Annotated in this window: 60 protein-coding genes, 2 pseudogenes and 1 riboswitch (2 of these 63 cut by a window edge); of the genes and pseudogenes, 48 read left to right on the plus strand and 14 right to left on the minus strand. The window is 35.0% G+C overall.

From position 1 onward, the window contains the following. Window positions 1-350: the 3' portion of a GNAT family N-acetyltransferase gene (locus tag CWO92_RS07375; RefSeq protein ID WP_437177519.1), read on the plus strand. It extends 46 nt beyond the left edge of the window; 350 of the gene's 396 nt are visible here — the last part of the coding sequence; the start codon falls outside the window, past its left edge; the stop codon is at window positions 348-350. Window positions 351-360: 10 nt separating this feature from the next. On the opposite strand, the gene CWO92_RS07380 is transcribed toward CWO92_RS07375, so the two are convergent. Then, entirely contained in the window at window positions 361-555 is a 195-nt protein-coding gene (locus CWO92_RS07380) for a hypothetical protein (protein ID WP_101353577.1), read from the minus strand. A gap of 129 nt (window positions 556-684) precedes the next feature. Between CWO92_RS07380 and CWO92_RS07385 the strand changes: the two genes are divergently transcribed. After that, window positions 685-2250, plus strand: a complete 1566-nt coding sequence (locus tag CWO92_RS07385) for a glycosyltransferase family 2 protein (protein ID WP_235851573.1) — start codon at window positions 685-687, stop codon at window positions 2248-2250. Between the two features lie 39 nt (window positions 2251-2289). On the opposite strand, the gene CWO92_RS07390 is transcribed toward CWO92_RS07385, so the two are convergent. Next, on the minus strand, window positions 2290-3606 hold the full coding sequence (locus tag CWO92_RS07390) for a nucleobase:cation symporter-2 family protein (RefSeq protein ID WP_101353578.1): 1317 nt from the start codon (window positions 3604-3606) through the stop codon (window positions 2290-2292). A gap of 13 nt (window positions 3607-3619) precedes the next feature. After that, window positions 3620-4195 (minus strand): xanthine phosphoribosyltransferase, encoded by a 576-nt coding sequence (locus CWO92_RS07395; RefSeq protein ID WP_101353579.1) that lies wholly within the window; start codon window positions 4193-4195, stop codon window positions 3620-3622. A gap of 76 nt (window positions 4196-4271) precedes the next feature. Further along, window positions 4272-4373, minus strand: a riboswitch (purine riboswitch). A gap of 188 nt (window positions 4374-4561) precedes the next feature. On the opposite strand from CWO92_RS07395, the gene CWO92_RS07400 reads away from it, so the two are divergent. From CWO92_RS07400 to rbsB, 7 genes are all read left to right on the plus strand, one after another. Further along, window positions 4562-5479, plus strand: coding sequence for an MBL fold metallo-hydrolase (locus CWO92_RS07400; protein ID WP_101353580.1), 918 nt, complete (start codon window positions 4562-4564; stop codon window positions 5477-5479). A 167-nt stretch (window positions 5480-5646) separates the two neighbouring features. After that, complete coding sequence (locus CWO92_RS07405; RefSeq protein ID WP_101353581.1) at window positions 5647-6636, plus strand: LacI family DNA-binding transcriptional regulator; 990 nt, start codon at window positions 5647-5649, stop codon at window positions 6634-6636. After that, complete coding sequence (gene rbsK / locus CWO92_RS07410; RefSeq protein ID WP_101353582.1) at window positions 6629-7507, plus strand: ribokinase; 879 nt, start codon at window positions 6629-6631, stop codon at window positions 7505-7507. Before CWO92_RS07405 ends, rbsK begins: the two co-directional genes overlap by 8 nt. A gap of 2 nt (window positions 7508-7509) precedes the next feature. Then, window positions 7510-7905, plus strand: coding sequence for a D-ribose pyranase (gene rbsD / locus CWO92_RS07415; protein WP_101353583.1), 396 nt, complete (start codon window positions 7510-7512; stop codon window positions 7903-7905). Between the two features lie 27 nt (window positions 7906-7932). Beyond that, window positions 7933-9402, plus strand: coding sequence for a sugar ABC transporter ATP-binding protein (locus CWO92_RS07420; RefSeq protein ID WP_437177521.1), 1470 nt, complete (start codon window positions 7933-7935; stop codon window positions 9400-9402). Window position 9403: 1 nt separating this feature from the next. Beyond that, window positions 9404-10378 (plus strand): ribose ABC transporter permease RbsC, encoded by a 975-nt coding sequence (rbsC, locus tag CWO92_RS07425; protein ID WP_101353585.1) that lies wholly within the window; start codon window positions 9404-9406, stop codon window positions 10376-10378. Between the two features lie 12 nt (window positions 10379-10390). Then, window positions 10391-11308, plus strand: a complete 918-nt coding sequence (gene rbsB / locus CWO92_RS07430) for a ribose ABC transporter substrate-binding protein RbsB (protein WP_101353586.1) — start codon at window positions 10391-10393, stop codon at window positions 11306-11308. A gap of 155 nt (window positions 11309-11463) precedes the next feature. On the opposite strand, the pseudogene CWO92_RS07435 reads toward rbsB, so the two are convergent. Continuing rightward, window positions 11464-11799: pseudogene (locus CWO92_RS07435) on the minus strand (VOC family protein). Window positions 11800-11870: 71 nt separating this feature from the next. Further along, window positions 11871-12063: pseudogene (locus CWO92_RS25965) on the minus strand (IS1595 family transposase); the annotation flags it as partial. Window positions 12064-12441: 378 nt separating this feature from the next. On the opposite strand from CWO92_RS25965, the gene CWO92_RS07440 reads away from it, so the two are divergent. From CWO92_RS07440 to CWO92_RS07450, 3 genes are all read left to right on the plus strand, one after another. Continuing rightward, entirely contained in the window at window positions 12442-13722 is a 1281-nt protein-coding gene (locus CWO92_RS07440; protein WP_101353587.1) for an MFS transporter, read from the plus strand. 236 nt (window positions 13723-13958) lie between these two features. Further along, on the plus strand, window positions 13959-14390 hold the full coding sequence (locus CWO92_RS07445) for a MarR family winged helix-turn-helix transcriptional regulator (RefSeq protein ID WP_101353588.1): 432 nt from the start codon (window positions 13959-13961) through the stop codon (window positions 14388-14390). Next, the gene (locus CWO92_RS07450; RefSeq protein ID WP_101353589.1) at window positions 14383-15588 is read left to right on the plus strand and encodes an MFS transporter; all 1206 of its coding nucleotides are present in this window, start codon (window positions 14383-14385) and stop codon (window positions 15586-15588) included. The genes CWO92_RS07445 and CWO92_RS07450 overlap by 8 nt, the downstream gene beginning before the upstream one ends. A gap of 356 nt (window positions 15589-15944) precedes the next feature. Here CWO92_RS07450 and CWO92_RS07460 read toward each other — a convergent pair whose 3' ends face one another. After that, window positions 15945-16730: an HAD family hydrolase gene (locus CWO92_RS07460; RefSeq protein ID WP_101353591.1), complete on the minus strand. Its 786-nt coding sequence runs from the start codon at window positions 16728-16730 to the stop codon at window positions 15945-15947. 404 nt (window positions 16731-17134) lie between these two features. On the opposite strand from CWO92_RS07460, the gene CWO92_RS07465 reads away from it, so the two are divergent. Beyond that, on the plus strand, window positions 17135-17854 hold the full coding sequence (locus tag CWO92_RS07465) for a YebC/PmpR family DNA-binding transcriptional regulator (protein WP_101353592.1): 720 nt from the start codon (window positions 17135-17137) through the stop codon (window positions 17852-17854). 739 nt (window positions 17855-18593) lie between these two features. Here CWO92_RS07465 and CWO92_RS07470 read toward each other — a convergent pair. Continuing rightward, window positions 18594-19709: an NAD(P)/FAD-dependent oxidoreductase gene (locus CWO92_RS07470; RefSeq protein ID WP_101353593.1), complete on the minus strand. Its 1116-nt coding sequence runs from the start codon at window positions 19707-19709 to the stop codon at window positions 18594-18596. Between the two features lie 227 nt (window positions 19710-19936). On the opposite strand from CWO92_RS07470, the gene CWO92_RS07475 reads away from it, so the two are divergent. The 3 genes from CWO92_RS07475 (at window position 19937) to CWO92_RS07485 (ending at window position 24550) form a co-directional block, all read left to right on the plus strand. Next, the gene (locus tag CWO92_RS07475) at window positions 19937-21142 is read left to right on the plus strand and encodes an MFS transporter (protein WP_101353594.1); all 1206 of its coding nucleotides are present in this window, start codon (window positions 19937-19939) and stop codon (window positions 21140-21142) included. A gap of 321 nt (window positions 21143-21463) precedes the next feature. Beyond that, window positions 21464-22780, plus strand: coding sequence for an MFS transporter (locus CWO92_RS07480; protein WP_158176220.1), 1317 nt, complete (start codon window positions 21464-21466; stop codon window positions 22778-22780). 141 nt (window positions 22781-22921) lie between these two features. Continuing rightward, window positions 22922-24550, plus strand: coding sequence for a PAS domain S-box protein (locus CWO92_RS07485; protein WP_101353596.1), 1629 nt, complete (start codon window positions 22922-22924; stop codon window positions 24548-24550). A 51-nt stretch (window positions 24551-24601) separates the two neighbouring features. Here the strand turns inward: CWO92_RS07485 and msrA are convergent, their stop codons facing one another. Then, window positions 24602-25129 carry a peptide-methionine (S)-S-oxide reductase MsrA gene (gene msrA, locus CWO92_RS07490; RefSeq protein WP_101353597.1) on the minus strand — a complete coding sequence of 176 codons (528 nt, stop codon included), beginning with the start codon at window positions 25127-25129 and terminating at the stop codon, window positions 24602-24604. Window positions 25130-25524: 395 nt separating this feature from the next. On the opposite strand from msrA, the gene CWO92_RS07495 reads away from it, so the two are divergent. The 15 genes from CWO92_RS07495 to CWO92_RS07565 are packed head-to-tail and all read left to right on the plus strand — an operon-like array spanning window position 25525 to window position 41848. Continuing rightward, complete coding sequence (locus CWO92_RS07495) at window positions 25525-27351, plus strand: polysaccharide biosynthesis protein (protein WP_101353598.1); 1827 nt, start codon at window positions 25525-25527, stop codon at window positions 27349-27351. Between the two features lie 24 nt (window positions 27352-27375). Beyond that, window positions 27376-27993 carry a sugar transferase gene (locus tag CWO92_RS07500; protein WP_101353599.1) on the plus strand — a complete coding sequence of 206 codons (618 nt, stop codon included), beginning with the start codon at window positions 27376-27378 and terminating at the stop codon, window positions 27991-27993. A gap of 38 nt (window positions 27994-28031) precedes the next feature. Then, the gene (locus CWO92_RS07505; RefSeq protein ID WP_437177522.1) at window positions 28032-29195 is read left to right on the plus strand and encodes a DegT/DnrJ/EryC1/StrS family aminotransferase; all 1164 of its coding nucleotides are present in this window, start codon (window positions 28032-28034) and stop codon (window positions 29193-29195) included. Window positions 29196-29235: 40 nt separating this feature from the next. Then, window positions 29236-29979, plus strand: coding sequence for a YveK family protein (locus CWO92_RS07510; RefSeq protein ID WP_101353600.1), 744 nt, complete (start codon window positions 29236-29238; stop codon window positions 29977-29979). Next, on the plus strand, window positions 29954-30655 hold the full coding sequence (locus tag CWO92_RS07515; RefSeq protein WP_101353601.1) for a CpsD/CapB family tyrosine-protein kinase: 702 nt from the start codon (window positions 29954-29956) through the stop codon (window positions 30653-30655). Before CWO92_RS07510 ends, CWO92_RS07515 begins: the two co-directional genes overlap by 26 nt. A 36-nt stretch (window positions 30656-30691) precedes the next feature. Then, a complete protein-coding gene (locus CWO92_RS07520; protein ID WP_101353602.1) occupies window positions 30692-31456 on the plus strand; it encodes a tyrosine-protein phosphatase in 765 nt (254 codons plus the stop codon). Between the two features lie 28 nt (window positions 31457-31484). Next, window positions 31485-32804 carry an O-antigen ligase family protein gene (locus tag CWO92_RS07525; RefSeq protein WP_165786630.1) on the plus strand — a complete coding sequence of 440 codons (1320 nt, stop codon included), beginning with the start codon at window positions 31485-31487 and terminating at the stop codon, window positions 32802-32804. After that, window positions 32794-33870 carry a protein kinase family protein gene (locus tag CWO92_RS07530; protein WP_165786631.1) on the plus strand — a complete coding sequence of 359 codons (1077 nt, stop codon included), beginning with the start codon at window positions 32794-32796 and terminating at the stop codon, window positions 33868-33870. The genes CWO92_RS07525 and CWO92_RS07530 overlap by 11 nt, the downstream gene beginning before the upstream one ends. Before the next feature lie 8 nt (window positions 33871-33878). Continuing rightward, the gene (murJ, locus tag CWO92_RS07535; protein WP_101353605.1) at window positions 33879-35414 is read left to right on the plus strand and encodes a murein biosynthesis integral membrane protein MurJ; all 1536 of its coding nucleotides are present in this window, start codon (window positions 33879-33881) and stop codon (window positions 35412-35414) included. 30 nt (window positions 35415-35444) lie between these two features. Next, the gene (locus CWO92_RS07540) at window positions 35445-36644 is read left to right on the plus strand and encodes a glycosyltransferase family 4 protein (RefSeq protein ID WP_101353606.1); all 1200 of its coding nucleotides are present in this window, start codon (window positions 35445-35447) and stop codon (window positions 36642-36644) included. After that, window positions 36644-37558 (plus strand): beta-1,6-N-acetylglucosaminyltransferase, encoded by a 915-nt coding sequence (locus CWO92_RS07545; RefSeq protein WP_101353607.1) that lies wholly within the window; start codon window positions 36644-36646, stop codon window positions 37556-37558. Before CWO92_RS07540 ends, CWO92_RS07545 begins: the two co-directional genes overlap by 1 nt. A gap of 37 nt (window positions 37559-37595) precedes the next feature. Further along, on the plus strand, window positions 37596-38441 hold the full coding sequence (locus CWO92_RS07550) for a GNAT family N-acetyltransferase (RefSeq protein ID WP_101353608.1): 846 nt from the start codon (window positions 37596-37598) through the stop codon (window positions 38439-38441). 37 nt (window positions 38442-38478) lie between these two features. Next, complete coding sequence (locus CWO92_RS07555) at window positions 38479-39732, plus strand: type III PLP-dependent enzyme domain-containing protein (protein WP_101353609.1); 1254 nt, start codon at window positions 38479-38481, stop codon at window positions 39730-39732. Window positions 39733-39745: 13 nt separating this feature from the next. After that, window positions 39746-40729, plus strand: a complete 984-nt coding sequence (locus tag CWO92_RS07560) for an ATP-grasp domain-containing protein (protein ID WP_101353610.1) — start codon at window positions 39746-39748, stop codon at window positions 40727-40729. A 45-nt stretch (window positions 40730-40774) separates the two neighbouring features. Next, window positions 40775-41848, plus strand: a complete 1074-nt coding sequence (locus tag CWO92_RS07565; protein ID WP_165786632.1) for a lipid II:glycine glycyltransferase FemX — start codon at window positions 40775-40777, stop codon at window positions 41846-41848. A gap of 64 nt (window positions 41849-41912) precedes the next feature. On the opposite strand, the gene CWO92_RS07570 is transcribed toward CWO92_RS07565, so the two are convergent. Beyond that, window positions 41913-42749 (minus strand): EamA family transporter, encoded by an 837-nt coding sequence (locus CWO92_RS07570; RefSeq protein ID WP_101353612.1) that lies wholly within the window; start codon window positions 42747-42749, stop codon window positions 41913-41915. A gap of 240 nt (window positions 42750-42989) precedes the next feature. Between CWO92_RS07570 and CWO92_RS25055 the strand changes: the two genes are divergently transcribed. Then, complete coding sequence (locus CWO92_RS25055) at window positions 42990-43088, plus strand: putative holin-like toxin (protein WP_133120535.1); 99 nt, start codon at window positions 42990-42992, stop codon at window positions 43086-43088. 193 nt (window positions 43089-43281) lie between these two features. On the opposite strand, the gene CWO92_RS07575 is transcribed toward CWO92_RS25055, so the two are convergent. Further along, window positions 43282-43476 (minus strand): methionine aminopeptidase, encoded by a 195-nt coding sequence (locus CWO92_RS07575; protein ID WP_101353613.1) that lies wholly within the window; start codon window positions 43474-43476, stop codon window positions 43282-43284. 340 nt (window positions 43477-43816) lie between these two features. On the opposite strand from CWO92_RS07575, the gene CWO92_RS25970 reads away from it, so the two are divergent. Beyond that, window positions 43817-43915, plus strand: a complete 99-nt coding sequence (locus CWO92_RS25970; protein ID WP_233269923.1) for a putative holin-like toxin — start codon at window positions 43817-43819, stop codon at window positions 43913-43915. 234 nt (window positions 43916-44149) lie between these two features. Continuing rightward, the gene (locus tag CWO92_RS07580; protein ID WP_101353614.1) at window positions 44150-44569 is read left to right on the plus strand and encodes a GNAT family N-acetyltransferase; all 420 of its coding nucleotides are present in this window, start codon (window positions 44150-44152) and stop codon (window positions 44567-44569) included. Window positions 44570-44694: 125 nt separating this feature from the next. Here the strand turns inward: CWO92_RS07580 and CWO92_RS07585 are convergent, their stop codons facing one another. Next, entirely contained in the window at window positions 44695-45024 is a 330-nt protein-coding gene (locus CWO92_RS07585; protein WP_101353615.1) for a hypothetical protein, read from the minus strand. 271 nt (window positions 45025-45295) lie between these two features. Between CWO92_RS07585 and CWO92_RS07590 the strand changes: the two genes are divergently transcribed. From CWO92_RS07590 to CWO92_RS07600, 3 genes are all read left to right on the plus strand, one after another. Beyond that, a complete protein-coding gene (locus CWO92_RS07590) occupies window positions 45296-45637 on the plus strand; it encodes a hypothetical protein (RefSeq protein ID WP_101353616.1) in 342 nt (113 codons plus the stop codon). Between the two features lie 243 nt (window positions 45638-45880). Continuing rightward, window positions 45881-46501 carry a TetR/AcrR family transcriptional regulator gene (locus CWO92_RS07595; RefSeq protein ID WP_101353617.1) on the plus strand — a complete coding sequence of 207 codons (621 nt, stop codon included), beginning with the start codon at window positions 45881-45883 and terminating at the stop codon, window positions 46499-46501. A 44-nt stretch (window positions 46502-46545) separates the two neighbouring features. After that, complete coding sequence (locus tag CWO92_RS07600; RefSeq protein WP_101353618.1) at window positions 46546-46938, plus strand: DUF6262 family protein; 393 nt, start codon at window positions 46546-46548, stop codon at window positions 46936-46938. Window positions 46939-47146: 208 nt separating this feature from the next. Here the strand turns inward: CWO92_RS07600 and CWO92_RS07605 are convergent, their stop codons facing one another. Beyond that, window positions 47147-47341 (minus strand): hypothetical protein, encoded by a 195-nt coding sequence (locus tag CWO92_RS07605; RefSeq protein ID WP_101353619.1) that lies wholly within the window; start codon window positions 47339-47341, stop codon window positions 47147-47149. A 174-nt stretch (window positions 47342-47515) separates the two neighbouring features. Here CWO92_RS07605 and CWO92_RS07610 point away from each other — a divergent pair, with 174 nt between their 5' ends. From CWO92_RS07610 to CWO92_RS07645, 9 genes are all read left to right on the plus strand, one after another. Then, window positions 47516-48322 (plus strand): amino acid ABC transporter substrate-binding protein, encoded by an 807-nt coding sequence (locus tag CWO92_RS07610; protein WP_302466778.1) that lies wholly within the window; start codon window positions 47516-47518, stop codon window positions 48320-48322. A gap of 15 nt (window positions 48323-48337) precedes the next feature. Beyond that, window positions 48338-49021 (plus strand): amino acid ABC transporter permease, encoded by a 684-nt coding sequence (locus CWO92_RS07615; RefSeq protein ID WP_101353620.1) that lies wholly within the window; start codon window positions 48338-48340, stop codon window positions 49019-49021. Between the two features lie 13 nt (window positions 49022-49034). Next, window positions 49035-49781 (plus strand): amino acid ABC transporter ATP-binding protein, encoded by a 747-nt coding sequence (locus CWO92_RS07620; RefSeq protein ID WP_101353621.1) that lies wholly within the window; start codon window positions 49035-49037, stop codon window positions 49779-49781. Between the two features lie 40 nt (window positions 49782-49821). Then, entirely contained in the window at window positions 49822-49959 is a 138-nt protein-coding gene (locus tag CWO92_RS25305; protein WP_158176235.1) for a hypothetical protein, read from the plus strand. A 68-nt stretch (window positions 49960-50027) separates the two neighbouring features. Then, window positions 50028-50477, plus strand: coding sequence for a Dps family protein (locus CWO92_RS07625; protein ID WP_101353622.1), 450 nt, complete (start codon window positions 50028-50030; stop codon window positions 50475-50477). Between the two features lie 301 nt (window positions 50478-50778). Next, on the plus strand, window positions 50779-52290 hold the full coding sequence (gene argH, locus CWO92_RS07630) for an argininosuccinate lyase (protein ID WP_101353623.1): 1512 nt from the start codon (window positions 50779-50781) through the stop codon (window positions 52288-52290). A 55-nt stretch (window positions 52291-52345) separates the two neighbouring features. After that, entirely contained in the window at window positions 52346-53632 is a 1287-nt protein-coding gene (locus CWO92_RS07635) for an extracellular solute-binding protein (RefSeq protein ID WP_101353624.1), read from the plus strand. A 65-nt stretch (window positions 53633-53697) separates the two neighbouring features. Continuing rightward, window positions 53698-54606: a carbohydrate ABC transporter permease gene (locus CWO92_RS07640; protein ID WP_233269925.1), complete on the plus strand. Its 909-nt coding sequence runs from the start codon at window positions 53698-53700 to the stop codon at window positions 54604-54606. Window positions 54607-54617: 11 nt separating this feature from the next. Beyond that, the gene (locus tag CWO92_RS07645; protein WP_101353625.1) at window positions 54618-55448 is read left to right on the plus strand and encodes a carbohydrate ABC transporter permease; all 831 of its coding nucleotides are present in this window, start codon (window positions 54618-54620) and stop codon (window positions 55446-55448) included. Between the two features lie 326 nt (window positions 55449-55774). Here the strand turns inward: CWO92_RS07645 and CWO92_RS25975 are convergent, their stop codons facing one another. Both CWO92_RS25975 and CWO92_RS25980 read right to left on the minus strand, forming a co-directional pair. Further along, on the minus strand, window positions 55775-56014 hold the full coding sequence (locus tag CWO92_RS25975; protein ID WP_235851574.1) for an NUDIX hydrolase: 240 nt from the start codon (window positions 56012-56014) through the stop codon (window positions 55775-55777). Further along, window positions 55974-56159 (minus strand): hypothetical protein, encoded by a 186-nt coding sequence (locus CWO92_RS25980; RefSeq protein ID WP_235851575.1) that lies wholly within the window; start codon window positions 56157-56159, stop codon window positions 55974-55976. The genes CWO92_RS25975 and CWO92_RS25980 overlap by 41 nt, the downstream gene beginning before the upstream one ends. A 327-nt stretch (window positions 56160-56486) precedes the next feature. Here CWO92_RS25980 and CWO92_RS07655 point away from each other — a divergent pair, with 327 nt between their 5' ends. Both CWO92_RS07655 and proC read left to right on the plus strand, forming a co-directional pair. Continuing rightward, complete coding sequence (locus CWO92_RS07655) at window positions 56487-56966, plus strand: glutathione peroxidase (RefSeq protein WP_101353626.1); 480 nt, start codon at window positions 56487-56489, stop codon at window positions 56964-56966. Window positions 56967-57073: 107 nt separating this feature from the next. Then, window positions 57074-57671, plus strand: partial view of a pyrroline-5-carboxylate reductase gene (proC, locus tag CWO92_RS07660; protein ID WP_101353627.1) — the 5' portion only. 239 nt of this gene lie beyond the right edge of the window; 598 of the gene's 837 nt are visible here — the first part of the coding sequence; its start codon is at window positions 57074-57076; its stop codon lies off the right edge, out of view.

Consider the following 57671-nt stretch of genomic DNA (forward strand, 5'->3'; position numbering starts at 1 on the left):
CTATTTCTAATCAATTTACTTATATGATATTAGAAGGTGATCATCTTATAGGTGCGTTTACGCTGTCTCCAATACAAAGTGAATGGGATATTCATATCTTTGGAGTTGAAGATGTCGCAGATTCATTATACTTACATAGATTGGCTATTACTCCGCGATACATAGGAAGAGGTATCGGAAAGAACATGTTTCAATGGATACATGAAAATATTCAAACGGACAAAATATACTTAAAATTAGACTATATGGCACATAACACAAAACTAAACCAATTTTATCAAAATACTCGATTTGATAAAATTGGAGAAACGGATAGTCATAGCAAATATCTAAAAAGGATTAGGGGATAGTTTCTTTGAATTAAACCTTCCGTATGATTCGTACTGGCGATTGCGGTTGAAACAATTTATCTTTGAATAAAATGTATAATAACAGCAAAATGAACAATAAGCCGACCATCATTAATATTTCTTTTAAATGTCTTTTCGTTTGCTTATTCTGAAACTGATCTTTATATTTCATTTGGATTTTTTTCTTTTTATAATCTAATTTCATATTTTCCCTCCTAACGTAAGAATAAGATTAAATATTTTTCTCTTTATGTCTTAAATTCTTTTACATATATGAATATTTTTCCTCTTTTTAGTTCAGTATTAATTTTGAATACAGTAGAGGAAAGATGATGTGAAAGAATTTATGGTAAATTCGGAATACTCGATTAATTTTAAAAGGGGATTATGGAAAAAGAACCATGATGAATATCATATTGTAGAAAATAAACAAAAGAATCAACTCACGCAACCTAAAGTAACGGTTATCACCCCTGTTTATAATGCGGAAAAGTTCTTGAGAAAAACAATAGAATCCGTTATTTCGCAGACAATGGGAATGGAAAATATTGAATATATTTTAATTGATGATGGATCTAAGGATGCTTCTAGAAAAATACTTCTAGATTATTCTAACAAGTATCCAACCATTAAGATTGTCTTATTAAAGTACAATACTGGTACACCAGGGCACCCAAGAAACATTGGGATTCAATTAGCCATTTCAAAATATATTTGCTTTTTAGATGCGGATGATTGGTTAGAGCCCCATGGACTAGAAACACTTGTAAAGATTTTAGAAGAAACAGGGGACGATTATGTCGTTGGGAAAACCATTGAGATACAGTCAAATGGGAGCAAGATTGTTGGAGAGCATGAATCATATAAGGAAAGACGAAGTGTATCACCCTATTCAATCCCTAACATTTTTCAACATCTAGGTCCTAGGGCTAGAATGTGCAGAACAGATTTATTAAAAAAATATCAGATATCTTTTCCGAAAATGAAATTTGCAGAAGATAAGCAGTTTTTTATTGATGTATTGACATTTTGTAAAACTATCTCCACTACAACGGCAACCATCTATTATTTGAATCGTAAAGACGATAATAGTTTACGGTTAACGAATCAAACGAATATTATTCAAAAAACCAGGTGTAATTTAAAAGTAATTCGGCATGTGAAAAGTAAAAAGTTAGATGTAGCTCATGAAAAAGTAATATTAAACCGGTTGTATGAATTTGATTCGATTTCAAGATTTTTTAACACGCCGCATTTTCAAAGAACAAAGTTAAAATTTATTTATTATTATCTTTTTAAAATAGTATTAAAAACCACAAGTTCCCTTAACTATGAGTTCTCCGACAATTTCATAGAACCGATTAATGGCGTTTTATATGAATTATTCAAGAAAAAGAGGTATAAGGATTTTGTAAAGCTGCTTGAATGGAATAAAAGAGAAAAGGTAAAAGAAATTATTATCAAAAATGAACTTCCATATATGGTCGCTCCATTTCTTGACGAACCATTAAGATTTATCCCAACTTCATTGTACGCCGAACTAAAAGAAGAGTGTATTTTAGAGGATAAATATATCCTTCATTTTAAGGTATATGGCTCCTATGTTCATTCTATAAATGAAGTTATCATTAGAAACTCAAAGAATGCGCTTTTGGAGTATGTCCAACCTATCACAGTGGATAAGGAGGGGAATGGTAAATTTCGATTGGATTTGGAGTTATTAGAGCATTTTCCACCCTCAAATTACTCTATATTCTTACGTTTTAATGATTATAGAAAAGTGAATATTAGGAAATTAGATACCCGTACATATAAGGAGACCTTTCAAAATAGGGAATATATATTTTATCAAACGGTCTATTCCAATGTAGGGTTAAAAATAGTAAAGGAAACGAACTAAAATAAAAAAGGCACACAACTTTCTGTGTGCCTAATAAATTTAACTTGCCAATTGTGCTTCCTCTTGCTTCGATTCTTTCTTTTCTTGTACTTTCAATCCATTGAATAAAAGGTTTAATACAATCGCTACGATACTGCCGGAAACGATTCCGCTGCCTAGAATCATACGAATGGATTCAGGAAGCTTGGAAATCACGTCTGGTGCAATGGATACACCTACACCAATTGAAATCGAGGACGCGATAATGAACATGTTTTCAATTCGGTTAAAATCTACTTGTGCTAATTGACGTACACCAGAAGCGACGACCATACCAAACATTGGAATCATTGCGCCGCCCAATACCGGATTCGGTATAATGGTCGTAAGTGCTGCTACTTTAGGTAAAAGTCCAAGGGCCATAATGATCACACATGCTGAAAATACAACTTTACGAGATTTTACTCCCGTTAAAGCGACTAAACCAACATTTTGGGAATAGGTTGTATACGGGAATGCTTGAAAAATACCACCGATTACTTGTGCAAGACCTTCTGAACGAAGTCCAAGTTTGATTTCTTTCCCTTCAATTTTCTTCCCTACAATATCACCAAGTGCGAAAAACACACCAGTTGATTCTATCATACTAACAATTCCTACTAAGACCATACTTAAGATGGCAGAAAGGTGGAATGTTGGTGCACCGAAACGGAAAGGGTGTACCATATGGAACCATGATGCTTTCCCAACAACAGAATAATCAACAAGACCCATAAAGGATGCAACCACTGTACCAAGGATTAAAGAAAGCAGAACAGCAATCATTTTTAAATAGCCTTTGAAAAATCTATTCATAATAACGATTGATACAAATGTAATAGTTGCTAATAAAAGATTTGTTCCGCTTGCATATCCCGGAGTACCAGCTGTTCCTGTAATATCACCAAAAGCGGCACTTATCAAAGAAGCACCTATTATAGTAACGACAGACCCTGTGACAACAGGAGGGAAGAACTTAACAATTTTATCCATGAATTGCGCTAATATAAACACGACAATACCAGAAACGATAATGGCTCCATAGATAGCAGGAATACCAGAAGTTTTTCCAATGGCAATCATCGGACCAACTGCTTGAAAGGCACATCCTAATAATATCGGCAGTTTAATGCCGAAATATTTTCCACCAACAACTTGAAGGAGAGACGCAATACCACAACAGAACAAGTCAATGGAAATTAAATATGTTAATTGTTCTGCTGTCATTCCAATTGCTGGACCAACTAATAATGGGACTACTACAGCACCGGCATACATTGCAAGTACATGCTGAAAGCCCAGAGCTCCATATTTCCAAAAACCCAATTTCTTCTTCACGTGAATCTCTCCTTTATTCTTCTATGAATTCAACCGTATGATTGGTAAGGCTTTTGATTCTTGCCAGTGATAGAACATCGAAGCCAGCATCTCGAAGCTTCCCTCCGCCTTCTTGAAAGGCTTTTTCAATCACAATCCCAATCCCCACAACAACAGCACCTGCCTGTTTGACAATTGAAGCTAGACCAAGAGCAGCCTCACCATGCGCTAAAAAATCATCAATGATTAACACTCTATCATTAGGTGAAAGAAAAGATTTACCAATATGAATCTCATTTTCTATTTGTTTGGTAAAAGAATAGACTCTTTCTACCCAAACATCACCTTTCATGGTCATAGGCTTTTGTTTTTTTGCAAACACCATTGGAACCTTTAATTCCATCGCAGTAGTTAGAGCGGGAGGAATGCCGGATGATTCCAGAGTCAACACTTTTGTCACATTCTTGTTTTTAAAATAAGAAGCAAACTCTTTTCCCATATCAAATGTCAAAGCTGGATCTATTTGATGATTAAGAAAAGAATCAACTTTCAATACTCCGTCTGATATGACACGACCTTCTGAAGTAATTTTGTCTTTTAGTCTTTGCATGCTGCACCTCCGATAAAATGAAAAGACCCCATAGAAACTTTTACAAGTGAAAAGCTTTCTACGGGGTCTGTACCACGTCAAATAAACTTTCACTCGTAGTCAACCCATTTACGGTGAGTTGGTAGAAACTTGCAGACCATATCTCTGCTATTATACGAGATGAATTATTCGTGTTTTTTGATTAGTATAAGATAAATTCCTCATTTTGAAAAGAGTTTTTTTGAGGAAAACGAATTTTCTATAAAAATCTGACATTAATATTAGGAAATTCAGAATAAATGTAAACGCTATATGATTGATTTTAGTCAATGTTATGATAATACTTATAATAAGGGATAAAGGCAGATTTCGAGGAGGATATCTAATATGGCGCGAATAAGATATACGAATCCAAACGGGGAAAGAAATGTTAATTCCTTTAAAAAATTGATGCAATGGCAAAGGGAACGTCGAAGGAAAGTAAAGGATCTATCTTTTATCGTACCGCAAGAATCAGCGAAAAAAATTGATTATCTGCAAAAGAACAGGAAAGATGTTACTATCACATGGATTGGACACTCATCCTTTCTTATACAAATGAATGGTTTAAATATCGTTACCGATATTGTGTGGGCAAAGAGAATGGGGTTGGAAGTAAGATTATCTGAGCCAGGTTTAACTCCCAATCAAATGCCTGAAATAGATATTGTGCTTATTTCTCATAGTCACTATGATCACTTGGATATACCTTCCTTAAGGAAACTAAAAGGAAGCCCAGTATTTTTGGCTCCTATTGGACTTGGGAGATTATTAGAAAGAAAAAAATTTAAGCATGTCAAAGAATTTAACTGGTGGGATTCCATCTCCATAAAAAATGTTTCCATAACATTTGTACCTTCTAGGCATTGGACAAAGAGAACGCTAACGGATACAAATACTTCCCATTGGGGTGGCTGGGTATTGGAAATAGACGGTAAGACCATTTATTTCGCTGGAGATAGCGGCTATTTTGACGGGTTTAAAGAAATTGGCGAAAGATTCACTATTGATTACGCATTAATTCCAATTGGAGCATATGAACCAGAATGGTTTATGTCCTCTCAGCATATAAATCCAGAACAAGCAGTTCAGGTATTTCTAGATGTGCGTGCGAAGAGGTTTATACCAATGCATTACGGAGCTTTCCGATTGGCAGACGATACTCCGAAAGAGGCAATAGATCGTTTAACGGAAGCATGGGAAAAGCAGAAAATAGAAAAGTCTTCTTTAGTTATTTTAAAGCTAGGGGAAACGGTGTTTGTTTAAGCTCTGAGATTGTTTTTAATTTCAAGGAGGAATACGGGGAATCGAATCGGTTACGCTCAAGTACCGCTGATTCCCTTTGAAATATTTTTCTTCTTTAGGGATTGTCATAGCGAAGGGACTGTGCTATTCTAGTTATGTAATCGGTTACATATAAGAGGTGATGGAAACTGACGACAATACGTGACGTAGCAAAAGCAGCTGGAGTATCCGTGGCGACGGTTTCACGGGTGTTGAATGAAACCGGTTACGTACATGAAGATACGAAAAAATCAGTAACTGCTGCAATAGAAAAACTAAACTATAGCCCGAATGAAGTGGCACGATCCCTATACAAAAGAAAGTCAAAATTAATTGGACTTTTGCTTCCTGATATAACGAACCCATTTTTCCCTTTGTTAGCAAGGGGAGTCGAGGATGAATTGCGATTGCATGATTTCCGCTTGATTTTTGGAAATACCGATGAAAATCCTGAAAAAGAGAAGGATTATATTCAAACCTTTCAGCAAAATAATGTAATCGGAATGATATCCATGACCAATCAATTAAGTAAAACAACCTATCAGGATTTGTCAATCCCAGTTGTTTTTCTTGATCGGACTTCCTCAAGTCTTCCTTCTGTTTACGCGGATGGAAAAGAAGGCGGTCGAATAGCTGCCATGGAAATGATCCAAAGAGGAAGCAAACGAATTACTTTAATAAAAGGACCATCTCATATCCAAACAGCACAGGACAGATTCCAAGGTTCTCTTGAAGTATTAAGTGCTTCAGAGGTTGATTTCTATGTGATGTCGACATCTTCGTTTTCTTTTGAAGAAGCAGAAAAATGGGCAAAAGAGCTATTTAAAAAATATGGCGATACTGACGGGGTTATTGCAAGCAACGATATTGTTGCAACAGCTGTTTTGCATGAAGCATTGCGATTGGAAAAATCCATTCCTCATGACTTACAAATTATCGGATTTGATGATATTCCGCATAGCAGTTTGTTATTTCCACCATTATCAACCATACGGCAGCCTGCTTATGAAATGGGCACTGAAGCGGCAAAATTATTAATGAAGTTAATGAAAAATAACCAAATGAAGGAAAAAAGCGTGCAATTGCCTGTTATGTTTATAGAAAGAAGTACGACTAGAAAGGGTGAGGGGCATGTCTAAGATAGTTGTGATTGGAAGTTCATCCATTGATTTGGTCGTTTCCGCGTCGAAACGGCCAAATGCAGGGGAAACCATTATCGGTGATTCATTTAAAACAGTGCCGGGAGGAAAAGGAGCTAATCAAGCGGTTGCTGCCGCAAGATTAGGTGCAGAAGTTTATATGATTGGTTGTGTTGGAAAAGACAATTACGGGAATACAATACTAGATAATTTCAGGAACAATAATGTATGTATCGATTTTGTGGAACCGGTTACACATTCAGAAACCGGGACAGCCCATATCGTTCTTGCGGAAGGCGACAATAGTATTATCGTTGTAAAAGGGGCAAATGATTATATAACGCCTGACTTTATTAATAAAGCAAAAAGCGTCATACAAACCGCCGATATCGTCTTAATTCAACAGGAGATACCAGAAGAAACCGTTGAACATGTCGCGGAATTATGTGATTTTTTCCAAGTTCCTTTAATATTAAATCCTGCACCTGCTAGGGTAATTAGTGAAAATGTCATAGAAAAAGCTGCTTATCTAACTCCGAATGAACACGAAACGAGTATTTTATTTGAAGATATGACAAAGGAAGAGGCACTTAGAAAATATCCGAACAAGCTTTTGATTACAGAAGGAAGAAATGGTGTTCGCTATTTCAACGGGGAAGTAGAAGTATTGGTACCTTCCTATAATGTAGAAGCGGTGGATACCACGGGTGCTGGAGATACTTTTAATGCAGCATTTGCTGTCGCATTATCTGAAGGAAAGAGTATAGAGAATAGTCTTCAGTTTGCTAATCGAGCAGCATCCCTTTCCGTGATGAAGTTTGGCGCACAGGGCGGGATGCCGACTAGAAGCGAAGTAGAAAGGAACTTATAAGTATGAAACGACATGGAATATTAAATAGCCATATTTCAAAAATATTATCTGATCTTGGGCATACCGATCAAATTGTTATTGCAGACGCAGGATTACCTATTCCGGATGGTGTGCTTAGAATTGATTTATCTTTAAAGCTAGGGACACCTAGTTTTAAAGAGGTTGTATCTGCCATCGCGGAAGATATGGTAATAGAAAAGATGGTGATTGCGGATGAAATGGAAACAAATAATCTAGCAATCTATCAATTTATTAATAATACATTTCCAGATGTTTTAATGGAGAGGGTATCCCACGAAACATTGAAAGAGTTAACGAAAAAGGCTAAGGCTGTCATTCGTACTGGTGAAGCGACACCATATGCTAACTGCATTTTACAAGCAGGCGTCATTTTTTAAAAAGGAGTGAGTACGGTGGAGATCTCCATGAGAAATATCCATAAAGCTTTTGGTGCCAATCAAGTGCTATCGGGTGTGAACTTTGAGCTTCATAATGGTGAAGTACATGCGTTGATGGGAGAAAATGGTGCTGGGAAATCAACGCTAATGAATATTCTAACAGGCTTACACAAAATGGATCAGGGGAGTATTGTCATTGATGGAAAGGAAACCAACTTCAGTAATCCAAAAGAGGCTGAAACATTTGGAATAACCTTCATCCATCAAGAATTGAACGTTTGGCCAGATATGACGGTATTGGAAAATTTATTTATCGGTAAAGAACGGAAAAACTCCTTTGGTTTTTTAAAAACGCAAGAAATGAAAACATTAGCAAAGGAGCAGTTTAATAAATTATCTGTAACGATACCTTTGGATGCAGAAGCAGGTCATTGTTCCGTTGGTCAACAGCAAATCATTGAAATTGCTAAAGCATTACTGACGGATTCCAAAGTAATTATCATGGACGAACCAACAGCAGCACTTACGGAAAGAGAAATTCAAAAATTATTTAAAGTGATTGCTGCATTGAAAAAAGAAGGCGTTTCAATTGTATATATTTCCCACCGAATGGAGGAGATTTTTACCATTTGCGACCGCATTACGGTTATGAGGGATGGAAAAACAGTGGATACCAATAAGATTCCAGAAACTAATTTTGATGAAGTAGTGCGGAAAATGGTCGGCAGGGAACTGACGGAACGATACCCTGAGCGTACTCCTAATCTAGGACAAACCATTTTGGAAGTGAAAGATTTGTCAAGAAACGATGTCTTTGAAAATGTCAGCTTTTCGGTGAAATCTGGTGAAATTATTGGTTTCTCAGGGCTAATGGGTTCCGGTAGAACTGAGATTATGAGAGCTATTTTCGGATTAGATCCTCTGGATTCAGGGGAGGTTTGGATAGACGGAAAGAAAGTATCTATTAAAAAACCGCATCAGGCTATTAATCTCGGAATTGGATTTATTACAGAGGACAGAAAAGATGAAGGTCTCATTTTAGATTTTTCCATCACAGAAAACATGGTATTGCCTAGCTTAAAAAGCTTTGCGCCAAAGGGATTTATGCAAGAAAAAAGTGAACGTGATTTTGTGAATATGCTTATTAGGCGATTAACGGTAAAAACAGAGTCTGCATCCACGAATGTCGGGAGCCTTTCCGGTGGAAATCAGCAAAAGGTCGTAATAGCAAAATGGGTTGGAATTGGTCCAAAGGTATTAATCATGGATGAACCGACAAGAGGTGTGGATGTTGGTGCCAAAAGAGAAATATATGAATTAATGAATGAATTAACGCAAAGAGGAGTCGCCATTATTATGGTTTCTTCGGAACTTCCAGAAATACTTGGGATGAGTGACCGAATTTACGTTGTTCATGAAGGCAAAATCAGCGGAGAATTAACGAAAAAAGAAGCAACACAAGAGAGAATTATGACATTAGCAACGGGAGGTCAGTAAGATGAAAGCAGTAAGCGAGGGGAAATCAGAAATACGAGTTAACCATGTAAGTAATGTCATGCAAAAACTGGGTCCACTCCTAGGATTTATCATCATCGTAGTTATTGTTTCAATCTTAAATCCAAGTTTTCTGCAACCTTTAAATATTTTAAATCTATTAAGACAAATTGCCATCAATGCTTTAATCGCATTTGGAATGACCTTTGTTATTTTAACCGGAGGAATTGATTTGTCAGTCGGATCCATATTAGCTTTATCAAGTGCGCTGATGGCTGGCATGATGGTATCCGGATTAGATCCTATTTTAGCCATTATTATTGGATCGCTTTTAGGCGGAGTAATGGGAATGATTAATGGTTTGTTAATAACAAAAGGAAAAATGGCCCCATTTATTGCAACATTAGCTACTATGACCGTTTTTCGCGGACTTACACTCGTATATACAGACGGAAATCCAATTACCGGATTAAGCAACAGTCATTTATTTCAATTATTTGGACGCGGTTACCAATTTGGCATTCCAGTTCCAGCTGTTACGATGATTATTACATTTGTAATCTTATACCTTATTCTTCATAAGACCTCTTTTGGTCGTAAAACATACGCAATCGGGGGAAATGAAAAGGCTGCGCTGATTTCCGGTATAAAAGTAACGAAAGTGAAAGTAATGATTTATTCATTAGCCGGGCTCCTTTCTGCATTAGCCGGAGCCATTTTAACATCACGTCTTGACTCTGCACAGCCAACAGCAGGAACCTCCTATGAATTAGATGCAATTGCAGCAGTTGTTTTAGGTGGGACAAGCTTATCAGGCGGCCGCGGGAAAATATTTGGTACACTCATTGGTGCATTAATTATCGGTACTTTAAATAACGGATTAAACTTGCTCGGTGTATCATCCTTTTATCAAATGGTTGTAAAGGGAATCGTCATTTTAATTGCAGTCTTATTAGATCGCAAAAAAGCGGCAGCATAGGAGGGATACGTTATGAAAAAATTAGTAATATTGATGATGACTATATCGCTCTTTTTATTGGGAGCTTGCTCAATGGAACCGCCAAATTGGGCAAAACCAGCTAAAAAGCATGATTTAAAAAATATAAAAATTGGTTTGTCGGTTTCAACATTAAATAATCCTTTCTTCGTATCGCTTAAAGATGGGGTAATGAAGGAAGCGAAAGCAAACGGAATGCATGTGACGGTAGTGGATGCCCAAAATGATTCCGCAAAACAAGTAAATGATATTCAAGATTTATTACAACAAGGTGTGGATGTTCTGTTAATCAACCCAACTGATTCAGCAGCCATTTCAACGGCGGTACAATCGGCTAATGAGGTTGGGGTTCCGGTTATTACCTTGGACCGATCATCCGATAAAGGCAAAGTAGAAACATTAGTGGCTTCTGATAACATCAAAGGTGGGAAAATGGCGGCTAATTATATTATTGATCAAGTTGGGAAGAATGCAAAAGTAGTGGAATTACAGGGGGTACCTGGAGCTTCAGCTACACGTGAAAGAGGAAAAGGATTCCACGAAATTGCAGACAAAGAGCTTCAAGTAGTGGAAAGCCAATCCGCACATTTTGACCGTACAGAAGGGCTGAACGTTATGGAAAATCTGATTCAAGGTCATCCGGATATTAAGGCAGTTTTTGCGCAAAATGACGAAATGGCTTTAGGGGCACTAGAAGCAATTAATAGTTCAGGTAAAAATATTGTCGTCGTTGGTTTTGACGGAAATGACGATGCTCTGAAATCGATTAAAGACGGAAAATTAAATGCTACAGTAGCTCAACAACCGGAACTTATCGGTAAATTAGCGGTTAATGCGGCAGGAGATGTGCTAAAAGGGAAGAAAGTGAAAAAATATATTCCTGCACCGTTAAAATTGATGACACATAAATAATTAGATAACCCGTGTTTTATACGACACGGGTTTTTCGTATTATGCCAAATCTTGGTTCTATTTTGACACGCTGTTATTAAACAATATCTGGGGATGTTTAGTATTTATTTCTTATACTTTTACCAGTGTACTTGAAGTTTATTTCCGTTAGGGTCTTAGAAGTGGAAAAAGGCATGACCATGATCTTTTTTATATCCTCGACTTTAACTTGATTATCCATTAAGTGCTGATGAAATTTAGATAATTATGGACTTGTAAAGCTAATGCTAAATACTTGTTTATTATTAATTGTAAAATGCGCAAATGTTTCATCTTCGGTAGGAACAAAAATAAGTAAGAAAGGTCCTTCATTTACTTTTAAAATTGCCAAGTTCCTTAGTAATGTTTAATAACTGCAGTCCTAACACATCTTTATACCATTGTGCAGACAGTTCTAAATCTTTTACAGGAATTCTAATATAATGTACTTGTTCAATAAATGATTTATTCATAGAATCTCACCTTTATTTAATATCTTTTTAGTTTCCTTTCTAAATCCCTTTTTCCTTCCGATTAAGATGTATTAACAACTGTCTAAAACCATTTTGGTTATCGTAAAGTTAGCTATTTTATGTTTGATAGTGTCTAAGATTGGATCCAGCTCAAATAATGGTCCAGATATTTGCTGTCTACACCATTAAAAGCTCCATCCAGTTCTTTAAACGACTGTGATAACGATTTACATTCGGGATAAGATAAATCCCTTTAACTCGCTCTCCCTGCCATTGGTTCTTGCTTATTCCTCTCAACTCCTACTGCATAGCCTTGGTTTTCGTTCTTGGATATTCCGTTTTGCTTTCTCATGATTTCTACTATCCCTTCAAAATCTAAAAAAAGCCAACCATTTTTGGTTATTCAGATTATCTGAGCCACAGTTTAAAAAGTCATTTACAAAAAGTCGAATACATTAGCATTCAATCATTCGATTTTTTTGCAGGTGAATATTCGATAAACCTACAAAACTTGCTGAATAATGGGGCCATTATTTAGCAAGAAAAATTTTTCGATTAGTAAGCGCCTACATTTTAATTAGCAACCCTAAATATTGAAAAATGGATTATAATAGGGGAAAAAGACAACAGGAGAAGAGAGCAGTGGATAAACAGAATAGCAGGTATCGCTGGGTTGTTTTTACTACCGTATTGTTTGCTTATTTTATTATTGTAAGTCAAAGAACAGCCCCTGGCCTTATTTCAGATCAATTAATGAAGGAGTTCCATATTACAGCCTCTACTATTGGTGCATTAACTAGTATTCAGTTTTTAGCATATGCCGCATTGCAAATTCCAATCGGCATTTTGTCTGATCGTTTTGGACCGAATCGATTTCTTATTGTCGGTACATTATTAAATGGAATCGGAACATTTTTGTATAGTCTTGCACCAAATGAAGCATTGCTTTTTGTTGCAAGACTTTTGGTTGGTCTAGGAGATGCTACAATATGGATCAATTTGGTTCTGATCTTAAGCCAGTGGTTCAAAGTAAATGAATTTGTCGGATTATTAGGTTGGGCAGGTATGTCCGGAAGTTTTGGATCCATTATGGCATCAGTCCCTTTCTCCAGTATGATTGCTGCCTTCGGATGGAGAAAACCGTTTTTAACCTTTGGAATACTAATTATTGTTACTGGTATTTTACTTTATTTTGTTCTAGTGCAATGGCCAAAGAAATGGGAAGTAGTTGAAAAACCGACCTTACCCAAACATGAAAAACGGGATAAAACAATCACCATCTTACGACGCCTTATTTCCAGCAGGCAAGCATGGGCTACGTTTCTATGCCATTTTGGAATAGTTGGTACTTATGTTGGGTTTATTGGATCGTGGGCGGTTCCATACGGCATGTCTGTATATGGTATGACACGCTCGGGGGCTAGTCAGCTAATTATGATTGGTCTGATTGGTGCTATTGTTGGAGCGCCGCTTACAACATGGATTTCCGGTCGTATGGGTTCCAATAAAAAACCTTATTTAGTGGTGCAAATTATTATCTTTTTAAGTTGGCTATCCTTTCTGGTATGTAGCGGAAAACCTCCGTACATTATGTTAATTGTACTTTTTCTCATTATTGGCTATGGAAATGGTGCCAGTGCTCTAACGTTTGCAGTTGTTCGAAAGTCATTCGATATAAAAGAGGTTGGTGTAGTGTCAGGCTTTGCTAATACCGGAGGCTTTTTGAGTGCTGTCTTATTACCGAGTATATTTGGAAAGGTATTGGATCATTTTCAACATGCACCTAATGCGATTGGTTATCAATATGGTTTTTTAATTCCAGTTCTTTTCTCATTGTTAGCGATACTTGGAGGAATTCTCATCAAAGAATCGCTGCACAATGTACAAACAAAAGAAACAGCACTGCGTTCCAATGAAATTTGAAGAAAGAAGAATTAGACCTGCCATAAACAGGTCTTTTTATTGTTTAAAATAAGAAATCGCATACATTCGGAGCATAGTTATTTTTCTAGTGAAACATACTAGATTTTGTATTGACAATAATTTGTAGAGGGAGTATAGTTACCTATGGTAATCATTACTTAGGGTAACTATTAAATTTAAAACCATAAAAATAAGGTTTACCATCAGCATAAGCCACAAGGTATGGGAGGGAAATGATGCAAGGATTTTTTCAGCGATTTATAAGATTATATCGTCCCCTCATCAGTAAACTGAATGAATTATTAAGTGAATACGATCTGTCTTATTCTTTATGGCAAATTATTTTTTATGTCAAAAAAAATGGACCGTCCACACTCGTTGATATCTCTAGTTATTACAACGTAGAGAAGCCTACCATTACGCGGGCTGTTCAACGCTTGGAAGAAAAGATGCTCGTTAAACAAATTCCTGGCAAAGATCGCAGAGAAAAAATCATTCAATTAACAGAAACAGGGGAAGAAATATACCAAGTTTGCCGCCAAAAAATAACACTCCTTGAGGAAAGCGTAATGAAAGGCATCCCAACGGAGGAACAGCAACTAACATACCAAACATTACCGAAAATCAGACAAAATATTATAAACAAGGAAGGGAACAGCATTGAGTAAACCGAAGTTATGGACAAAGGATTTTTTAATTGTCTCTTTATCTAACTTTTTCTTGTATTTTACCTTTTATTTATTAATTGCAACGATAACTGTCTATGCAACAGACAAATTTCATGCTTCACCAAGTATTGCAGGTTTAGCTTCTGGTATATTTGTTATCGGAACGTTAATTGCCCGTTTATTTTCAGGAAAATATATAGAACAAGTAGGGCGCAAGAAATTACTTTATATTGGATTAGTTTTTATATTAGTAACAACGCTATTATATTTTGTAGTAAATAATATGGCATTTCTTTTAATCATTCGCTTTATAAACGGTGCAGCTTTAGGTATTGCATCAACTGCAACCGGTACAATTGTTTCCAGTATTATACCAAATGAGAGACGTGGGGAGGGTACGGGCTATTATGCTTTAAGTACAACACTTGCGGCTGCATTTGGTCCATTTTTAGGAATGTTCATTAATGCACATATCGGGTTTAACATGAACTTTGCTGTTTGTTCAATTTTATTGGCATTAAGCTTAGTGGCAGCCTTCTTCTTAAAGGTACCAAAAGTGGAAATATCAAAAGAACAATTAGAAAAAATGAAAGGCTTCAAACTGAGCAATTTCTTTGAAGGAAAAGCTCTTCCTATTTCGTTTATGGCTATCTTAGTAGGATTGGGGTATTCTAGCGTTCTTGCATTCTTAACATCCTTTGCACAACAAATTAATCTAGTAGATACTGCAAGCTTTTTCTTTATAATTTATGCAATTGCCATCTTAGTTTCAAGACCTTTTACAGGTAGATGGTTTGATACGAAAGGTGAAAACATTGTCATGTATCCATCTTTTCTAGCTTTAGCCATTGGACTATTTGTGTTAAGTCAGGCAAGTCATGGATATTTCATCATTATCTCGGGAATTTTCGTTGGATTAGGATACGGAACATTTATTTCAAGTGCGCAAGCCATCGCTATTAAAGTATCACCACGTCATCGAATGGGGTTAGCAACCTCAACATATTATATGTTCATGGATGCAGGGATAGGAATTGGACCATTTATATTAGGAATGTTAGTCCCTGCAGTTGGATACCGAGGTGTATATGAATACATGGGGATTCTATCTATTGTATGTATATTCTTATATTATTTCTTGCATGGTAGAAAAACTTCAAAAGAAAAGAGAAATTTTACTGAAGCACCAGCTAAATAAGGTAAATATTTTAGAAGAGGAGCATTCGATGAAACGGATGCTCCTTTTTTATTATTAACAGCACTCTCTTTTAAGGGTGATTACACGGTAGTTATTTGTTGTTCCCGTGACCATATGTCCGCAATTGGGACATTGAGCATATAAACCTTTGAATGCGCTTACATTAAAACCATCCAAATTTCCAAATGTAAAAGGTGATTGAAACCACGTATTGCAATTTTTATTTGTACAACATATCTCTAAAATTTTTTCCTTCATTTTTCATTTCCCCTTTTTCATTATATATATTCAGTTTTGAATGAAAAAGTAATGAGGGAACAAAAAAAGCCTTCTCTAATGAGAAGACTCACACAACTTTAATTCAATAGCCCTAGGCTCTTTAAACCGTTATAAATACCCGAATCAGTTACTTCTGTAGTCTTGTGTTTGGCATAGGAAAACAAATCGGGATGCCCATTTCCCATCGCGAAACCTTCCCCCACAAATTGAAGCATTTCTTTATCATTCATTCCATCACCAAAAGCAATTGCATTTTCTGGATGGATATCAAGTAGTTCAAGTATTTTTTTAACTGCAAAACCTTTATTCACTTTATCCCGTATAACATCATAACAATGTCGCATACCATCTACATTGACCTGAGAAAGGTGGATTCCTTGGTGATTATACAGTTCTGTTTCATTCTCACCAACATTAACAAGTGTTACTCCAAGAATGTCCTTAACAATATCGGGCGTAAAAGAGATATTTTTATGTAAGTGAAATTTTTCTATCATTTCTTTTGTATATTTTGATTCCATATTCGTAAAAGCATTATTTTTATCGGTATAAAAAACAATTTCATGTTGATGCTTTTTCGCAATTTGAAGATACTTTTCTATTACCACAGAGTCCATTGGCTCTCTTACAACATCTTTTTCCCGATAAGTTGCATAGGCACCATTGTAGCCGATAAAAGAGTGGATATCTAGCTGTTCGGCAATATCAGAAATTTCATGTAGAGGTCTTCCTGTAGCAAGGAAAACTTCTATCCCTTGTTTTTTCACTTCTTTAATAGCAACTTTCGTAGAATCCTCAATAGTATCGTCTGGACGGATGATCGTTCCGTCGATGTCTAAAAATAAAATTTTGTAGTTACTCATGATCCTTCTCCAATATCTCTTTTTTATAAAGCTATTTTCGTACAAATTGTTGTTTTTACTAAGTGGTTATAAATCCTAAATTAGACTTGGTGTCGGAGGCAACATTTACTAAAAAGGCCACTATAAGAAGAGGTTAACAGGGTTTCCATTACCAAAAACAACAAATTTTAAGAAAAGAGCTTTTAATAAATGCATTTTAACATAAAAGATAAGCTAGTGTGGAATATTCGTTTTTCGCTTCCCTTTATTTGAAAATTAGGGACTCATCGTCAGCGATAATGTTAAGCATTTAACAAATGCATTTTTTGCGGTATAATATAGGATGCAAGAATACGACATTATAGCTTAATATACTTATTATTATTTACAAGGCTAGATTCAAATCAGAAAGAGAGTGTTCAAGAATGGGTCGTAAATGGAATAATATTAAAGACAAAAAAGCATCTAAAGATGCCAATACAAGTAGAATTTATGCAAAGTTCGGTCGTGAAATTTATGTAGTGGCAAAACAAGGGGAACCAGATCCTGAAGCAAACCAAGCATTGAAATTCGTACTTGAACGTGCTAAAACATATAACGTTCCAAAACATATTATTGATCGTGCTATTGAAAAGGCAAAGGGAGGTTCAGATGAAAGTTATGATGAACTTCGCTACGAAGGATTTGGTCCGAACGGATCGATGGTAATCGTTGATGCCTTGACAAACAACGTAAACCGTACAGCTGCAGACGTCCGCGCTGCATTTGGCAAAAATGGCGGTAACATGGGCGTGAGCGGTTCTGTTGCTTATATGTTTGATTCAACTGCAGTTATTGGTGTTGAAGGAAAATCAGAGGAAGAAGCACTTGAACTTTTAATGGAAGCGGACGTAGATGTACGTGATATCGTAGAAGAAGACGATTCTGTAATTGTTTATGCCGATCCAGATCAATTTAATGCAGTACAGGAAGCATTCAAACAAGCTGGGATAACAGAATTTTCCGTTGCTGAAATTACCATGATGGCACAAAATGAAGTAACCCTGGATGATGAGGCAAAAGCTAAATTCGAAAAATTAATTGATGCATTGGAAGATTTAGACGATGTACAGCAAGTGTATCATAATGTAGATTTAGGCGAGTAATAGGTAAAGAAGATTTGTCCAGGCTTTACTTGATCAATGAATGAAGTTAAATAGAAACCCACTTTTTGTATAGATTTTATACAAAGGTGGGGTTTTTTATTTGAAAGAACATTAATATAAAATTAGAGAAAGCATGAATCATGTAGGGATGGTAAGATGCAGGTGTGTTTATCTATTCGATTCTTTATTATGTATATAAAACACAACGCTTATAAAAGTAATAAATGCGACAGTAATAATTAGTGGCAGAATTATCATTTGATCACACCTTCATGGTAAATAAAGAGACTCTTTCAAGAAAGGGGAAAGTGAAAGAGTCTCAAGGGTAAATTGTGTCCTTGGTGATAATGATAATCGTTATCAATTATAATGTCAAGAGAATATCAATAACATAATAGAAAAATTTTATTGAAAACCATCCTAAATAAAATTTCTTTTATAGAAATGTTTTTGATAACATAGGACTCTTTATCTTTTTTTTCGTTGATAAATTTGAACTAGAAAAGGTATAGAAAGAGAAAACAGAATGAAAAATGGATAATTAATCCTATTAATTTATACTCATGAAATAATCTCTCATTTTGTTTACAATAATATCTGAATAGAAGATTGCCCCCTAACTTTTTAACCTATTCTTTATATCCAGTCTTTTTGGCTGGATCTTTTTTTTATGTATGCCTATTAAAATGAAATCAGATGATAGATTATTAAATAAAAAGCAGATCAAGTGATCCGCTTTTTATTTAATAGCACCAGATACATCATAAAAATCCAAGTTAATATCTAGTTCTTCTCCTAAAGCTAATTTTGATAGTTCTGAACCGATAAACGGACCCATTGTTAAGCCTGAAGCGCCAAGTCCATTTGCAACTAGTATTCCTTTAAAACCAGGAAGTTCACCAATTACAGGTAGGAATCCAGGGGTAAATGGGCGAAAACCTACCCTTGTTTCGATATAGGTACTGTTCATTAACCCTGGTGCAATCTCCAAAGCCTTATTGAAGATCTCTTGCATTCCGCCAGCAGTAATTCTGGTATCGAATCCTACATCATTTTCATGTGTTGCACCTATGACGATACGACCATCATCAAAAGCTAATAAATATTGGTCACTTGGAGGCATTACTACTGGCCATATCCGTGTATCTGTTTGAGGTAATGCCAAATGAATAATTTGCGCTTTTTGAAAATGGGACTGAAAGTTCACGCCAAGCGGCTCTAAAAGTTGATTTGCCCAGGCTCCAGCGGTTACGATGACGGAATCGGCAAAAAATGAATTTCCATTAGCAACGATACCGGTTACTTTATTATCTTCCCATACCAGATTAGCGTCACTATGTATTATTTTCGCCCCATGTTTTTCCGCCCCGTTAAGTAGTGCATCTCGTAGTGCACGACCATCCACACGGGCAGCTCCGCTTACATACACGGACCCATACCCTTCAGCTAGAGGAGGAAACAATTCTCTTGTTTCCTTGGGGGATAGAATGTTCACTTCCCCAATTTCAGGTGCATCTTCTCTCCGTTGGATTGCGCGCTTTTCCATTGCCTTTAGCTTTTCTTCGTCTTGATGGATACTTATGGCACCCACACGGGCATACCCAGTATGTATTTCTCCGTCTTTTTCCAATTCTTTAATTAGAGTTGGATAATACTTAGCTCCTCCTTTCGCTAATTGATACCAAGCTTTATTTCTTCTTTGCGATAGCCATGGACAAACAATCCCCGCTGCGGCATCTGTTGCCTGCCCAATATCCTTCCGATCTACCACCATAACTTCGGCATTCGCTTTTGCAAGATGATAGGCGGTGGAAGCTCCTAAAATACCAGCTCCAACTACAATAAATTTTTTCATTTAAAACATCCTTTATTTACTTTGTCCAAATTAATCATAACCATGATATGCAAATGAATTCAAGGGAATCATTCACATAAGTATTTCTGTAGAAATAAGTAATTTACAAAAGTCTTTATAGGTGTCTTTACAACTGTATATTTACATGTTATATTTCATGTTGGAAAAGGTAATGATACGAATCTACTATTCTCAAAAAATTTACTTAATCAAAGGAGTACAACTTTATGGAAAAAAGTTTAGGAGTGTCGCAAAAAAAGTTGCTTCTCATATCCGGGACAGGGTGGATGTTTGATGCATTAGACGTAGGAATTTTATCCTTTGTCATTGCTGCTCTGGCAAAAGATTGGAATCTAAATCCTTCAGAAATGGGTTGGATAGGCAGTATAAATTCGATAGGAATGGCTGTCGGTGCGCTTCTTTTTGGAATTCTAGCTGATAAATTCGGGCGAAAAGCAATCTTTATGATTACATTATTGTTCTTTTCTATCGGCAGCGGACTTTCGGCACTGGCGCCAACTTTAGGTATATTTTTGATTTTGCGATTTCTGATAGGTATGGGATTAGGTGGTGAATTGCCAGTAGCTTCTACTCTTGTCTCAGAAAGTGTGCCAACTAAAGATCGAGGCAGGGTAGTTGTATTACTAGAAAGCTTCTGGGCTGGCGGATGGTTAATTGCCGCACTAATTTCCTATTTTATTATCCCGCATTTTGGTTGGAAAATCGCCTTATTGATCTGTACGATTCCAGCATTTTACGCCATATATTTACGTTTAAGTTTGCCGGATTCGCCAAGATTCCAATTGACCAATCAAGCAAAACATCAATCCGTAATAACAAAAATGAAGCAAGTATGGTCTAAAAAATATGCAAAAAGAACTTTAATGTTGTGGGTTGTCTGGTTTACCGTTGTCTTTTCATACTATGGAATGTTTTTATGGTTACCAAGTGTGATGGTATTAAAAGGATTCAGCCTAATAAAAAGTTTTGAATATGTACTTATTATGACACTTGCTCAGCTGCCAGGATACTTTACAGCAGCATGGCTGATTGAAAAGGTTGGAAGAAAGTTTGTGCTTGTCACTTTTTTACTTGGAACAGCAGTTTTTGCTTATCTTTTTGGAAATGGAGACAGCTTAACCATGCTGATGGTTTCTGGAATGTTCTTATCGTTCTTTAATTTAGGAGCATGGGGGGCACTTTATGCGTACTCACCAGAACAATATCCAACGATTTTCCGCGGAACAGGTACAGGCATGGCAGCTGCCTTTGGTCGAGTGGGTGGCATATTCGGTCCATTACTAGTAGGAAATCTCGTTGCAGAGAAGGTTTCTACAGACTTTATTTTTACTATATTCTGTATTTCAATCATCATTGGTGTATTGTTTGTCATGTTTTTGGGAAAGGAAACAAAGCAATTAGAGTTAGAATAGATATAAGCTATCTTTTTTGGGATAGCTTTTTTATATTTTGTATGATGTTTCAAAAAAATGTTGCGTTTATATTAATTGCCTCATACAATCAATTTTAATGGGGTGTTCAAATTTTTCTGAATCGTAAAAAAAGGCGCAAGCCCAATAATCAAAGCTTATTCCGCACTTTAAATTTATACCTCATCCAGTAGAGAAACAAGAATCGGAAACAGTCTTTTTAATTAGGGAGGAAGCATCAGAAATAAGAACTTAAAATGGAAAAAGAGAAAGGTATTCTTCTATCCTTGTTTGCAAATAAATTTTTCAGTAGGGGGAAATAGGGTGTCAGAGAATAAGGGGTTGCAGTCATTTTTATTCATATGGGGAGGTCAGCTCGGGTCATTATTAGGCTCAAGTTTAACATCGTTCGCATTAGGAGTATATATTTTACAACAAACAGGTTCTGTTTCTAATTTTGCTATTACATTACTGTGCATGTCGATCCCTGGATTAATCATTTCACCATTTGCTGGTGCATTAGTGGATAAGTGGAATCGAAAGGGAATGATGCTTGCTAGCGATATTTTATCAGGATTTGCAACATTAGGTGTTTTTGCGATAGTTTTCTTTTCCCAATTACAATTATGGCATATCTATACAGCTGTTATTATGTGGTCCGTTGCGGGTTCCATGCAGTTTCCTGCTTATCAATCAATCGTTGCACAAATCGTAGAAAGGAAACATCTTGGACGTGCAAACGGACTTATTCAGATGTCAGATGCTGCTTCCAGTATCGTTGCCCCACCGATAGCAGGTATCTTACTTCCATTTATTCATATTCAAGGAATCCTCATCATCGATTTTTTCTCATTCTTTTTGGCAATTTTCTCTTTGTTAATAGTAAAAATCCCGCCAATCCAGTTTTCGGAATCATTTAGAAAAAAACAATCTATTTTATTGGATATAAAAGATGGTATTCAATACTTACGCATAAATAAGGCTTTATTATGGTTTTTAACCTATTTTTCTCTGGCTAATTTTATATTAGGCTTCGAAAACGTATTGCTTCAGCCGCTTATATTATCTATGAGCGATGCAAAAAATCTTGGCTTTGTTATGTCCTGTATTGGATTAAGTATGGTCTTAGGTGGTTTAGTAATAAGTGCTTGGGGTGGACCGAAAAGAAAAACAAGAGGTGTATTCGGATTTGGTCTTATTAGCTCGTTATTTTTTACCTTTGTATGGGGGTGCCACTCGATTCCAGTCATGTGTGTATTTCTCTTCGTAACCTTTTTCTTCTTACCATTTGGGAATACTTGCTCACAGGTTATTTGGCAAAGCAAAGTGGAACCAAGTATACAAGGCCGAGTATTTGCATTACGAAGAATGATAGCCATGTCTCTTATGCCTATATCTTACATGTTATCAGCACCACTTTTAGATCATGTATTTGCTCCTTTGATGTCTTCTCATGCTATCGGTGGCAAATTACTTGGTGGATGGTTAGGTGTAGGTGAAAATAGTGGAATTAGATTGTTTTTGATGTTGTTGGGTATTATTTGGTTACTTACAACTATCCTACTATCGTTTCATAAAGAAATTAAATTACTGGATAAAGATGAAGGATCGAAGGAATCGATGGTTCCAGCTTCTACATGATAAAAAAGCCTGTACTCGGTGCAGGTTTTTTATTGAAAGGGAAGGAACTGGGTTTTTTTAGCATTTGATTCCTAAACAAAAACTATATTACAATTGTTTTATCTGTGCTTTGGATATTAGCATGCAAAGAAGGCTGATTATATGCAAAAAAGAAAATTCTTGCTTCTGTATTTAATAGCTAGTTTTATGTGGATTTTCGTAACAGAATATCTTATGAAATATATAGGATTAAATATAACGACTGTATTATTTGTGGAAAGAATTAAAGGAATACTCTATATTATCTTAACGGGGTGCTTTATCTTTTTCGCTCTTAGCAAAAAAGAAGAATATAATTTGATAAAGCAGGAAGAACGAAAACTCTCTACTCTTATTAATTCTATGGTCGATTACGTCATATTTAAGGACGGAAGTGGACGATGGATTCAAGCAAATCAATATTGTTTAAAACTCTTCCAATTAGTACATATTCATTATAAGGGAAAGACGGACAATGAGCTTGCAGAATTTACCCCCTTTTATCAAAAAACTCTAATGCATCATAAGCGTAATGATGAGCTTGCATGGGAAAAAGGAATTCAATTTCGAACGGAAGAAAAAATACCACTTCCTAACGGAGAAATAAAAACCTTTGAAACCATAAAGGTGCCCTTGTTCAATCCAGATGGCAGCAGAAAAGCGCTAGTGGTCATCGGTAGGGATATTACCGAAAGATTAAATGCCGAGCAAAGGCTAAATGAGAGCCAACAACAGTATCGATCTTTATTTGAATACAATCCTGATCTCGTCTATATGATGGATTTAGAAGGTATTATTACACAATTAAACCCAGCTTTTGAAATGATTAGCGGCTATCGGCGGGAGGAATTTGTCGGTAAGCCAATTTTTCATCTAATCATTGAGGAAAGCCGGGAAAAAATCATTGAACAATTTAGGATTATTGCCAAAGGAGGAAATCCAAAGGTTAGTGAAGTGAACATTACTAGCAAGGCTGGGAAAAAGCTGACTTTAAACTGCACGACCGTACCGATGATAATTAATAATGAACTAGTTGGAGTAATTGGTTACGGAAGAGATATTACAAAAATGAAGGAAACAGAAGAACATTTAAGAAAAACAGAAAAGCTTTCCGTAGTAGGAGAGCTTGCAGCAAGCGTTGCCCATGAGGTCCGGAACCCTCTCACTTCCATAAAAGGATTCATTCAACTTATAGAATCAGAAGACAGAAAATACAAGCAGTATTTTGATATTATCCTTAAAGAGCTCGATCGTATCAATGAAATTGTCAGTGAACTCCTTGTACTAGCGAAACCTCAAGAAGTGGTTTTTAAAAAATGCGATGTATTGCAAATAGTAGAAGAAGTAACTTCATTGCTTAAATCAGAATCCAACATGGTGTCTGTCGAATTAATTCTGCAAACCGAAAAAGCTCCTCCCAAAATACATTGTGATAAATATCAATTAAAAATGGTCTTTATTAATATTATTAAAAATGCAATTGAAGCATCCAATAAGGGAGAGCAGGTTCAAATCTTGGTCTCTAAATATCAAGAAAAGTCCGTTCTAATTCGGGTAAAGGACAATGGTGTTGGAATCTCTGCTGAAAGGCTCAAACGAATCGGGGAGCCGTTCTTTTCTCATAAAGAAAAGGGGACTGGTTTAGGATTAACCATCTGTTACCGAATTATCGAAGCACATCGAGGGAAAATACAGTTCGAAAGCGAAATTGGTAAGGGAACAACCGTTAATATCATTTTACCTATTGAATGATAAAACGAACACATAAAGGGATGTGCATGGTAGCATATCCCTTTCACATCATTATTTCCAATGAGTTTGTATAAACTCGTCTCGTCCAGATTTATCACGATCTTCTTTGTATTCTTCAGGACTCTTCTTATAGTAATCTTGGTGATAATCTTCAGCAGGGTAGAAAGTTGCTGCTGGAAGAATTTCTGTCACAATTGGCTTCTTAAACTTCCCACTCTCAGCAAGCGCCTGTTTTGATTTCTCTGCAAGTTCCTTCTGCAACTCAGTATGATAAAAAATGGCTGTCCGGTACGAATCGCCGCGGTCGTGAAACTGTCCCCCCGCATCAGTGGGATCAATCTGTTGCCAATAAATCTCCAACAACTTTTCATAAGAAAAAACAGCGGGATCAAACGTAATCTGCACTACTTCATAATGACCACTGGTTTGCGACTTAACATCCTGATATGTAGGATTCTCCAGATGTCCTCCAGAATAACCTGAAACCACCTTCTCAATCCCGTCCCATTGATCAAACGGCTTAACCATACACCAGAAGCATCCCCCAGCAAAGGTTGCTAACTCTAATTCTTTTGTCATGATGAAATTCCTCCAAATAAAAGCTTGTATTATTAGGATATTACCATTTTAGTAGGGAGGAATCAATAATTAGCTAACTACCCTTAATATAAGATGCAAATATTTATTATGAATATTTTTTCCTATATTGTTCTTAATAAAGAATAATAAAAATATAATTAAAATATATATTTTTACGGTGATGCCTCCTAACCATTATCAAATGGAGACACTCGGTCATGCTGTGGGTCATGTATACCTTAGACGCAAGTCGTCGATAGTGTGATGTGAGGGGGGGTTTAATGCCCTAATCAATAAAAAAATAATGATACGACTCTACTAGAAGAATCGTATCATTATTTTTTTATTGAGATAGATAGTAATGGAAAAGATATATGCAGAAGGAGGATTAACAATTGACTTATCGTCAAAGAATGTCATTATTTGCTGTTATGGACTCAATTATCGTACTGACTGCCATTTTCGTTAGCAGATTTTTGGTAACTGCATCATTTTATGTTGTTACTGCACCGATTATAGTAAGTTCGATTGTTTTGCTAGTAAGCCATCATTTTTTTTCCTTAAAATTTAAACTCTACAAAAAAGCCTGGGAATATGCGAGTATAGGAGAATTATTAATTATTTTCAAATCTGTTAGCTTTTCCATTATTACTGCAGGACTGGTTCAGCAATTAATTAATCATGATATCTATTTTCGTGTTCTTGTCGTTACATGGCTACTAAATATATTGCTGATAGGCGGATCAAGATTTTGCTGGAGAATTATAGGGATTTCTGTTCTTAATAAAGAGCAAAACAAGAAAAGAACTTTGATAATTGGAGCCGGATCTGCAGGAATAATGGTGGCACGACAATTAAAACAATCAAATGAGACAGATTTGGTTCCTGTAGGTTTTATTGATGACGATAGAAGAAAGCTTCATCTTGATATTTTAGGTATTCCTGTTTTAGGTAAGGTATCGGAAATTGAAAGTATTGCAAAGACGAAAAATATTGATCATATCATAGTAGCTATTCCCTCGCTGAAAAGAAAGGAGTTAAATTTAATTTTTAACGAATGTGTTAAAACAAAGGCAAAAACCCAATTTCTGCCTATGATAGAAGATTTAATAACTGGAAAGGTATCTATTACTCAATTTCGTGATGTGAAGGTGGAGGATTTATTGGGCCGAGATCCAATCGAATTAAATATAGAAAGCATTTCTGGTTACGTTAAGGATAAAACTATTTTAGTAACAGGAGCTGGCGGTTCCATTGGTTCAGAAATTTGCAGGCAAATTTCAAACTTTGCCCCCAAAAAATTAATATTACTCGGTCATGGGGAAAATAGTATTTATAACATAAACCTAGAATTACAGAATCATTTTTCTCATTCAAATATTGAATATATACCGGTCATCGGTGATCTTAAAGATTTAAATAAATTGATGTCAATCATGAATACTTATAAGCCGGATGTTGTTTACCACGCTGCTGCACACAAGCATGTACCTTTAATGGAGGAATTTCCGGAAGAAGCTGTTAGTAATAATTTAATAGGAACGGTCAATCTTGCAAAGGCTGCAAGTACGAATCAAGTCGAGACCTTTGTCATGATTTCTACTGATAAGGCTGTTAATCCGACAAGTGTGATGGGAGCGACTAAAAGACTTGCCGAGATGATGATTCAATATTTTGATACAGTCAGCCAGACAAAGTTTGTTGCGGTAAGATTCGGAAATGTATTAGGAAGCAGGGGTAGCGTAATCCCTTTGTTTAAAAAGCAGATTGAAAGTGGCGGACCGGTAACGGTAACACATCCTGATATGGTTCGTTATTTTATGACGATTCCTGAAGCATCCAGATTAGTGATCCAAGCAGGATGCCTCTCCAATGGCGGAGAAATATTTGTTCTAGATATGGGAGAACCAGTAAAAATAGTCGACTTAGCCAAAAATTTGATAAAGCTTTCCGGATACAACGAAGATGAAATAGAAATTAAATTCACCGGAATAAGAGCTGGTGAAAAGCTCTATGAGGAATTGCTGCAAAAAGAGGAAGTGTATGAACAGCAGATATATCCCAATATATATATAGGAAAGACATCCACTATTTATATTAATGAGATTGAGGAGATTATGGACAACTTTTTATACATCGATAAGAAAGAATTAAAAAGACAACTAATAGATCTAGCCAACAGCAAGCATATGGATCAGTCATTATTGCAGGCATCATTATAAATAGAATTTGTTGGAAGTGATGATTTGAAAAGAATAATAGATATATTATTGTCATCCGTGCTGCTTATTATATTGCTACCCATTATTCTATTAATTGGTTTTTTAGTCCGACTTAAATTAGGATCACCAATTCTTTTTAAACAGGAGCGCCCTGGATTATTTGAAAAACCTTTTAATCTATATAAATTTCGAAGTATGACGGACGAAAAGGATAAGTATGGACAAATTCTTCCTGATGAACAGCGTTTAACTCCATTTGGAGCATTTCTTCGAAAGTATAGTCTTGATGAACTTCCACAGCTTTATAATGTACTAAAAGGTGATTTAAGCTTAGTCGGGCCAAGACCATTATTAATGGAATACCTCCCACTATATACGCGAGAACAAGCAAAAAGACATTTAGTAAAGCCTGGGATTACGGGATGGGCACAAGTAAACGGAAGAAATACCCTCAGTTGGGAAGAAAAATTTGAGCTTGATGTTTGGTATGTTCACCACCGTTCCTTATATCTTGATTTTAAAATTTTATGGTTAACAATCAAAAAGGTACTCAAAAAAGAAGGTGTTTCACAAAATAACCATGTAACGATGGAAAAGTTTCAAGGAAACTTTGAACTGGAGAAAGAGAATAATGGTTTATAAATGTTATAGTGAAAACCCTATTAACCGAGGTGTGTTAATTGATAAATATAACAAAAAATAAGCGTATCTATCTTTCCGCTCCACATATGAGTGGAAAGGAAATGAAGTATATTCAAGAAGCATTCGATTCTAATTGGATTGCACCACTGGGTTTTAATGTAGATGAATTTGAAAAAGAATTCGCAAATTATATTGGTACAAAGGGGGCGGTCGCGGTAAGCTCGGGAACTGCAGCTATTCACTTAGCCCTTTCTTTATTAGAGGTTAAAAGAGGGGATACTGTATTTTGTTCTACTCTAACCTTTGTTGCAAGTGCGAATCCCATTTTATATCAAGGAGCCGAGCCTGTTTTTATAGACTCTGAACCAAATTCTTGGAATATGTCTCCTGTTGCTTTAAAAAAAGCATTCGAAGATGCAGATAGGAAAGGCAAGCTTCCAAAAGCGGTTATAATCGTCCAGCTTTATGGACAATCCGCTAAAATGGACGAACTTCAATCAATATGCAATGCATATCAGGTACCTATTATTGAAGATGCAGCGGAATCGTTAGGATCCAAATATAAAGGAAAGTTTAGCGGAACATTTGGAGAGTATGGAATATTCTCGTTTAACGGAAATAAAATAATTACCACATCGGGTGGAGGAATGCTTGTATCCAATCATCAAGAAGCATTAAACAAAGCTCGATTCTTAGCTACTCAAGCAAGGGATCCAGCTATTCATTACCAACATAGCAAATTGGGATTCAATTATCGGCTGAGTAATGTTCTAGCCGGAATTGGCCGCGGGCAATTAGAAGTATTAGATGAACGTATTCGCCGTAAAAGGGAAATATTTCAAACTTACGAAAAAGAATTAAAGAAGTTTTCCTGCATCTCTTTTTTGAAAGAATTAAAGGATAGTTTTTCCAATAGATGGTTGACAACCTTGACTATTAATGAAAATCAAGCGGGTGTTACCGTAGAAGAGATCTTAAAAGCATTCGAGAAGGAAAATATAGAAGCAAGACCAATTTGGAAGCCGCTTCATTTACAGCCACTGTTCAAAAACATTCCATATTATCCGCATCATAAAGATGTGAGCATATCAGAAAAAATATTTTCAACAGGTATTTGCTTACCTTCAGGTACAAGTATGACAGAGGTAGATCAGAATAGAGTGATAAATTGCATAGAACGGCTACTTTGTCATTCACATTAAGATAAAAAGCTGTAAGTACAGGGGAAAAATGGAGGTTCATATGAATAAAACGATTAAAGTATCAGATTTAATGACTATTTTAAAAAAACGTTGGCTATTAATTGCGCTCTCTACCTTACTTGCGGCTGCTATCAGTGGCATTCTTTCCTATTTTATTTTAGCACCTGTTTATCAGTCTTCCACACAAATCTTAGTAAATGAAAGAAATTCAAGTAATCAAACGGACACCACATTCCTTCAGAGCAATGTTGATTTAATTGATACGTATAGAGATATTATTAAAAGCCCAATCATTTTGGAAAAGGTCATTCATAATTTGCAGCTCAACACGACCATAGAAAATCTTAATAAAAATATAAACATTACTAGCCAGCAAAATTCACAAGTATTTACGCTTGTTGTACAAAATCATAACGCACAGCAGGCAGTGGAAATTGCAAATAATATTTCAGAAACATTCCAACGTGATATTCAAACGATTATGAAAGTGGACAATGTCAGTATACTTGCAAAAGCCGAGTTAAAGCAAAATCCGATTCCTATTAAACCAAACAAAGTATTGAATATTACCATTGGTATATTAGTAGGATTTATGTTTGGAAGCGGGTTAGCGTTATTGATGGAAATATTAGACAATACTTTAAAAAATGAGGAAGATATTATTGATGTTCTTGGTGTTACATTAGTCGGTACGATACCAAAAATAGAAAACAAATTATTAGAAAGAAAAATTAAGTCAGCAAAACGCAAATCAGGAGATGAGACAATTGCCTCTAAAGCATAGGAATCCTAAAAAGAAGGACATAAAATTAATTGCCTATTATAAACCTCAATCGTATATCACGGAACAATACCGCTTATTAAAAAATAACATTCAATTTTCCTCTGTGGATAAGGAGATAAAAACAATCGTTGTTACCTCACCTGAACCTGGGGATGGAAAAAGCACCACTTCTGCAAATTTAGCAATTGTACTTGCCCAACAAGGAAAAAGAGTTATTTTAGTAGATTCAGATCTTAGAAAACCAACTATACATTATACCTTTAATACCAGTAACTTACATGGATTAACGAATGTCTTAACGAAGGAAATCAGCTTAGAAAGCGCCATATTAAAAACACATATTGAAAATTTAGAAATATTAACGAGTGGAAAAATACCGCCAAATCCATCGGAATTAATAGAATCAAAGGCGATGGAAATGATTTTATATCAGCTTCAAGACTGGTTTGATTGTGTCGTAATCGATTCACCGCCTATCCTCGCTGTTACGGATGCACAAATATTAGCCAATAAATGTGATGGTGTCATTTTGGTGGTTTCCAGTGGAAAAACAAAAAAGGATGCCGCTTTGAAATCGAAGAATATTCTACTCCATGCCAATGCACGTTTAATTGGTGTTGTCATGAATGGCATCGAGCAAAAAAAGGGAGAGGATTATTATCAATATGGACCATAATGTAAGAAATAGTTTCATATAGGGAGGCGATTGGTTTTGATTGATATCCATAACCATATATTGCCTATAGATGACGGACCAACTGATTTTTTTCAATCCAGAGAAATGTTGCATAACGCAATGAATAATGGGATAACCCATGTTTTTGCCACTCCTCATCATAAAAATGGGCGATTTCTAAATCCGAAATCGGATATTCTGTTAAAAGTACAGGAGCTAAATGCTTACTTAGTTGGTGAAAAGCTCCCGATTCACATACATCCTGGACAAGAGGTCAGAATTCATCACGATATCTTCTCCTCCATAGATAAGGGCGAAATATTGACTTTGAACGATGGGGGGAAATACTTATTACTAGAGCTACCATCCAATGATTTCCCGCATAATACACATGAAATTATCTACGAGCTGTTATTACAAAGAATTGTTCCAATCATAGTGCATCCGGAAAGAAATAGCATCCTGCTGCACCGTCCTGAATTAATATTCGAATTAGTGCAAGAAGGAGCACTCATTCAGATAACAGCAGGTAGTATAACTGGCTCCTTCGGAAAAAAAATCCGAATATATACAGAAAAATTATTAAAACATCAATTAGTCCATTTCGTGGCATCTGATGCACATAACTGTACGAAAAGACGATTTTTACTAAATGAGGCATATAAAATCATAACAAAAACTTTCGGTCTCCAACGAACACTAACTTTACAAACAAATACAGAAGCTCTCCTACATGGTAAACCAATCTTGACTGCACATCCTGTCCCAATAAAGAGAGGAATCAAATCTTTTATGAAATAGCTGGCAAAAAAGGATGGTGTTTGTTAAGTTGAATGATTCATTAGTAGCCAATTTAAATAATGGTCGAAATACGCATGTATTTAATGTTACATTAATCATCATGGCAATATTATTGCATCAGTCACAAGTATTATTTGGAATTAATTTATCTTTTTCAGATATTTTTTGTTTTGTTCTTATTCTCATAATGATGATTAATAAGGAAGCAAGCTTACCAGTAGCACCGATGATTTTTTTTCTAATCGTATCCATAATTGTCTTATTATCTGCGGTTTTTTTTATACCATCTATTGTAATGTACAATCCTTCAGCTATATCGATAGTAAATGATTACTTAAAACTTGTTGCCATTTTTATATACTTTATCACAGGATACAATCTTGTTAAAAAAAGGTTAGTGATAAAAACGATCAAATGGTTTTCCGTTTCTGGAATTTTAATTGGTGCATTAGGGGGCGTATTTACGCTTTTTCATATTCATTTTTTTACTAATCTTTTATATTTCGATAGCACAAGATTCCGTGGACTGATGATTGATCCAAATTATTTTTCTGTTCTTCAAATATCTGCTTTTGTTTACTTTAGCAGATCTGAAATGAAAATGCGGTATAAAGTAGCTGCCTTTTTTCTTTTCATTTTTTCTGTACTAATATCAGGTTCTAAAACAGGTATATTAACTTTTATTGGGTATTTAGCATTTCGTCTTTGTGAGTACATTTTTAAAAAGAGAAAAAAAATGCACGTTATAGGCGGACAATTGATAGTTGTTGGATGTTTGCTTGTCTGCATACCTGTAGTATTAACATCTTTAGATTTTATTTTCCAGTATTTAAGTAAGGTCGTGCCTTCATTTTCAAGAATACAACTGCTCTTTACAGACTTTAGCGGAGCGTTTTCGGAAAATGGATCAGGCAGAACCGTTACTTGGGAGGTGGCTTTACGCCTTATTCAGCTTTCACCGGTAATTGGCATTGGAATTGGCACCTATTCTAATGTAGCAAATGAATTATTTTATGAGAATCATATTTCCCATAATACGTTTTTGCAATTATCTTCCGAATGGGGATTGCCTCTTGCATTTATCTTTTTTCTATATGTGCTGACCGTCCTTTGGAAGGCAACTACATCTGGTGGAAGTAACAATACAAATAGCATATTAAGAGATATCATTATCATTCTTTTATTAGGATCATTAGCTATCTCATTAAATAATGCAAGGATACTTTGGTTAGTGTTAGGTGCGTTAGTATCTTCTTTAGAACGGAATTATTCGGTTGATAATGCGGGGGACAAAGATGTTCAAACGATTTTACCTATATATCAAAAGGAAAAGGAATATGATGTATAACTTCTATAAATATCAGAAATTTATGTCGGCAGGTATATACGCATATGATAATAGCATTAAATTCATTGCACGCAGTGATCATTACACTGCCCATAAGGCTAATCAAATTTTCCAACAAAATTATAATCAGGTCTTTATAAGGCTTTTCATTCTATTATTACGAAAAATATTATTTAATCATAAAATTAGAATTTCCAATTTTCATCATCACCTAGATAACTTTTCAGGATCCGTCTACAGACCAGTAAGAAGTATAACGGGATATAGTGACAGCAGAATATTCGACTTTGATCATCAAAAAGTTTTAAACCTATTTGCAACAAGAAGCGACTTTTATTCCACGCTTAAAAATTATGAGTATTTCCAGGAATTCTTCCCTCTTCCTAAAATACTATCGAAGGATGAAGAAAATCTTTCCGTAATAGAGGAATTAATTCAATTTCAACAATATAGTGAGTGGGATGAACATGATAAGTGTTACATTATAGATGAAATTTTCAAAAAGTATATCCATTATTTTCATGCCTGCAAAAAACGGGAAAACGTGCTATACAATAAGCTGAGTTCTTTCCTCCCTTCTGATAGGGAATCTTATGAAATACAATGGTTCATCGATGAAATACATCCGATGTTATTAAATATGAAGTATCCATGCTTAAAGCTGCATGGAGACCTTTGGACAGCAAATATCATGCTGATAAAGAAGGATTCTAATCAAATTTATGTTATTGATTGGGAGTATTCCAATGAATATTTATTTTTTTATGATTTTTTCAATTTAATGTGGCTTGAGGTTTATGTTAATCATAATGAATTTTACCTTAATAAATATGTTCGTGGGGAAATGGATATTTATTTTGAAAAGATATTTGCCATATTTGATTTAACCTTTCAAAAGGAACATCGCCTCGGGTATTTATATATTTTCTTTTTGAATTTTTACAAAGAACGAGTACAGCCTTTACACAAAAGTGAAAGGCATCAATTTATTCATCGGTTCAAAAAAACAATCGCTACCATTAAGAAAGAAGGTACCGAGCCAATATATAAAATGATGAGTCAGTAGGCGATACGATGAAAAAAACCGTGATTATATTAATGTTCGTAACGATTATCTCCAAAATATTAGGATTTGCAAGGGACATCACTTTATCCTATTTTTACGGAGCATCAAGTATCAGTGATATCTATTTAATCTCCTTAACCATACCAGGTATTATTTTTTCCATTGTCGGAAAGGGGATATCTGTTGGCTATATTCCCATGTATACCCGTATAGAAAACAAAAATGGAACGGAAAAAGCATCTTTATATACCAATAATCTGATTAATTTATTACTGGTTATTTCGACAATCATCTTTCTAATAGGATTTTTCTTCACTGAAACCATCGTAAAGTTGTTTGCATCTGGTTTTGAAGGAGAGACACTTGCACTAACGATTCAATTTACAAAAATATCGCTTGCTAGTGTATATTTTACTGCTTTAATCTATGTATATTTAGCTTTCTTGCAAATTAAGGGAGCGTTTATTATTCCTGCCATCATGGGACTGCCCGCCAATATTATTACAATTGGCGCTATTTTTTTAAGTTCCTATAGCAATCTTTATGTTTTATCCATCGGAATTTTAGTATCTACTTTTTCTCAGCTCTTGCTTTTATTTATTTTCAGTTACAAAAATCAATATCGATATAAATTCATGCTAGATTATAAGGATGAAAATATAAGGAAAATGGCAGTTTTAGCTTTGCCTGCTATAGTTGGAACATCTGTTGCACAAGTTAATTTATTAATCGATCGTACCCTTGCATCCCAAATTACTAACGGGGGAATAACGGCATTAGATTATGCTAATACATTAAGCGTTGTAATTATTGGAGTATTTGTACTCTCCATAAGTACCGTTCTATATCCGAATATATCAAAATTGATTGCGGAAGATAAAATAGATCACATGAAATCGATGTTTTCAAATGCCATTAATATAATCAATATTTTAGTAGTTCCAGCTGCCATAGGATGTATGTTCTTTGCGAGGCCTATTGTGGAGTTACTTTATGGAAGAGGCCAATTTGATGCTCACGCAATAGATATGACATCCTATGCTCTGTTTTTTTATTCGATTGGCATCATTGGTTTAAGTCACAGAGAAAATTTATCGAATGCCTTTTACGCCTTACAGGATACGAAAACACCAATGATTAATGCTGGTCTTGCAATGTCTCTAAATATTATTTTGAATCTCATTTTATCCAGAATATTGGGTATTGGCGGCATCGCATTGGCTACCAGTATTTCTACTACCTTTTGCTCTCTGTTGTTATTAGTGAGTCTGAGGAAAAAGTTAGGAAATCTAGGTTTAAAAAAGCTTTCTATTTCTTTTATTAAGATCATCATTGCCGCTATCGTGATGGGAGGGATAAGCAAATATATTTATGATTTACTCATAACAAAAACCGGCCCTATTGTTACCTTTTGCCTTTCCGTTATGATAGGAGGATTGATTTACATAGCGATATTGTTTCTGTTGAAGGTAAGAGAAATGGACATGATTGTTTTACTATTAAAGGGAAAATTGAAGAAATCTTTTGTAAAGAAAACGGCATAAGGTATGAACTTACGGAGAGGAGGAATTTAAATGAAAATCTTAATAGTTTCTACGGTCTCAGGAACCATTAATGCATTTTTAATACCGCATATTAAATGGTTAATCAAGCAAGGAAATGAGGTTAGTGTCGCAGCTAATTATGCGGAAGATATAAATGATGAAATAGTGGAACTTGGATGTACGATTTACTCTGTTCCCTTTCAAAGAAATCCCCTCAAAATCGAAAACTTGACGGCCTTAAAAATCATAAAACAAATTGTCATGAATGGCGCCTATGAAATGGTGCATGTTCATACTCCGATTGCATCTTTCCTGACGCGAATGGCATGCCGTAATATAAGGGGAATTACAATGGTTTACACTTCACATGGTTTTCATTTTTTTAAAGGTGCACCCAAGAAAAATTGGCTAATTTATAATACATTAGAAAAAATAGCTGCTAGGTGGACAGATGTTTTAATTACTATGAATGATGAGGATTATGAGTATAGTAAAAAATTAACATTAAGGTCTAAATCTTCTTACCATAAGGTCCATGGTGTTGGGATTGATTTAGACAAATATTTCCCGATAACCTTGGAGGAAAAATTAGCATTAAGGTCCGAATATCAATATCATTCCGATGACTTTATTGTTATATATGTAGCCGAACTAAGCCACCGTAAACATCAAGATTTACTGATTAAAGCCATTTCGAGACTAACAGAAAGAATTCATTCCATAAAGCTATTGCTTGTTGGGGATGGAGAGATGTTCAAGGACTATAAAGAGCTGGTTTCTTATTATCAATTAGAAAAAAAGGTAGAATTTTTAGGATATCGAAAGGATATAGATAAGCTTCTAGCTTTATCGGATCTGGCTGTTTCTACTTCCAGACAGGAAGGTTTGCCGGTCAATATTATGGAGGCGATGGCTACAGGCTTGCCGATAGTTGTCACGAATAGCAGAGGGAATCGAGATCTAATTACCGACCATTATAACGGTATTGTTGTCGGGATAGATGACGATGTTGCATGCGCCAGTGCCATTGAAAAAATATATATGTCTAATAATATGAAAACCTATTTTTCCAAAAATAATCTCGATAGAATACAGGCTTATAGTATAGAAAGCATACTCTTAGAAATGGAAGAAATATATGATGATCTATTTTCCCCACATAATAAAGTGATTACGAATAAATATATTTCGCCTCAAAAAGCTTGGATAACAGGAAGGAGCAGGGAATAATGACTAAGGATTCCTGTATTGCATATATTTTGCAAATTCATAAAAATCCTAATCAAGTAAATCAATTTATTCAACAGCTTACTGTGGATCAACATGCAGATGTATTTATTCATATTGATAGAAGGCAATATGATCAAATTCACCATACTATCATAAAGAGGCCAAATGTGAAGATCATAAAACAAAGCATTGTTTGTGAATGGGGGGATATAAGTCAGGTTGATACGACACTGTTATTATTAAAGGAAGTCTTATCTCAGAACAAAAACTACGACTTTGTTTGCTTAAGGAGCGGCCAAGACTTATTAGTGAGAAATGGCTTTTATGATTTTTTGCAAAAAAATAAAGGTAAGATATTCTTGAACTTTATCGATATCACCAATAAGAATAAAGGAGCTATGCTGCTAAACTGGCCAAAAATAACGAGGAAAAGATATACAACTTCCCACCCATTTAGGATGTACAGAAGATCCATTAAATTTTTATTCGATAAAGGCATTAAACTCTTTCCAAATTCGAATTATTGGCCACGGGATTTTGAGCTCTATTGCGGATCTCAATGGTTTACGATTTCGTTTGAAGCAGCACAATATATTATCAGCTTTTTAGAAAACAACCAATGGTATTATCGCTATTTCGAAAAGACATATACGCCTGATGAATGGTTTTTTCATACGTTACTAATGAATTCTCCCTTTAAATCGAACATAGTAAAAGATAATCTATTATATTTAAGAATGGGAACAAGGTTAAGCGAACGAAATTCTCCTGTTTACCTTACATCCGATGATGTAGCTTTAATAGAAGATTCGAAACAGTTCTTTGCAAGAAAGTTCGATGAATCAATTGATAAAAATGTAATTGATTATTTTGTTAACAAAATATGTGGAGAATGTTTTATCCATTCTAAGTGAACCGTTAAATCATTTTAAGTTCAGGAGGTTAGATAGGATGCTAACTTTATATTATAAAAGAAATATCTTTAAAATTTGCGAAATTTTTGGGTCAATATCTGTACATCCTAGCAATCAAAAATATGATATCAGCATTCATCAAGAGCTTTTGTTTTCTCCACTGGACAATAAAAAGAGTGGTAAATTTTCGTTTCATTTATTAATTCCAAACTACATTATTGATTTAAAACAGACGGAACAAGAGATTTATAGCGCCATTCACAAGAATACCAGATATAAAATTAATCGTGCAATGAAAAGGGATTCGTTACATTATTATGAGCTCACGAATCCAACAAATGAGGAATTAGAGAAATTCCAACTATTTTTTAATCCATTTGCGAAAGAAAAAGGGATTCGAGTTTGTGACATGAATAAATTAAAAGCACTTCGAGACCAAAACGCCCTTATTATTTCCTATATTACAGATCATAATGGTCAAGTCCTTTGCTATCACGTTTACCATATTGATGATTTGCAAAGTTATTTAATTTACTCCGCATCTCAACGCTTCACTCATATTAACTCTTCTACTTCGAATTTGATAGGCAGGGCTAATAGACTCCTTCATTGGAAAGATATACAAAGCTTCAAGAGTAAAGGATGTGAATGGTATAACTTTGGTGGGAAAGTTTTAGGTAACCATGATAAAAGGGGGAAAAATGTTAATACATTTAAATTAGAATTTGGGCCAACTGTTGCATATGATGTCAGAACATTTAAAGCAAACGGATTAATGGGAAAGATTGGTCTATTCTATTTGTTTTTTAAGTGGAGACGGAGCCCCGAATATAGATTTAGTAAACTCGTTAAGCATAAGACGAGTGCATCTATGCTTTATTGAATTATTTTTTATCCATGACATAGAAAGTGGTGAATGTATGAATCTATCTTTTAACCAAATCGAAAGCTTAAGCAATCAATTTGGGTCATCCTTTTTTTTATTCGATGTAAATAAATTACATGATAATTATCAAAAACTACATACAGCGTTTAAAAAAAGATATCCAAAATTGATTATTGGCTATTCCTATAAAACGAATTATATTCCTTATTTATGTAAGGAAATGGATAAATTGGGTGCTTATTCGGAGGTTGTTTCCAAATTAGAATATGATTTAGCAATAAAGATTGGGGTTAATCCAAAGAGAATTATTTTTAATGGTCCAATAAAATCATTCGAGGCTATTAAAGTGGCTCTGGATAATGGAAGTTTGTTAAATATTGATTCACTTTATGAGATAGACCATATTATAACTTATTGTATGGAGAATCCACTTCAACATGTAAAACTTGGCATAAGGGTTAATTTTGATATTTCTCAATCTAATAAAAATGTACTTCAAGAAGGCTATAAAAACAGTAGATTCGGAATCTGTGTTGCCAATGGGGATTTCGAGTATGCACTAAAAAAACTGTCACAAGTTGAAAATATTACTGTTACTGGTCTCCATGGACATTTCTCTACAAATGAGAGGAAGGTTGAGACCTATATTACCATTACAAAAGAGTTATGTAGGATCGCTAAAAAGTATATAAAGGGAAATCTTGAATACATTGATATCGGCGGCGGGTTTTATGGGGAATTACCTCCAGAATTTGCCATCACTGCTCCCACTTTTGATGAATATGCATGCGCAATTTGCAAGGTTCTTAACAGCGAATTTCTCATCGAGGAAAAAAGGCCATTTTTAATAGTGGAGCCAGGAATATCATTAGTTGCTAATGTTTTTACTTTCATTGCAAAGGTAATGGAAACGAAAAAAATCGCTGAACAGTTTTTTGTAGTAGTAGATGGAAGTGTTCACAATATTAAGCCTACTATGCATAAACGTAATCTCCCTATGCAAATTTTTTATAGTAAGGAGGACAATCCAGAAAACGGTCTTTTTCATATAGTTGGATATACATGTATGGAAAAGGATTACCTTGCTTACGAGGTTGCAGGCAAGCCTCCTACGCAAAATGATTATATTTTATTTGAGAACGTTGGTGCATATACCATTGTATTTAATCCTCCTTTTATTAAAGAACGCCCTGCTGTTGTAGCATTTGATGGAAATTCGTATTTAGAAGTTCGAAAAAGGGAAACTTTAAATGAATTTTTTCATGAAAATTTATATTTGTTTTCCTAGAGGAGGGGATTGAATGAATATTTTAATTAGCAGTGCCGGCAGACGAGTTAAATTAATGCAGTATTTTAAGGAAGAGCTCCATCGTATTGGGGGAAAATTGATTGCTGTTGATTGCGATGCAACAGCACCGGCTTTTTCCTTTGCGGATTACGCTGAAACTGTTCCGCAAATTACTCATCCTGATTATATAAAGACACTTTTAGACATCTGTAAGAAACATCATGTACATGCTATATTAAGTCTCATCGATCCAGAATTAAGCATTTTAGCCAATCATAAAACGCAGTTTTTTAACGAAAATATAAAAATCATTGTATCTAATAAAGAGGTTGTAGATCTTTGTCTCGACAAATATCGTACCTTTCAATTTTTAAAAAATCATGCTTTACCTTTTGTACCTACCTATATTAAAAAGGATGAAATTGTAGAAGAATTACAAAATCACAAACTTGCGTTCCCATTAATTAGTAAACCTAGATATGGAAGTGCTAGTCTTGGAATGACAGTTATTCAATCGCTTAAGGAATTGGAAACACTTTGGTTAGATAACAATAGTCATGTGATCCAACCTTTCATTAGTGGTGAAGAATATGGAATAGATGGATATATTGATTTTGTAAGTTCTCAAACCACTAACCTTTTTTGTAAACGCAAATTAAAAATGAGGGCAGGCGAAACAGATAAATCTATCTCTGTGTTGGATGAAGAGCTCAGCAAATTGATAGCAAAAGTAATCCAACATTTAAAACCTATTGGTCCCATTGATATTGACTGTTTTAAAACAGATAAAGGATACCTCGTATCAGAAATAAATCCGCGATTTGGAGGAGGATATCCGCATGCCCATGAAATGGGACATAATTTTGTGAAAAATATTATAAACAATTTATTGGGAAAACCGAATAAGGTGATGGCGTCCACCTATTCAGAAGGGGCCGTCATGATAAAATTTGATGATATTATGGTTCTTCCATCAATAGTCAACATTTCACAATAGGAAATTATTTTTTGAAAAGAACGGTTGATGGGGAGTGAATACTGCATGTATGAAGTAATATCGTATCAGGATAAGAAACTGTGGGAAGAAAAACTATCACAAATTAAGATAAAAGATATTTTTTATTATCATTCTTATTGTATGATGAATCATTATACGGGAGATGGTGAACCTTTTTTATTTTTCTATGAAGATGAGAGAGGGAATAAGCTTTGCTATGTATTTTTAAGGAGAAATATCCATAAATTGGATTTTTTGAAGGGAGAAATAGATTCGGAATTATATGATATTATTACTCCTACTTACGGATACGGGGGTCCATTGTATAATAAAATTAATAAGCAATTATTAATTGATTTTAGACGAGAATTTGAAAACTATTGCAAAAAGGAAAATATTATTTGCGAATTTATCCGATTTCATCCTATTTATCAAAATCAAACCTTTTTAGAAAACTTAATGGATGTAACATATGATAGAGAAACCATTTTAGTTGATTTATCAAAAGGGGAAAACGAAATTTTCAATATATATCATAAAAATCATAAAAGGAATATAAATAAAGCAATTAAAAATCAGCTGATATTCAGGGTTTTTCAAAATGAAGAATCCTATTTAATCATAGATAAATTCTATGATATGTATCAAAAAACAATGGACAAGGTGAAAGCTACGTCTTATTCCTACTTTTCTTTAGATTATTTAAAACAATTAGTGAAGGAATTTTTCCATCGTTCCATAATCGGGGCTGTTTATTATAATGGAATGTTGATAGCAGCGGCATTTTGTCTTTATGATGAACATTCTTTGCATTATCACTTGGGCTGCTCTGAACAAGAATTTTTAAGTCTCGGCTCTAACACTTTTCTCTTGCATAATATTGCAATTTGGGGGAAACGAAATGGTTTAACTGTTTTTCATCTTGGTGGGGGACATGTTGGAAGAGACTCCCTTTTTCAGTTTAAGCATCGTTTCAATCCATTAGGGACATTACATTTTTATATTGGAAAAAAAGTGCATAATTCTGCAAAGTATACATCTCTAATTAGAAAATGGGAAAAATACTATCATCAAGAGTCGAACCCAGCCTTCTTTCCAGAATACCGTAATAAAATATAGTATGATAGAAGAGTCTGCTATCTAAAAAGAAGAAACGATATTCGTTCCTTCTTTTTTCATTTCATCAAATTTTCGTCAGCACTATCCCAACTAATGCAACGATTACCCCAACAATTTGATAGGATTTTAAAGATTCTTTATATATGTAACATCCAGCTAATACTACCACTAAGCAGTTTAAGCTGACAATTGGAAAAACAATACTCCCTAAGCCCTTGTTTAATGCGTAAAAATAACAGCTGTAGCCAATTACACTAATAATTCCTATGATAATACCTGTTTTAATTTCTGGAAATGCAATTTTTTCTTTAACAATCAACATATGAATTCCTAAATAAAGAGAGCCTCCGCCATACATGGAAACAAGAATATCCAGTGAATGAATATGCAGATAAGTGGTTGTTTTCATTAAGATTCCTAAGATACCAAAGGACAAAATGGAAAGCAGCACGCGAAACATCCATGCTACGTAATTTGTGTTGGAATGGTATTTTGGTGTGTATTGAATGACAAATACAGCGCATAACATACAGATAATACCAATCCACTGCATTAAATGGATCTGTTCCTTAAATATTAGTGCAGCACATAATATCGGTATGATAGTATTAACAGCAATTATTGGCGATGTTAAACTTGCTGGACCTTTTTCAAAAGCACGCGACATTTGAATATTTCCATTTGCATTTAAAATACCGATAAAGCTGCCTAAGAAGATGGATAGTACACTTGGATGAAAGCTGTTAGAAACAGATCCATAACAAAAGGTAAGAAGGAACGCCATAAAATAAAAGAAAAACTGGATCTGTACCTTCGAGAGATGTTTGGTGGAACTCCATTTAAAAATGGTATTGTTGACTCCAAAACCTATACTAGTTGTTAATGCTGCTAGAATCCACACGATGACTACGCTTCTTTCTTAGTAATATGCAATTTTAACTCTATTATTCTAGCACATTATGAAGTAATTTTGTCAGAAATTTCGCGTGTAGATAGATAATTTTGAAAAAAGAAGAAATAGGCATATTGATTCATTTTTATTGGACTATTATATTTTACGAACATTTGTGCTATACTAGATTTAGCATAGTCATGTAGGGTGGGCAGTGGTCACTCCTTTTAGAAGGGGGGTGATGCACTGATGGTCACAGTATACGAAGCATTATCATTAATGGTCACTTTCGGCTCATTAATCGTAGCAGTGATTGCAGTAGTTATTTCTCTGGTAAAACGGAAATAACCCACCCTGCCTAGGCCATGGTTTGGGTGAGTTATTCGCATCTTCTCCGGGCCACTGCACTTCTTGCAGTAGCTATGCTACGGAACATTGATTCGCAGTCAATGTTCCTTTTTATTTTATTCTGTTACTAATATTATATACAATTTGATTTTTGTAAGCAAATAATTCTATGAAGATTCATGGACGATTTTGCTTATTCCGCTGACCAATCGGAATATAAACCGCTTCCATTACAGCCCGGACAATCTATTGGCATTGTGTAAGCAGTAAGAGCCGGCACGAATCCTCTTCCTTTACAGTCTGGACATTTCCCCAATGCTTCCATCGAAGAACGATGCTTTTCATATCTCTCAGCTCTCCAATTAGAAAAGGAGTTTAATAATCCCATCCTATCACCTCCATATATTTATGACCTATGAAGAATATAAGGTTTTAAGTTTTATGCATTTCTTAGTATTACCCAATCCCTGGTTTTTATAATATATGGAGTAATAGTCATTAATGCAGGTGAAAATGGTCATAAAAAAAGCAATCATTACGAAATATGCTTAAGTAAAATGATTCAGCATGATTTATAAGAAGTGTTGATTATAGAGATACATGTAGGTATTACGAATTATTTTTGTAAGAATTTTCCGAAAAAATGGGTGGATGTGCTATAATTTAATATAACACAGTTGGCGGGGTGGGGAGTGGTTACTTCCTTTTTTCGAAAGGGGGGATCACTGTTGATTACGACTTACCAGGCGTTATCATTAATGATTATGTTTGGTTCATTAATACTAACAGTGATTTCGGTTGTTCTTGCCATCACTAAAAAGAAATAACCCACCCTGCAGGCCAAAAAGTTGGGTAGGTTACCTCGATTAACGGGCCACTGCTCATCTTGCGGTTACTGTGTCAGGAACTGTGGTTGGGAGCCACTGTTCCTTTTTTTTAGCCCTTAGAACGCTTACCTTTTTTATTATATTTCATTAAAATCATTATATACAATAAAATTTTTATATTCAAATAAACATGTAATATTGTAATATTTTTATAAAAAAAGACGAGGGATAGCTATGAAGCTAATTTATCAAGAAGATCTAACGAATATTGACTGGGATGAAATGAGACAAGTTTATCAGTCTGTTGGATGGAAAAAACATACGGAAGAAAAAATTCAAACGGTTTTCCAAGCTAGCAATGCTGTGGTTATTGTTAGAACTGATAAGCGAATTGTGGGATTTGGAAGAGCTCTTACAGATGGAGTATTTAATGCAGCCATTTATGACATTGTTGTACATAAAGATTTTCAAGGATTAGGAATTGCCAAACATATAATGGCTCATTTATTAAGAAAGCTTGAGGGAATTTCGTGTATTCACTTAATTTCCACCACTGGTAATGAACCCTTTTATAAAAAGATGGGATTCAAAAAAGTAAAAACCGGAATGGCTAGGTATTTAAATTCTGGTCTTGCTCAAGAATATTTAGAATGATTATGGGATATTTGTATGTGTATGCGAATATATTGTCATAGGAAATAAGATGGAAAAAGGGGATGAACAGGAAACCTTACTTTGGTACTCCTGTAAATTCCCTTTTTGATGAAAATTTTGATCCATTATTTTCTTCTTATATCTATTAATTTGCTATTTTTATATTTTATTTTCACTTTTTCACCAATGTTATAGTTTAAAAAGAGTTGGCAGTCCATTATAACCACTTTATTATTATTAAATCCCATTGCGCATGTTTCCGACTTTTCATTAGTAGAAAGAGAAAGCTTTTTCTTTGTTTTAATTCCAGTAAGTTTTTCCGTAGGTTTGGAAGAATAGTATTTTTCTACGATGGTGACTTTCTCATATGGTTGTATCGGATGGTAGATTAGCATGGCAAACAGACAGAAAATTAACAGCAATAATAACAAACATTTCCCTATTATTTTTTTCATTTTGCACTCCTTTTGCAGTTCAAATTTCTGATTACCACAAATGTATGGAGTAAAACTAGTATTTATGAATAGATTCCTCATATTTGTTTTCTAATTATTTTTAATAAAAAGCTCATTTTTTTGAAACTTTTTCCTTCTTTGGAAAGTCTAATATAATGAAAGGTTTTCTACGTATAAAGTTTCACTCAAATTAGAACGAAAAGAAATTTTCAATATAAATATTTAGAAACAATATTATAGAAAAATCGCATGGGTTGCGAAGGGGGACTTCATGAATAGAAGGTTGATGCTCTGGACTTTTTTCATCAGTTTAATTATTGTTTTACTATCTCCATTTTTAATTCCTGTAAAAGTAACTAGTTTTAGTGAACTAAAAGTATTGAAATTTGGATTTCCATTTCCATTTATTGAACAAACAAGCAACATCATTCCTGCTCGTGAAGATTTTCCATTAAGGTTAACGATGCAGAACCCTTTAGAGCATGTTACCCAAATTTTGCTTGGTAACTTTGCATTGTCTGTTATAAATGTAATGGTATTCTATTTGGCATGTTGGTATGTGATAAAAATGATTGTAATGAAAAGAAAAAGGGCAACAAAACTGGACAATTAATACTTTCAAACTAATTCGTTATTCCCTCTACTCAAAAAAAATAAAAAATTCTTGAAAATATAAGATTTTCCATTTATGATTAAATTATAGAAAAGATTTTAATAGAGTAAACCATTAAAAATTGAAAGAACATTCATGTATGTCTCATTACGTTGAATATTTTGTTAATATACGAGCTTCTTAAATAAACTGACTGGTCATTTTAATAAAACAATTGAATTTGAGATAGTTTGGAGGAAAATCATGCCACCAATTGTGTCAGAAGAATACAAAGTGAATCGCAAGAAATTAATTTTAGAAAGTGCGCTAAAATGCTTTGCTGAAAAAGGTTTCGAATTAGCAACTATTGATGATATTTGTGCAAGATCAGGAATGAGCAAAGGGTCCATCTATAATTACTTTAAAACAAAAGAAGATATATACATACAGCTAATGAATGAACAAACAAGGGAAAACTTTGAATACTTTAAAGAAGCATTTTTAACTATTACCACTGCAACTGAAAAACTTCAATTCCTTTTAAAAACATATCGAGAAGTATCCTTAACAGAAGCATTTAAAAATTTAACACTTGTACATGGCGAATTTTGGCTTTCAACCTCTCGTAAGAAGGAAATTCGCAGCATTATGCTGGAAAGGTATCAAAATGTTTACATACGTTTTGTGAAGGAAATTCTTGACGAGGGCAAAGCAAATGGTGAATTTAAACATGATTTTGACTCATCCGTTATTGCCACGCTCTTTTGGACATATATAGATGGTATTTGTTTGGATTATGCGGTAATAGGCAATGAATATCCTTACTGTGAGATATTTAGACAAACAGAAGCTATGATCTTTTCCTTAATATTGAAACGCGACTAATTACCGTTCAGTAAACGTTAAAAATTAGAAAGCGGGTGGAGGTAGTGAGTACAAAAAATATTAATGAACATTTAAAGCAAGTTCATGAACTAAAAAGAAAAAGAACGATACAAAAAGTAAAGAAAGCTATTGATTTATTGATGGACCGTAACGAGAAGGTTAATTTTAATAGCATTTCCAAAACATCTGGTGTCAGTAAAGCAACTCTATATAAAAATACGGAAATAAGAGAATTAATAGAGAAAATGAGATTACAGAATACGTCTTTGCCATCTCTTCTACAAATTAAACGAGAAAAAGAAGAGAGGTACAAAGGTGTCATGATTTCTTCCTTAAAGAAAAGAATTAAGCTCTTAGAAGAAGAAAATAGTGAATTAAAAGAGGAATTACATCAAGTATCTAAACGCCTTGAAAAATATCAAAACTCTATGTCATAGATAGGGAGGGATAAGGTTATAGCTTATTCCTCTTTTTTTGCGTCATTCTTTAGATAATGTCATGTATTTTATAGATAAACATTAAGGAAAGCAGCCATTTAGGATGGCTCTTTTTATGGGAAAAGGGGAGCACACGGATTGTACATAAATATGTTATGTCAACTTTGCGCTCCTTAAAAATGTAAATTCTATTAACGAAAGATGATAATTATTTTAACCTGTTACCAAATAGTTCTATTAATGCTCTGACAATTAAAACAGCAGAGAATAAAATAACAATAATTGCGCCAACCACCATTAAAACTGTTGCTAAAGTTGCAGGAATGATTGAAGTTGATACTAATGTTGGAAGGATAATTAAAGCAAATCCAGATAGGATTGCATAGAAATATTGCAGATTCATCTTATCCACCTCCTTGTATTAATATATGTACAATCTTTTAAGTGGTGATGGTTCTCCGGATAAAAGGGTTTTTGATTCAGTAACAAGACTTGCATACATTTTAATGGAGAGGAAAAGATAATCAGAAAGCTGATTTATTAATAATTAGCCAATTATCATATTGGGGGAATCATCTTGAGAAGGTATACACTATTCGCTATGTTTATGGTTTTACTAGTCTTACTTTCAGCTTGTAGTACAGCAAGCCGCAATACCGGAAGTGATAAAGATGGTAAGAATACGCTTTATCAAAACATCCAAAAAAAAGGGGTTATAACGATTGGGACAGAAGGAACCTATGCTCCTTTTACGTACCATGATAGTGCCGGAAAGCTTACTGGTTTTGATATTGATATTGCTAACGAAGTATTTAAAAGATTAAAAATTAAGCCAAAGTATATCGAAACAAAATGGGACGGAATGATTGCCGGCCTTGATGCAAAACGTTATGACATGGTTGCAAATGAGGTCGCCGTTAGATCGGATCGTTTAAAAAAATATGATATGTCTGACCCATATATTGTATCAAAAGCAGTGCTGATTGTTCGCAAAGATAACAACACAATAAAAACGTTAGATGATTTAAAAGGAAAAAAAGTGGGACAATCATTAGATAGTAATTATCGGAAAATTGCAGAGAGTCATGGTGCAACAAATACAGTAGTGGATGGATTTAATCAAGCCGTTGACCTCATTACATCTAAACGAATTGACGCAACGATTAATGATAGCCTTTCCTATCTCGACCTAAAAAAGCATCGTCCTGATTTACCAATTAAAGAGGTATATGAGGAGAAAAAAGCAACAAGCAATGCCTTTTTATTTCGTAAAGGAAATAAAGAATTGGTTGACGCTGTAAATAAGGCTCTTGCAGATATGAAAAAGGATGGCACTTATTTAAAAATTTCAAAAAAATGGTTTGGGACAGACGTTTCGAAGTAAAGGATTGGAGAGCAAATGTTTACTAGTGATCGTTCAGAACATATTATAGGAATCCTGCGCGATTCCTTTTTTCCGATATTAGAGGCCGGCTTATACTTTACGATTCCATTAACTTTAATCACGTTTATTTTAGGATTGATATTAGCGTTTTTAACGGCGATTGCAAGAATTTCAGAGATGAAAATATTGAATTACTTAGCGCGTGTGTATGTTTGGATTTTTCGTGGCACACCATTAATTGTTCAATTGTTTATCTTGTTTTACGGATTTCCTAGTATAGGAATTACTTTAACCCCTTTTCCAGCAGCAATCATCGGATTTACTTTAAATGTTGGTGCTTATGCTTCCGAGATTTTCAGAGCGTCTATACTGTCCATACCCAAAGGTCAGTGGGAGGCAGCCTACTCAATTGGAATGACGAAATCACAAGCAATGAAACGAATTGTTTTACCTCAAGCAATGCGTGTTTCTGTTCCTCCATTAGGCAATTCGTTTATCAGTCTGGTTAAGGATACCTCCTTGGCTGCAACCATTACCGTAACCGAAATGTTTCAAAAAGGCCAGCAAATTGCTGCTGCAACTTATGAGCCATTATGGTTATATATTGAAGTAGCTTTTATTTATCTAATTTTCAGCACGATTTTATCCTATTTTCAATCAGCACTCGAAAAACGTTATAATCGTAGCATAGCAAAATAATGGAGGATCCAACATGATTACGATTGAAAAACTCTTCAAGAGATTTCATGACCTTGAGGTTTTAAAGGGAATAGACGTAATACTTGAAAAAGGAAAAACGGCTGTTATTATAGGTCCATCAGGATCTGGGAAGACAACTTTACTCCGCTGTTTAAATCTTTTAGAGATACCGGATAGCGGAAAAATTTCACTTGGTTCAAACAGAATAGAATTTTCTCCTTCCGCAAAGTTAAGAACCAAAGACATTATGACATTTCGTAAACAAACGGGAATGGTGTTTCAAAATTATAATCTTTTCCCGCATTTAACAGCCCTTGAAAATATTATGGAAGGACAAGTCGTGGTTCTAAAGCGTTCAAAAGAGGTGGCCCGTAAGAAGGCTCAAAGTTTATTAGAGAAAGTTGGACTAAAAGATCGCGGAAACATGTACCCCCATCAGCTTTCTGGTGGGCAGCAGCAACGTATAGGAATCGCCCGTGCAATGGCAATGGATCCAGAAGTATTGCTTTTTGATGAACCAACTTCTGCCTTAGACCCAGAGCTTGTTGGGGAGGTCTTAAAGGTCATGAAGGACTTGGCAAAAGAAGGAATGACCATGGTGATAGTGACACATGAAATGAAATTTGCTGAAGATGTAGCAGATCAAGTTATCTTTATGGATCAAGGAATTGTCATGGAAAAAGGTACACCTGATGAAGTATTTAATCACTCTGGAAATCCAAGGCTTCTGCAATTTCTAAATAAGGTTAGCTCTAGATAGCTGTATCTTGCTTTTAAAAATATCTTTGAGGTGATAAAAAATGAAGAAGTTTTCTGGAACAAACACAACATCCAAAAACGATAAGAAAGAATCTCACTCCATTAGTAATAAACCTTTGAAAAATATGCCAACTGAACCATTGCCACAGCCAAAAGATTACGAGGAAATTGAATATTAATTTTTAGGTATAATTGTCGCTGCCTTTCAAAAAATAAGAATAAAATCTCTTGAAAGGTTAGGTTTGACATGAATAATCAAAAGCTTATCAATTTTTTAAACCAAGAATTATCTAATTTTAATATCATGTACGTTAAATTACATCGTTACCATTGGTTTGTGCAGGGAAGACATTTCTATACATTACATCAACTATTTGAGAACTTATATAACGAAATGGCGGAGGATCTCGATGAGATTGCAGAAAGAATTTTAGCTATTGGTGGAAAACCGCTGGCAACAATGAGTAAATACTTGGAGGAAACAACCCTAGTTGAAGCATCTGCTGATGACAAGGAAAACGAAATAGTTTCTCAATTAATGAAGGATTACGAGCAAATGGTCGATGAAATAAAAAATACGGGTATTAAGCTGGCAGAGGAAGTTAAGGATGGTCCTACTGTCGATTTATTAAATGAACTCCAAGCGAAATTTGAGAAACATCTTTGGATGTTTGGCGCCTTAATTGCGTATGAATAATACTCAGAAACCGGAACATAACATTATTCGTTCCGGTTTTTGTTTTTTTAATTGTTTTAATTTGGCGGACAATTATACATAGAAATGTTGTTATTTAGAAAAAAACATGTCTAAGGTAAAGATACATTTAATAAACTTTTACCAAGCTCTTATATTCCAAACCGTTTTCATATAAGGGGATGTTCGAATTTGTTTGAAATCCTCATTTGCGTCGTGACATGGCTATTTTTAAGACGTATAAAGGGGCGAATATAATGAGATATAAGTATAAAATTTACATGATTAAAGAAGGAGAGGAAAGTTGGATAGAATTCAAAAAATATTAAAAGAAGAAGGCTTTACATTCCCCGGGAGAACTTACAGTCATGTAGTCCTGGAGCCAGCATACCATAATGCAAAAATGGAATTGTTGGGCCCAATGTTAGAAGTTCATTACGCTCATTTAGTCATGTTGGTGGAACAAAACATATTAACCCAGGAAGACGGAGCAGCCATTCGAGATGCTCTAAACCAACTAGATTTGAAAAAGATTCGAAATTCATGTTATGATGGGCAATTTGAAGACTTATTTTTTTTCGTAGAAAGTGAAATCATTCGTTTGGCAGGAGAAATAGGAGGAAGTCTTCATTTGGCTCGGAGCCGCAATGATATGGGGGTAGCTATATACCGCATGACTTTAAGGCAGTACTTATTGCAAACCATTCAATCTGCAGAACACTTCCTACAAACATTACTGGAAGTTGCTGAGGATCACTTAGACACTTTAATGCTTGGTTATACACATACTCAGCAAGCTCAGCCTATGACATTTGCCCATTATTTATTAGCTGTTTTTGATGTTATCGAACGTGATGTAACGCGGTTATGTCACGCATTTCAAACCTGTAATCGTAGTCCGCTTGGAGCTGCTGCTTTAACAACGACAGGCTTTCCCATTAATCGGCATAGAGTAAAGGAGCTCTTGGGTTTTAATGGGTTAGTAGAGAATTCCTATGATGCAATTGCAGGTGCTGATTATTTAAGTGAAGCTGCAAGTGCAGTGAAAGTAGCTCTTATTAATTTAGGAAGAGTAGTCCAAGATTTATTGTTGTGGTCCACCCAGGAATTTTCTGCTATTAGAGTTGCTGATCCTTATGTACAAACAAGCTCCATTATGCCACAAAAAAGGAATCCAGTATCATTGGAGCACATCCGTTCCCTAAGTTCAAGTGGCGTTGGTGCTGCCGAAACGGTACTGCAAATGATTCATAATACACCGTTTGGTGATATTAATGATACAGAAGATGATTTGCAGCCATTTCTATGGAAATGCCATAAAACAGCAAAGGAGGTTTACTCCCTATCTACTGTTGTTATTGGCACATTACAGGTAAATAAAGAAATATTGTATCAACGAACAAAACAAAGCTTCGCTACTATTACAGAACTGGCAGATGAATTGACTCGCGAAGTAAATATTCCATTTCGAACATCACATGCCATCGCAAGCAAACTCGTCCGCATTTGTATAGAACGAAATATACAACCCTCCCAAATTACAAGCCAACATTTAGATGAAGCAGCAATACATATTATCGGAAAACCTCTCCAACTTTCCAAGCAATTCGTAGAAAAGTCAATGGATCCCATACTATTTATACAAAAAAGATCTCAACCGGGAGGACCAGCACACTCAGAGGGAAGGCGAATGATAAATGCTCGAAAACAGCATTTAAAGGATCGGATTATAGAAACCAAAAGAATACAGCATTCACTAGCGTCTTGCAGCCAGACCATGCAAGAATTAACTCAAAAATGGATGAAAACAGAATAAAAGGAATGTCAGACTTAGGGAAACGTTTCACAAAGCTTAATGAGGGGGAGCTGACATGAAAAAAAGCAAGTTTACCATCTTTATTGCCATGATTATCTGTGTACTGATATTAACAAGTGCATGTGGTAAAAAGGATGATTCTAATTCTGGAAAAGTAACCATTACGTATTGGCAATACACATTCCCACAAAAAGTAGACATTATAAAGGATCTTATTAAAAAGTTTGAGGCAGAAAATCCTAACATTAAAGTAGTAGCACAAGATTTCCCTTACGACCAATACAATCAAAAAATAGCTGCAGCCGTTAATGCCAAAAAAGGGCCAGATATTATGAATCTATATTATGGCTGGCTGCCGCAATATCAGCAAAAGGGTTACATCCAATCCATCCCAGAAGATTTTATGAGTGCAAATGATATTGAATCTTATTATATTCCCATGATTCAAGCATCCAAAATAAACGGGAAATATTATGGGTTGCCAGTAGCGGTACGGTCTCTCGCATTATTTTGGAATAAAGATATGTTCAAAGCAGCTGGATTAGATCCAGAAAAGCCGCCAAAAACATGGGATGAACTTATCACAATGGCGAAACAAATGACCAAAATGAAAGCAAATGGGCAATATGAGCAAGAGGGCTTTGCTTGGGATGTTAATGGGCAAGGATATCATACTTTTGAAGAAGTGCTGCTTCGTCAATGGGGGATCATACCATTTAGTGATGATGGAAAGACAGTCCAATGGAGTTCTTCTCCAGAAGGGCTTGAGGCATTTAAATATTGGGTCAATATGACGCAGGAAGAAAAGATAGGCGACCGTAATTTCCTAACAGATTATAACACGGCGTTTAAAGCAGGGAAGGCGGGTATGATGATTGACGGTTCCTTCAGTGTCGCTGCGACAAAAGAAGCTGCAAAATTTGCTTGGGGTGTGACCACCCTTCCAGTTCGTGAAGAAGGGGGTATTAAGTCTAATTTCGGTTCCTATTGGACGAATAGTCTTGCCAAGGGACTGTCCGGTGAAAAATTAAAAGCAGCTGAAAAGTTTCTCAAATTCTTAATATCAGAGGATACCCAGAAGGAATGGTTGGATAAAGTTGGGGAGCTTCCTGCAGCTGCTTCATTTTCGAATGATGATTCCATCAAAAGTGATCCTATTTACGGACCATTTGTAGAAGGTTTAGCTGATGCACATGCAACCCTTTTTGTTGATGAAGCGAAAGAAAGAGATTCCATCAATAATGCAGTAGAATCCATCCTGTTAAAAAATGCACCGTTTGATAAAACATTTGAAAATCTCGTGAAGGAGCAGCAAAAAATTCGTGACCAATATTATAAATAAGGAAATTTAGCACCGTCTGAATCCAGTCATCAGACGGTGCCTTTTCCAATAAGGGGGAAAAGGAGATGACAAATGTTAGTAGTAATCGGCAACCAATGAAATTACAAACAAGAAGAACATTAACCGCATATACCTTTCTAATCGTTCCATTACTTTTCTTTATATCCATACGTATATTTCCGACTCTCTACGCATTTTCACTGTCTTTTATGACGCAAGATCATACCAGTGGCACAATTGATAATTACAAACAGCTTTTACAGGATCCTGTTTTTTGGAAATCAGTTTTAAATACAGGCTTATATGTTATTGTTACCGTTCCCTTGCAAATGGCTTTAGGATTAATCATAGCCCTAGGAATTCAACGAGTTCGTCATTTTCGGTGGTTTTACCGAATGATCTATTTTTTGCCATATATCACTTCTATTGTTGCAGTAAGTTGGGTGTGGAGATTAATGTATGACCAAAATACTGGAGTATTTAATCAAATATTGACTTGGCTGCATATACCTCCGCAAGGATTTCTCGGTGACCCAAACGAATCTCTTTTATCCGTAAGTGCGGTGATGATTTGGCAGGCCATGGGATTTAGTATGCTTATTTTTATGGCAGGACTCGAAGCAGTACCAAAGCATTTTTATGAAGCTGCACAAATCGACGGTGCAAGCAAATGGAAAATGTTTTGGAAAATTACCTTTCCATTATTGAATCCTACTATTGTTTTTTTAGCTGTGACGGGGGTTATTCAATCTTTGCAATCCTTTACACAAATTCAAAATTTAACAGGAGGAAGCGCAGCCAATGCAGGTGGTCCATTAAATAGTACATTAAGTATCGTTGTTTATATGTATAAAAATGCATTTACTGATTTTAATATGGAATATGCATCTGCCATTACAGTTGTTTTATTTATCATCATTCTTTTAGTCACCTTAATACAACTGCGTATATTAAATAAGAGTTATGAATATTAGGAGGTGTTTCAATGAAAAAAAAGAAGAGAGAAATAGGTGCTGTTTTCATTCATATATTTCTTTTAGCAGGTGTTATGATTGTAGCATTTCCATTTATATGGATGATATTGTCCTCTTTAAAAAGCATCTCTGATTTTTATAATTTTTCATTTTTACCAAAGAAAATCGATTGGTCAGGATATCAATATATTTTTCAGGAGACCGAGTTTTTACGTTGGTATTGGAACAGTATCGTGGTTGCAGTGACTGTCACCATCAGCTGTCTAATTTTTAATTCTTTAGTTGGGTATGTTTTAGCAAAGCATCGCTTTCCAGGTGCTAAGATAGTATTTATATTAATTCTAAGTACCTTAATGATTCCAACGGAAATGTTGGTGATTCCCTGGTATGTAATGGGCAGTGATTTTGGTTGGGTTGACACGTATTGGGGAATTATGTTTCCTGGTTTAATCGAAGCTTTTGGGATCTTTTTAATGAGGCAATTTATGCTTGGCGTTCCAGATGATATTTTAGATGCAGCACGAATTGACGGTATGGGAGAATTTAAAATTTGGTGGCGAATTGCCCTTCCACAAGTAAAACCAGCCTTATCTGCCTTGGGAATCATTACCTTTCTGGGAAATTGGAATGCCTATCTATGGCCGGTTATTATTACCGCCACTGATAATATGCGCACCTTGCCGGTTGGAATCTCTTTATTTTCGACGGCAGATGCAGGGGGAATAAAGTGGAACCTCATAATGTGTATGAGTACCATGGCTGTTATTCCGATGATTATCGTTTTTCTCTTTTTCCAAAAAAGAATTGTGGAAGGGATTGCTATGACGGGAGTGAAAGGGTAAAAGGCAAGTTATCGTATTGTATTCTTTTTATTCTTCTTGAAAAATCTAAATAATATTATCCCTATAACAATATATATGACTATCATGATACTAAGTATGGGAATCCATATATTACTCATGCTTACTACTCCTTTGCCTTATTCTTTCTTAATTTTAAGCGTTTCTCCTATTTTTGAAAAGGATAGCATTGCGGGAATCAAAATAGCATATTTGATTCCCTATTTTAATCTAAATTAATTGCCGTTTCTAATATGTTTGTTGTCAGAGGATGGTCCTCGATAATATAAGGGACCTGGTCAGGTTCTACCCAAATACGTGCGGTAGATTCATACTGCCGCAAAAATGGCAGACACTCTGTAATATCCATACGATAGAACAGCTGGTAACCAATTGAATGGATATTTTCCATTTGGATTAAAATGAGGATTTTCTTTGTGATTTACTTCAATTGCACCAAGGTATTTTAATTCTCCCTTTACATACCCTTCTTCAAATGCTTCACGATGAAATGCTTGTTCTGGTGTTTCATTTTCCCTCGATATGTCCGCCAGGCATATTAAAACCACGATGAATAATTTTAACCAACATGATTTTTTCTTTAAAAAAACAATATCCATGTACGCTTGTCACTAATTCTATTTTCGGCATCTTCCTAGGGAACCATGTTAATTGAATAAGATTACCATCCCAGTTTACATATGATTGATTCATTGAAATTCCTCCAAAAGATTGGAATAAAATAAATATGACTATATCCAATATTCTAGGAGAACAATTCATTTTCCTTTGTACCATGCATGGAGAATGTGACGATCTTTTTAAAATTGGAGGAAAAAGTAGCCCTTTTGTAGATTTGCCTTGTTAGCGGGTTATCATTTCCGTTATATGGGACAACACCGAGGAATTATTTGCGTACCCGCTTCACTTTTAAAAAGGGGTTTTATATAAATAGTAGAAATTAAAAAGGTATATTTCTTTCCTTTGTCTCATTATAAAATTAGAATTAATCTAATTTCACAAATAGAGTGGGGGATACGTATGAGCTTTTATTCACTTTCTGCTCGTCTCATCAATGGAGAAGAAATCTCTATGTCAAATTATAAAGATAATGTTTTACTCATTGTAAATACGGCAAGTAAATGTGGGTTTACGAAACAATTTGAGGAATTGGAAAAATTGTATCAGAAATATAAGGATAAGGGTTTTAAAATACTTGGTTTTCCTTGTAATCAATTTGGATCACAAGACCCTGGAACTAATGAGGAAATTGCCCAATTTTGTTCCCTTAACTATCAGGTGTCTTTCCCAATGTTTGAAAAGATTGATGTAAATGGGAAAAATACACATCCTATTTACCAATATTTAAAGTCTCATGCTTCCGGTTTTTTAGGAACGAAAAATATAAAATGGAATTTTACCAAATTTTTAGTTAACCGACAAGGAGAGGTGGTTGGAAGATACGCCCCTAATATAACTCCATTCAAAATAGAAGAAGACATTCTTCAATATTTGAAGTAAAAGTAGAAAACTATTTGTCTCCTAAATTCTTTCTATTTATCTATTAACATAAAACATGTTATGATAGTTAACGTTGTACAAAAAATAGGTAGATAGAGGGATGATACATGATGATGAATCAAAGCATTGCTTTTTTAGGAGCAGGTCCAATGGCTGAAGCCATCCTATCAGGCTTGATAAATAAACAGATCATTCCTGCTCATCAAATATATGTAAAAAATCACAGTAATAAAGACAGGCTTTATGAATTGCAGAAAAAATATAAAATACAAATAGATTCTTTTGATTTAGAGAAAGTAGATATTATCGTTCTTGCGATGCAGCCAAAGAATTTAGAACAAGCACTGCAATCGATAAAGAATAAGATTTCAGCTAACCAATTGATCGTATCAATCGTTACCAGTGTAAATACTGGTTTTATCGAGGACCATCTTGGCGGCAAGCCGCAAATTATACGTGTCATGCCAAATACACCAAGTATGGTAGGAGAATCTGCAACGGCATTGTCTTCCGGTACTTATCCTTCCAACCATTCTGTTGGACTTGCAATGGAAATATTCAGAGGAATTGGGGAAGTATTTCAAATCGATGAAAAACATATGGATATTTTCACTGGGATTGCTGGAAGTGCGCCTGCTTACTTTTATGCATTAATGGAACATATGCAAAAAGTTGCTGTCGCAGAGGGGTTACCATATACAACCG

It is taken from the genome of Heyndrickxia camelliae (genome assembly GCF_002844575.1).
Classification (GTDB): domain Bacteria; phylum Bacillota; class Bacilli; order Bacillales; family Bacillaceae_C; genus Margalitia; species Margalitia camelliae.

Coding starts and splice junctions, on each gene's coding strand:
- CWO92_RS07380 (WP_101353577.1), bottom strand. CDS start 555: ATGAAATTAGATTATAAAAAGAAAAAAATCCAAATGAAATATAAAGAT.
- CWO92_RS07395 (WP_101353579.1), bottom strand. CDS start 4,195: ATGCAAAGACTAAAAGACAAAATTACTTCAGAAGGTCGTGTCATATCA.
- CWO92_RS07400 (WP_101353580.1), top strand. CDS start 4,562: ATGGCGCGAATAAGATATACGAATCCAAACGGGGAAAGAAATGTTAAT.
- rbsK (WP_101353582.1), top strand. CDS start 6,629: ATGTCTAAGATAGTTGTGATTGGAAGTTCATCCATTGATTTGGTCGTT.
- rbsD (WP_101353583.1), top strand. CDS start 7,510: ATGAAACGACATGGAATATTAAATAGCCATATTTCAAAAATATTATCT.
- CWO92_RS07420 (WP_437177521.1), top strand. CDS start 7,933: ATGAGAAATATCCATAAAGCTTTTGGTGCCAATCAAGTGCTATCGGGT.
- rbsC (WP_101353585.1), top strand. CDS start 9,404: ATGAAAGCAGTAAGCGAGGGGAAATCAGAAATACGAGTTAACCATGTA.
- rbsB (WP_101353586.1), top strand. CDS start 10,391: ATGAAAAAATTAGTAATATTGATGATGACTATATCGCTCTTTTTATTG.
- CWO92_RS07445 (WP_101353588.1), top strand. CDS start 13,959: ATGCAAGGATTTTTTCAGCGATTTATAAGATTATATCGTCCCCTCATC.
- CWO92_RS07460 (WP_101353591.1), bottom strand. CDS start 16,730: ATGAGTAACTACAAAATTTTATTTTTAGACATCGACGGAACGATCATC.
- CWO92_RS07465 (WP_101353592.1), top strand. CDS start 17,135: ATGGGTCGTAAATGGAATAATATTAAAGACAAAAAAGCATCTAAAGAT.
- CWO92_RS07470 (WP_101353593.1), bottom strand. CDS start 19,709: ATGAAAAAATTTATTGTAGTTGGAGCTGGTATTTTAGGAGCTTCCACC.
- CWO92_RS07475 (WP_101353594.1), top strand. CDS start 19,937: ATGGAAAAAAGTTTAGGAGTGTCGCAAAAAAAGTTGCTTCTCATATCC.
- CWO92_RS07485 (WP_101353596.1), top strand. CDS start 22,922: ATGCAAAAAAGAAAATTCTTGCTTCTGTATTTAATAGCTAGTTTTATG.
- msrA (WP_101353597.1), bottom strand. CDS start 25,129: ATGACAAAAGAATTAGAGTTAGCAACCTTTGCTGGGGGATGCTTCTGG.
- CWO92_RS07510 (WP_101353600.1), top strand. CDS start 29,236: ATGAATAAAACGATTAAAGTATCAGATTTAATGACTATTTTAAAAAAA.
- CWO92_RS07515 (WP_101353601.1), top strand. CDS start 29,954: ATGAGACAATTGCCTCTAAAGCATAGGAATCCTAAAAAGAAGGACATA.
- CWO92_RS07530 (WP_165786631.1), top strand. CDS start 32,794: ATGATGTATAACTTCTATAAATATCAGAAATTTATGTCGGCAGGTATA.
- murJ (WP_101353605.1), top strand. CDS start 33,879: ATGAAAAAAACCGTGATTATATTAATGTTCGTAACGATTATCTCCAAA.
- CWO92_RS07540 (WP_101353606.1), top strand. CDS start 35,445: ATGAAAATCTTAATAGTTTCTACGGTCTCAGGAACCATTAATGCATTT.
- CWO92_RS07545 (WP_101353607.1), top strand. CDS start 36,644: ATGACTAAGGATTCCTGTATTGCATATATTTTGCAAATTCATAAAAAT.
- CWO92_RS07550 (WP_101353608.1), top strand. CDS start 37,596: ATGCTAACTTTATATTATAAAAGAAATATCTTTAAAATTTGCGAAATT.
- CWO92_RS07555 (WP_101353609.1), top strand. CDS start 38,479: ATGAATCTATCTTTTAACCAAATCGAAAGCTTAAGCAATCAATTTGGG.
- CWO92_RS07560 (WP_101353610.1), top strand. CDS start 39,746: ATGAATATTTTAATTAGCAGTGCCGGCAGACGAGTTAAATTAATGCAG.
- CWO92_RS07565 (WP_165786632.1), top strand. CDS start 40,775: ATGTATGAAGTAATATCGTATCAGGATAAGAAACTGTGGGAAGAAAAA.
- CWO92_RS25055 (WP_133120535.1), top strand. CDS start 42,990: ATGGTCACAGTATACGAAGCATTATCATTAATGGTCACTTTCGGCTCA.
- CWO92_RS07575 (WP_101353613.1), bottom strand. CDS start 43,476: ATGGGATTATTAAACTCCTTTTCTAATTGGAGAGCTGAGAGATATGAA.
- CWO92_RS07580 (WP_101353614.1), top strand. CDS start 44,150: ATGAAGCTAATTTATCAAGAAGATCTAACGAATATTGACTGGGATGAA.
- CWO92_RS07585 (WP_101353615.1), bottom strand. CDS start 45,024: ATGAAAAAAATAATAGGGAAATGTTTGTTATTATTGCTGTTAATTTTC.
- CWO92_RS07590 (WP_101353616.1), top strand. CDS start 45,296: ATGAATAGAAGGTTGATGCTCTGGACTTTTTTCATCAGTTTAATTATT.
- CWO92_RS07595 (WP_101353617.1), top strand. CDS start 45,881: ATGCCACCAATTGTGTCAGAAGAATACAAAGTGAATCGCAAGAAATTA.
- CWO92_RS07605 (WP_101353619.1), bottom strand. CDS start 47,341: ATGAATCTGCAATATTTCTATGCAATCCTATCTGGATTTGCTTTAATT.
- CWO92_RS07615 (WP_101353620.1), top strand. CDS start 48,338: ATGTTTACTAGTGATCGTTCAGAACATATTATAGGAATCCTGCGCGAT.
- CWO92_RS07620 (WP_101353621.1), top strand. CDS start 49,035: ATGATTACGATTGAAAAACTCTTCAAGAGATTTCATGACCTTGAGGTT.
- CWO92_RS25305 (WP_158176235.1), top strand. CDS start 49,822: ATGAAGAAGTTTTCTGGAACAAACACAACATCCAAAAACGATAAGAAA.
- CWO92_RS07625 (WP_101353622.1), top strand. CDS start 50,028: ATGAATAATCAAAAGCTTATCAATTTTTTAAACCAAGAATTATCTAAT.
- CWO92_RS07635 (WP_101353624.1), top strand. CDS start 52,346: ATGAAAAAAAGCAAGTTTACCATCTTTATTGCCATGATTATCTGTGTA.
- CWO92_RS07640 (WP_233269925.1), top strand. CDS start 53,698: ATGACAAATGTTAGTAGTAATCGGCAACCAATGAAATTACAAACAAGA.
- CWO92_RS07645 (WP_101353625.1), top strand. CDS start 54,618: ATGAAAAAAAAGAAGAGAGAAATAGGTGCTGTTTTCATTCATATATTT.
- CWO92_RS25980 (WP_235851575.1), bottom strand. CDS start 56,159: ATGAATCAATCATATGTAAACTGGGATGGTAATCTTATTCAATTAACA.
- CWO92_RS07655 (WP_101353626.1), top strand. CDS start 56,487: ATGAGCTTTTATTCACTTTCTGCTCGTCTCATCAATGGAGAAGAAATC.